We start from the raw sequence: 56,340 nt of genomic DNA, 5'->3' as shown, positions 1-56,340 counted from the left end.
CATGGCGAGCGGCCACCAGCCGGGCGCGGGCTCGTCGCCGACGGTGACGCCCGGGACGGCGGGTGCGGGGGTCAGCGGCGCGGTGAGCACCACGACCTCGTGGCCGGCGCCGTGCCCGGTGGCCGGCACCCAGCCGGCCGCGGCGATCGCGCGTTCGTTCGGGCTGTCCCGGACCACCTGCACCATCGGGGCGATCGCCCGATCGTGGGCGAAATCACACACCGCGCGCAGGGCCTCCTCGAGCGGCCGACCTGGGTCGCCGACGGCAAGTGCGCTGTTGGCGCGCCCGGTGAAGCCGTCGGCCCAGCGCAGACGCCACTCACCCAAGGGATCCTCCACCAGCGGTGGCCATGCTTTGCTGCAGGTGATTTCGAGCTTCTCGGCGGCGTTCACCGCTAGATTGTGACGGAGGCGGTGAAAGTCGCGGCAGCGGATTTTCGGCAGGAGGTGAGCCGTGGGCATCCAGCGCAAGGACGAGCGGCACAACGAGAAGCTGGTCGACGAGATCGCCGAAGGGTTCAACCGAGCGGTGGGGGAGAAGAAGACCGAAAGCGACACCGGCGAGGCGCCAAAACCGCGCTTCGTCATCACCGGCGACGCCCGGGCCACCCCGCCCCCGCGCCGCCGGCCGAGGTGAGCCGCATACCCCGGGTATGGCTAAGGCTTGCCTCACCAACCGAACGGGTGCCGATGCCGCGTAATGTCGGCACGGACTGGCTGTTTGCAGAGACTGTCTTTGCAGAGATAAGCAGGAGTGCGCAGTGACCTACGTGATCGCCGAGCCCTGCGTCGACGTGCTCGACAAGGCGTGTATCGACGAATGCCCCGTGGACTGCATCTACGAGGGCGAGCGGATGCTGTACATCCACCCGGACGAGTGCGTCGACTGCGGCGCCTGCGAGCCGGTGTGCCCGGTCGAGGCGATCTACTACGAGGACGACGTCCCGGACAACTGGTCGGACTACACCAAGGCCAACGTCGACTTCTTCGACGAGCTGGGCTCGCCCGGCGGCGCGTCCAAGGTGGGCAAGACCGCGCACGACCCGGCCTTCGTCAAGGCGCTGCCCCCGCAGGGCGAATGAACCGGATCGCGCTGCCCGACTTCCCCTGGGATTCGCTCGCCGAGGTCAAAGCCACGGCTCAGGCGCATCCCGGCGGGGTGGTCGACCTCTCCATCGGTACGCCGGTCGACCCGGTCCCGGAGGGCATCCGCGAGGCGCTCGCGTCGGTGTCGGAGATCCCCGGGTACCCGACCACCCACGGCATCCCGGCGCTGCGGGAGGCCGCGCGCGGCGCGCTTTCCCGGCGGCACGGCGTCGAGGGCATCGAGCCGGACGCGGTGCTGCCGACGATCGGGTCCAAGGAGGCCGTGGCCTGGCTGCCGCGCCTGCTCGGCTTCGGCCCCGGCGACCTCGTCGTCATCCCGGAGCTGGCGTACCCGACGTACGAGGTCGGCGTGCTGCTGGCGGGCGCGTCGATCCTGCGCGCCGACAGCACGGTCGCCGTCGGCCCGCAGAAGCCGGCGATGATCTGGCTGAACTCGCCGTCCAACCCGACCGGCCAGGTGCTGCCGGTCGAGCACCTGCGCAAGGTCGTCGAGTGGGCGCGCGAACGCGACGTCGTCGTGGTCTCCGACGAGTGCTACCTGGCGCTCGGCTGGGAGGCCGATCCGCGGTCGGTGCTGCACCCGGAGGTCTGCGACGGCCGGACCGACGGGCTGATCGCGGTGCACTCGCTGTCGAAGTCGGCGAACCTCGCCAGCTACCGCGCCGGGTTCCTGACCGGTGACCCCCGCCTGATCAAGCAGCTGCTGGAGATCCGCAAGCACGCGGGCATGATCGTGCCGCGGCCGGTCCAGGAGGCGATGGTCGCCGCGCTGGCCGACGACGAGGCCCTGCACGCGCAACGCGAGCGCTACGCCCGCCGCCGGCTGGTGCTGCGCAAGGCGTTGCTGGACAACGGCTTCCGCATCGACCACTCCGAAGCGGGGCTCTACCTCTGGGCCACCAGGGACGAGGACGCCGCCGCGACGGTCCGGTGGCTGGCCGGCCGCGGGATCCTGGTCGCGCCCGGGACGTTCTACGGCCCGAAGGGCGGCAAGCACGTCCGCGTCGCGCTGACCGCGACGGACGAGCGCGTCGACGCCGCCGTGGAGCGCCTCACCGCGCGTTAGCGGCAGAGCCGGGCGTCACCAGGGTGGGTGCCCTGGTGACACCCGGGTCAGCCGGCCAGCCGCAGCGGCCGGGCCTTCGAAGCCGCGAACAGCGCGGGTGCGACGTCTTCGGCCATGGCCGTCGCCGACTCCCAGGCGAGCTCGTGGGCCGTGCCCACCCCGCCGCAGAGCAGCATGAACCGCGACAACCCGGCCGAGCGCAGGGCGGCCAGCTTGTCCTTGACCGTCTCGACCGAGCCGACCAGCGCGAACGGGTTCTCGATGTAGGACTCGGCCGGGGCTTCGAGCACGGCGCGCACGCCGGTTTCCTCCTGCTTGGCCAGCGCCTCCAGCGGGCTCTCCCCGGTCGGGGGCACGCCGGCCAGCCGCGAAAGGTAGCCCGCCGAGGCCTCGATGTGGCTGAGGAACCCGGCGCGCACGATTCCGGCGGCTTCCCGGTCGGTGTCGGCGACCACCGTGAAACAGCTCGCCGCGATGTTCGCCATCGTCAGGTCGTGCCCGCTTTCCTGGCCGATTTCCAGATAGCGGTGCAACCGGGGCAGCATTTCTTCGACGCTGATCTTCGCCATCCCGCCCGCCGACGGATTGATGTTCAGCCCGGTGAACACACCCCAGCCGCGGCGGGCCGCGGTGGCCAGGGATTCGTCGGTGGTCGCGGCGACCCACAGCGGCACGCGCCGCTGGACCGGACGCGGCCACACGGTCACCTTCGCGGTTTCGACGCCCTCGGTGAAGGACGCGGCGATCGGGGTGAGATCGGCGCGCGCGACCGGGTGGTCGTGGTCGTTGAGCGTGCCGTCGATGAGGTCGATCGCGTGTTCCTGCGCGGCGCGGTCGCCGTGCCTGCCGAGGCCCACCTCGAGCCGGCCGCCCGACAGCACGTCGATCATGGCGAACTGCTCGGCGAGCTGCATCGGGTGGTGGAGCAGGGGAAGGTTGACCCCGGAGATGATCCGGGCCCGGCTGGTCCTGGCGGCGAGCGCGGCCATCATGATGTTCGGGTGCGGGCACGGCGACGACGGGCCGAAGTGCTCCGGCATGCTGACCGCGGCGTACCCGAGCCCCTCCGCTTCGACGCAGTGGTCGAGGTAGCTCTCGTAGAGCCGGGCCGCGAGCGCGGGGCTCCACTCCTCCGGCGCACGGGATCCCGGAGGGCAGTAGGTCAGGTTGTCCCAGTAGATGAACTTGACGATTTCCGGGTTTGCGCCGAGTGCGTTCATGCCGCGGCTCCCATCGAATCAGGAAATTGTTCGAGTCGAATGCTCTCCCATTGTCCTGACCGCGGGGGATCGGTCATCCTCCGTTGTGCCGGAGGGTGCGGAAAAGGAAGATCGCGGCGGGAAGATCAATAATCGCGGCCGGTGAGGCCGCGGTAGACGAACCGCGTGAGCATCTCGACGGCCTCTTCGTCGGTCGGCACGTTCCGCTCCGGGGCCGGGCCGTGCAGCCAGGTCGCCGCGAACGAGTCGACGAGCTGGTAGATCAGCATGCCGCAGTGCTCGGGTCCGGCCGGCAGCCGCAGGCCGGCCCGGGTGATGTGGGCGAGGTGGTCGTCGAGGTCGGCCGCCTGGGACGCGCCGAACTCCGCCACCGTGCGCGCGAACGATTCGCTGACCATCGCCGCCTGGCGCAGGGCCAGCATGGTCGCGGCGTTGTCCCGGTAGAAGGTCCAGTACTGCTTGACGTGCCAGCGCACGGCGGCGGGGTCGCTGAAGTCGGCCAGGTGGTCTTCGCTGTCGGCGCTCTCGTCTCCCGACGCCGCGATGTCGGCCATGAGGGCTTCCAGGAGCTCTTCCTTGCCCGCGAAGTGGTTGTAGAACGACCCCGCGGCCCGGCCCGCCTCGGCGGTGATGTCGGTGATCTTGGTGTTCAGGTAGCCCTTCCTGGCGAAGACGCGCTTGGCCGCGGCCTTGAGCGCCACCTCGGTCTCCGCGGCCTTCTCCCTGCGGCTCGTCGCCGTCATCGCCACCTCCCTTGACACGGGACGCTAGCACCGCCATGCTGAATCCAGATTCACTGAATACTAATTCACTGGGAGGACGACATGGACACTCGGGTGCTGATCGCCGGCGCCGGACCGACCGGGCTGACGCTGGCCATCGAGCTGGCGCGGCGCGACGTCGCCGTGCGGATCATCGACAAGGCCGAGGAGTACTTCGTCGGCTCGCGCGGCGACGGGATGCAGCCGCGCACGCTGGAGGTGTTCGAAGACCTGGGCGTGCTCGACGCGGTGCTGGCCGCGGGCATGGCCCCGGTGCCGATGCGGATCCACCTGGGCGGCGAGGTGGTCGGCGAACGGATGATGTTCGACGTCGTCGACCCGTCTCCGGACCGGCCGTACCCGACGGGCTGGTTCCTCGGCCAGTCGCAGACCGAAGGCATCCTGCGTGACCGGCTGGCCGAGTTCGGCGTGCGCGTCGAACTGGCCACCGCGCTGACCGGGTTCGAGCAGGACGCCGACGGCGTCACGGCGACGCTGAGCACGGGCGAGACCGTCCGCGCGGCGTACCTGGTCGGCGCCGACGGCGGCAAGAGCTTCGTGCGCAAGGCGCTGGGGATCCCGTTCGAGGGCACGACCGACGAGTCGATCCGGATGCTGCTCGGCGACGTCGTGGCCGAGGGGCTGGACCGGGACCACGGCCACTGGTTCGCGACGCCGGACGAGCCGATGCGCGGCATGATGTTCAGCCCGCTGCCGGGGACACCGCACTTCCAGTTCGCCGCCTCCCTCGGCGACGGCGAGACCGACGTCGAGACGGCGTTGCCCGCGGTCCAGGCCCGGCTCGACGTGCTCAGTGCCGGCACGGTCAAGCTCACCGGCCTGGCCTGGTCGACGGTCTGGCGGCCGAACGTCCGCCTGGCGGCCCGCTTCCGCGAGGGCCGCGTGTTCCTGGCCGGCGACGCGGCGCACGTCCACCCGCCGACCGGCGGGCAGGGCCTGAACACCGGGATCCAGGACGGCTACAACCTGGGCTGGAAGCTGGCGGACGGGTCACCGGAGCTGCTGGACAGCTACGAGATCGAGCGGCGGACGGTCGCGGCCCGGGTGCTCGGGGTCACCGCGGGCATCCTGCAGAAGTACGTCGACGGCGACGAGGACGCCCACCGGCGCGGGGAGGACACGCAGCAGCTGGACGTCGGCTACCGCGGTGGCCCGCTGTCGCCGGCCGGGACGGGCGAGCTGCGGCCGGGCGACCGGGCGCCGGATGCGCCGCTGGTGGACGCGAACGGCAAGCCGGTGCGGCTGTTCGAGCTGTTCCGCGGCCCGCACGCGACGGAGCTGGTGTTCGGTGATGGCGCGCTCGGCGAGCACGGCCACCGGATCCTGCCTGCCGGGAGCGTGGCGACGGGAGCGGAGCTGGTGGACGCGGGCGGCCACGCGTACTCGGCGTACGAGGCTTCGGGCGGCCGCCGGGTGCTCGTCCGGCCGGACGGGTACGTCTGGTCGATGTCCTGAGGCCCGGCCGGCTCAGGCGTGGAGGGCCTTGGCGGCCGCGTCGACCGCTTCCCACGACTCGCGCCAGACCGCGCGGGCCTCGGCGCGGCGGCCCAGCTCGCGCTCGGCGATGCGGCCCGCCACGAACCCCATCGGGCCGTCCGCCGACGCCAGTACCGAGCGCATCCGCTCCGCCGCGACCACCGCGTCCTGGTGGTCGCCCAGCACCGTCTGGAAGTCCTTCGTCGCCTTCAGCAGCCGCTTGATCTTCGCCGTCTGCTTCTTCTTCGCCGACGTCTGGGCCAGCTCGGCCGCGTACCGCAGCTTCTTGCCGTGGATGCGCAGCGCGTGCAGATCGTCGTCCGGCGGGTTCGAAGGCAGCGCGCGCACCGCCTTCGCCAGCTTCCGGTGCGGTTTCGCCAGGCCCGCGATCAGGTCGTGCGGCCGGTCGGTGTCCGGCGCGTGCTCCGCCCGCGTCAGCAGGCTCACCTCGCGCAGCAACGTCGAATAGCGGGCACTCGACAGCGCCCGCGTCAGGCGCCGCTTCGCGTTGGCCCGCTCGCTGACGAACCTCGACACCAGGCGGCGGCCGGGGGCCTGGTCGCGGACCTCGAAGTCGGCGATCACCTCGCGCAGGTGCCCGATCAGCACGTCGTAGTCGCGCACCTCGCCGAGGGACTGGCCGAGCCAGCCCAGCTCCGCGCGCACCGGCTCGGCGCCGGCACCGACCAGGCCACCGGACAGCTTCAGCACGCTGCGCATCCGCCGCAGCGCCACGCGCATCTGGTGCAGGTCCTCCGGGTCCGCGCCCGAGCGCGTGCCCGGTTCGTGCGCCAGCAGCGCGCGGATCTCACGGTCGAGCTTGGCCCGCACGTGGTGGCCGGCCGGGTCGGCCGGACGCGCTTCGACGGGCGCGTCCGGCAGGCCCAGCTCCGCCAGCGTCCGAGGCAACGATTCGGTGGTCACCTCATGAATGGTAGGTGAACGATCGCCCTCAGTCGTTCGCGTGCAGGGCCGCGTTCAGCTCGACACCGGCGCCGGTCCGCGGCACCACCTCGACCGCGCCCGTCGCCGAGTTGCGGCGGAACACCGCGCCGGAAATGCCGTTCAGCTCGCGGGCCTTGACGACCTTGCCCTCGACGACGACCTTCGTGCCCGCCGTCACGTACAGGCCCGCCTCGACGACCGTGTCGTCGCCCAGCGAGATCCCGACGCCGCCGTTCGCGCCGATCAGGCACCGCTCGCCCAGGGAGATCGTCTCCTTGCCGCCGCCGGAGAGCGTGCCCATGATCGAGGCGCCGCCGCCGACGTCCGAACCGTCGCCGACGACCACGCCGGCCGAGATCCGGCCCTCGACCATCGACGCGCCGAGCGTGCCGGCGTTGAAGTTGACGAAGCCCTCGTGCATGACGGTGGTGCCGGACGCCAGGTGCGCGCCGAGCCGGACGCGGTCGGCGTCGCCGATCCGGACACCGGACGGCAGGACGTAGTCGACCATCCGCGGGAACTTGTCGACGCTGTAGACGGTCACCGGGCCGCGCGAGCGCAGCCGCAGCCGGGTCGTCTCGAAGCCCTCGACCGGGCACGGGCCGTGGTTGGTCCACACGACGTTGGCCAGCAGGCCGAACATGCCGTCGAGGTTCTGGCCGTGCGGGCGGACCAGCCGGTGCGAGAGCAGGTGCAGCCGCAGGTACATGTCGTGCGTGTCCGCGGGCGCGTCGGCCAGCCTGGCGATCGTGGTGCGCACGGCGACCACCTCGACCCCGCGGTCGGTGTCCGGGCCGAGCAGCGCCGCGGCGGCTTCGCCGAGCAGCTCGGTGACCTCTTCGGCGCTCAGTCGCTCGGTGCCGGGCGTGCCGCCTTCGGTCAGCTTCGGGTGCGGGTACCAGGTGTCGAGGACCGTCCCGTCGGTCGCGACGGTGGCCAGCCCGACGCCGCTGGCGCCGGTCGTTTCGGGGTTCGGGCTCTGCTCGCTCACGACCCTCACCGTAGTGGAGTGACGCGGGTCAACCACTCGTGGGCCGCGCGTCTACCTGCTTCTTCAGGCCCGAAAGGGCAGCGGCGATGTCGACCAGCGCCTGCGAGCACGGGCCGCCCGCGGCGGGGACGGTGGTGCAGCCCGCGCTCCGGAACGCCCCGACCGCCTGGTCCAGCTTGGTGGCTTCGGCGACCAGCTGCGGGTCACGGTCGTCGGCGCGCTTGCGGGCCGCGCCCGGGACGTTGCCGACCTCGGTGACGTACTTCTCACAGCCCTTCGGCAGCTGGGTGCGCGGGCTGGCGTAGCACTGGTCGACGGTCAGCGCGTCCAGCTTGGTCGGCAGCGCGTCCGGACCGGGCTCGCCGCCCCGGCGCGGGGGCGTGGGCCCGGCCTCGTTCCCGCAACCCGACAGGACCAGGACCAGCAACGCGCCGCTCACGGCGACTCCGAACGTGCGCACACCCCCACGGTAGCGTGCGGGTCATGAGCCTCGACCTGCACGCCGATCCGGTGGACCTGACCGCAGCGCTGGTGGACGTCTTCAGCGTGTCCGGCGCCGAGGCGGAGATCGCGACGGCGGTGCAGGAAGCGCTGCAGACGCAGGCGCCGCACCTGGAGGTCGTCCGCAACGGCGACGCCGTGCTCGCGCGGACGAACCTCGGCCGCGAGTCGCGGGTCGTGCTCGCCGGGCACCTGGACACCGTGCCGGAGAACGGCAACCTGCCCTCGCGGCGCGAAGGCAGCGGTGACGAGGAGATCCTGCACGGCCTCGGCACGGTCGACATGAAGGGTGGCGATGCGGTCTTCCTGCACCTGGCGGCGACGCTGCCGTCGCCCAAGCACGACGTGACGTTCGTGTTCTACGACAACGAAGAGGTCGAAGCGGTCAAGAACGGCCTCGGCCGGATCGAGCGCGAGCTGCCGGAGTGGCTGGCCGGCGACCTGGCGATCGTCGGCGAGCCGTCGAACGGCGTGATCGAGGCCGGCTGCCAGGGCACCATGCGCGTCGAGCTGAGGCTTTCGGGCACCCGGGCGCACACCGCGCGGGCGTGGATGGGCGAGAACGCGATCCACGCGCTGGCCGAGCCGCTGCGGCGGCTGGCGGAGTACACGCCGCGGATCGTCGACATCGACGGCCTGACCTACCGCGAAGGCCTCCAGGCGACGTCGGTCAGCGGTGGCGTGGCGGGCAACGTGGTCCCGGACGCGGCGGTGCTGACGGTGAACCACCGCTTCGCCCCGGACCGCGACCCGGCGGCGGCCGAGCAGCACCTGCGCGAGGTCTTCGACGGGTTCGAACTGTCCGTTGTGGACTTGTCGCCGGGGGCGCTGCCGGGCCTGTCGGCCCCGGCGGCGGCGGAGCTGGTGGCGGCGGCGGGCGGCCGCGCGGCGGCCAAGCTGGGCTGGACGGACGTCGCCCGCTTCGCGGCCCGCGGCATGCCGGCGGTGAACTTCGGCCCGGGCAACCCGACTTTGGCCCACACGAAGCAGGAAAACGTCCGGACGGCGGAGATCCGCCAGGTCACCGAGGTGCTGCGCAAGTTCCTGGGCTGACCGCGCTGTGGCGGTCGTCACATCCAGCGTCCTGAGCTGCGGTGACGCTGCGCCACCGCAGCTCACCGCAACTTTTCCCGGCCGTGGCCCGTATGTCCTTCTGAAACCGCGCACCCCCGGGAGGACCCATGCCGAAAACCGCGAGACGAGCCGCGGCCGTGGCCGTGCTCGCACTGGCGGTGGGCGGGTGCGGCGGGGAACGGCAGCCCGTGGCCGCGCCCGCGGCCGGGCCGGTCCTCACCGCCATCGGGGAGGCCACCTCGGTCCCGCCGCCGCCGGCCGAGCGGGAGCCCGTCGCCCAGGCCGCGCCCGTCGAGGTCGCGATCACCTTCCCGCGGACCGGGTCCGGGCAGTGGATGTTCACCCCCGGCAGCGACGAGGTCGCCGGGAAGTCGGGCCGGCTGATGCGCTACCGGATCGCCATCGAAACCGACATCGACGGCGTCGGGCCCGGCGAGTTCGCCAAGGCGATCCGCACCATCCTCGGCGACCCGCGCGGCTGGACCGCCGGCGGGCAGTGGCGGCTGCAGCAGGTCGGCCCGGCCGACAGCGCCGACTTCACCGTCTACCTCGCCACGCCGGCCAGCCGCGACAAGCTGTGCGGCGGCACCCCGGACAGCTACACCTCCTGCCGCAACGGCAGCAACGTCGTGCTCAACGTCGCCCGCTGGGCCAACGCCGTCCCGAACTACGGCGCCCCGCTGGAGGTCTACCGCCAGTACATGGTCACCCACGAGACCGGGCACCGGCTCGGCCAGGGCCACGAGCTGTGCCCCGGCCCGGGCCGCCCGGCGCCGGTGATGGAGCAGCAGACGCTCGGGCTGCACGGCTGCGTCCCGAACCCGTGGCCGTTCCCGGACGGCGGCGGCGAGTACGCGGGCCCGCCGGGCGAGTACAACGACCCGATCCCGGCCGGCGACTCGTGAGTGGTGAAGCGGGTTGGAACCCTCCTCACCACTCACGAGGGGTCAGCGGCCCTGCAGGGACTTGACGTTGTTGCCGAACGTCCAGCTCTTCGAGCCGTCCCAGTTGATCGACCAGTCCATCAGGCCCTTCAGGCCCGGAACCGACCGCCACGCCTGGGAAACCAGGCTCGGCGACAGGTACCCGCCGCCCGCGCCGGGCTGCGCGGGCAGGCCCGGGACCTGCTTGTCGTAGGGCACGCGAATCGTGGTGCCCTGCACGACCAGGCCGTTGTTCAGGCACTGCGTCTGGACCGTGAAGCCCTGCACGGTCCCGGCCTGGTAGGAATCGCCGGAGCAGCCGTACATGGATCCGTTGTAGTACTGCATGTTCAGCCACCACAGGCGGCCGTTGTCCGCGTACTTCTTGATGATCGGCAGGTACGCGCCCCAGATCGAGCCGTAGGTGATGCTGCCGCCGGTCACGTACGCGGTCTCCGGCGCCATCGTGAGCCCGAAGTTCGACGGCATCTGCGCGAGCACGCCGTCGATGATCCGGATCAGGTTCGACTGCGACGCCGAGAGCGTCTTGATGTTGCCGCTGCCGGTCAACCCGGTCTCGATGTCGATGTCGATCCCGTCGAAGTTGTACTTCTTCAGGATGGGCACGACCGTGGCGACGAACCGGTCGGCCACCGCGGAGGAGGACAGGTCGATCCCGGCGGCCGCGCCACCGATCGACATCAGGATCGTCGCGCCCGCGCCCTTGGCGGCGCACATCTCCGCCGGCGTGGACACCTTCACCCCGGCGTCCATCCCGTCCTCCCACAACACCGTCCCGTCGGACCGGATGACCGGGAAGGCCGCGTTGACGACGTTGTACCCGTGCTGGGCCATGCGGCTGTCGGTGATCGGGATCCAGCCCAGCCCGGGGTGGACGCCGTTCGCGGCGCCGTCCCAGTTTTCCCAGTACCCCTGGAGGACCTTGCCCGCGGGGCGCGACTTCACCGCGCACGTGTCGGCCTGCACCGCCCCCTGCGCGGGGGCCGACACGAGCAGCGGGACGGCCAGCAAGGCTCCCAGCAGGGTTCCGAACAAGCGACCGGACATACCGGCTCCCATCGTCGTTGAGGGGCGTACGCGGCGTGTCCGCCCAACATAAGCGCGCGGGAAACCGTTGACTACCTACGAACGGGTGGTGGTCTAGACAAATCTGAGGGGGCGCCGCTTTCCCCGGAAAGCGGCGCCCCCGGGGATCAGACGGTGAGGGTCCAGCTGGAGAGGTAACCGGTGTCGGCGGGGCCGACGTCCCGGAGGCGGAGCTGCCAGGCACCGTTCGCGGCCTCGGAGGAGGCGTTGACGGTGTAGGTGGTGTCGAGGTTCGGCGTCGAGTCGCTGCTGGAGTTCTTCAGCCGGTACGCCGTGCCGTCCGGGGCGACCAGGTCGATGACGAGGTCACCGCGGTAGGTGTGGGTGATGTGCACCTCGACCTTCGTCGTGCCGGACGCGTTGCGCGCGCAGCCCGCGACGGTCGCGGTGCTGTTCACCGCGGCACCCGGGTAGTCCGGGATGTCGAGCCGCGTCGAGTTGGTCACCGGGGCGCACGACGAACTGCCGACCCCGAGCGAGAACGCCGCCGTGTGGTCGGCGTTCGCGCCGTCCGCGGTCACCGTGACCGGGAAGGTCCCGGTCGGGGTGCTCGACGACGTCGTGATGGTCAGCGTCGAAGAACCGCCGGACTGCACGGTGGCCGGGCTGAAGGACGCCGTCGCGCCGGCGGGCAGGCCGGAGGCGGACAGCGAGATCGACTGGGCCGAGCCGGACGTCGTCGCGGTGCTCACCGCGACCTGCAGCGACTGTCCCGGTTGGACGGTCCCGGCCGTCGGGTTCAGCGTCACCGAGAAGTCGTTGCCCTGCGTCGTGGCGACGGCGAGCTTCCAGAGCGCGTACCCGATGGCGTCGGAATTCTTCTCCAGCGGCGTGTCGGGGATGTTGGCCGTCGTGTCGCAGGCGCGGTGGTAGCAGTTGTCGAACGGCGAACCCGCGGTGCCGCCCCACTTCTGCGCCTGCGCCGAGCTCTTGATGTCGCCGGCGCCGGTGGCCAGGCCGCCGACCGGGATGCCCGCGCTCTTGAAGGACGCGTGGTCGGAGCGGCCGTCGCCCTCGCTGTCGCCCTCGGTCTGGATGCCGATGGAGGAGAAGTACTCGTCGAAGACGGCCTTGATCGAGGCGACGTCGTCGTAGACGAAGTAACCCCAGTTCTTCGAGCCGATCATGTCGAAGTTGAGGTAGGTCTTGATCTTCGTGCGCTCGCTGCTCGGCAGGTTGTTGACGTAGTACTTGGAGCCGACCAGGCCGGACTCCTCGTCGGCCCACCAGCCGAACCGGACGCGCTTGGCCATCGCCGGGTTGGTCCGGGCCAGCGTCAGCGCGACCTCGAGGATCGACGCGCTGCCCGAGCCGTTGTCGTTGATGCCGGGGCCGGCGCTCACCGAGTCGAGGTGCGCGCCGAGCATGATGACCTGGCTCGCGTCGCCCTGCGGCCACTCGGCGATCAGGTTCTGCGACTGGCCGACGCAGCTGGTGCAGGTCTGCCGGCTCGTGGTGTAGCCGGCGTTCTTCAGCAGGTTTTCCACATAGGACACCGACGCCGCGTACCCGCCGCCGCGCGGCGAGCGGGTGCCGCCGTTGTTGTTGGCGATGGTCTGCAGCTGGTTGAGGTGGGTCTTGATGTTGGCCAGCGAGATGTCCGGCGCGGCGAGCGCCGTGGCGGGAGCGGCGGTGGCCGCCGGCGCGCTGACAACGCCCAGCACGGCGGCGAGGGCGGTGACCCCGGCGCCGAGTCGTGTCTTCCACTTCATGGCGGTGAATTCCTTCGGTGGGGGTTGGGGAGAACGGCCGTGAAGGCCGCACCTGGCGGGTGCGGCCTTCACGGGGTGGGGCGTGCTACACGGTCAACGTCCAGGAGGACAGGTAACCGGTGTCGGCGGGGCCGACGTCTCGGATGCGGAGCTGCCACGCGCCGTTCGCCGCTTCCGAAGAAGCGTTCACGGTGTAGGTGGTGTCGATGTTCGGCGTGGAGTCGCTGCTGGAGTTCTTCAGCCGGTAGGCGGTGCCGTCCGGCGCGACCAGGTCGATGACCAGGTCACCGCGGTAGGTGTGGGTGATGTGCACCTCGACCTTGGTGGTGCCGGACGCGTTGCGCGCACAGCCGCTGACGGTGCTGGTGCTGCTGACCGCGCTCGCCGGGTAGTCCGGGATGTTCAGCCGCGTCGAGTTGGTCACCGGAGCACAGGACCCGGTGGTGCCGACGGACAGCGAGTAGGTCGCCGTGTGGTCGGTGCTGGCCCCGTCGGCGGTGATGGTGACCGGGAAGGTGCCGGTCGGGGTCGACGCCGAGGTCGCGATGGTCAGCGTCGAGGAGCCGCCGGAGGAGATGGTGGCCGGGGTGAACGTCGCGGTCGCGCCGGAGGGCAGGCCCGAGGCGGACAGCGTGATCGACTGCGCCGCGCCGGAGGTGATCGCGGTGCTGATCGTGGTGGTCGCCGAGGCGCCCGGCTGCACGGAACCCGAAGCCGGGTTCAGCGCGACCGAGAAGTCCGGCCCGCCGCCGCTGCACGAGGCCGGCTCACCGCTGACCGTGGTGACGGAGATGGCGTCCCACGCGGCCTTGGTGGCGTTGTACTCGGTGCAGCTGCCCGGGAAGAGCGCGATCGCGGCTTCGAGGGTCGCCTTGCGGGCGGCCTTGTGGTTCCACGATGAGGTCTTCTTCAGCAGGCCGTTGTAGAAGATCTTGCCGGCCTTCTGGATGCCGACGCCGGTGACGGTCGAGTTGTTGCAGGTCGGGCTGGCCGGCTTGCCGCCACCCGGGTTCGAGCCCTCGGCCAGCAGGTAGAACCAGTGGTTCTGCGGGCCGGCCGCCGCGTGCACCTCGGTGCTCGGGATCGACGAGGAGTAGCAGTTCGGGTCGCCGACCTTGGACGGCTGGTACATGTAGCGGATCGGGCCCTGGCCGACCAGGTTGACGCCCTCGCCGACCTCGTAGTCCGGGGTGTCCTTGGCGTTGTTCGCGTACGCCTCGGTCAGCGCGCCGAAGATGTCGCCGGTCGACTCGTTCAGGCCGCCGTTCTCGTTGCCGGAACCGGCACCGCCCGGGGTGAACTGGAAGATGCCGTGCCCGAACTCGTGGCCGACGACGTCCATCGAGGTGGCCTGGCGCTGGTTGTCCTGTGAGTGCCCGAAGTGCGTCGAGGAGCCGTTCCAGTACGCGTTGACGTCGTTCAGGCCGACGGACGCCGGGTAGCCGGTGCCGCTGCCGTTGATGCCGTTGCGGCCGAGCCAGTCGGCCAGCATCTTCCACTCGGTCTGGACGCTGTAGAGGACGTCGACGCAGCCGGTCTCGAGGTCCGTGCCCGAGCCGTTGCCCCAGTTGTCGTCCGGTCCGCTGTAGACGGAACCGCCTTCGCGGCCGCAGCTGATGCCGGTGCGGCCCGGGTCGCGCATCGTGTAGGTGCTGCCGGACTGCGTGGTGTCGATGGAGACGTTGCCGACGTAGTAGCTGTTGCCGGCGCCGGCCAGGTTCACCGTATCCGGCCGGCTCTGGCGCTTGGCTCCGGAGGCGAACGTCTTCACGTCGTCCCGCTGGTCGAGCACCGCCCCGGTCGCCGCGTCGACGAACACGTGCAGGTTGCTCGGTGCCGTGGCGGTGCGCCCGGCGACGACGACCTCGTAGGCCAGCTTCGGGCTCGCCCCGGCCAGCACCACCTTCTCCGGCGTGCTCACACTGTCCACAGTGGGCAGTTGAGCGCGCGCGGTGGCGGCCGCCTTCGCCGCGTCGACCAGCGCCTGGGTGCCGACGGTGATGGCCGAGGTCTCCGCGGCACTGGTGCCGCGGACGCGCCCGGCGCCGTCGGCGACGACCACCGCGTCGCCGCCGACGACCCGTAGGCCCTGGTAGATGCGCTGGTAAGCGCCGTAGAAGAGGCCACCGCCCCCGGCGGTCAGGCCGACGCGCTGGAACGATTCGCCCGCGCCGCGGCGCAGGGCGTCGAGGCCGCTGGCGGCCGCCTGGTCGGCGGCGCGGGCGGCCGCCGCTTCGGGGGCGGCGGGCTGGGCCTGGGGCGCTGCGCTCGCCGGGGTCACCGGTAACGCGAGCGTCATGGCGAGCCCGGCGGCGGCCGCCAAGCCCGTGCTGAACCCACGATGGGTCATCGAGGTCTTCCTTCCATGAAGGCAGAATCGAGGTCCGGTAAGGGAAACGGGAGACGTGTCCGGCGTGCTAACAGCAGGTATGCGTCCGGACGCATCCGAGTAAAGGATCAGCTCAACCGGGCGTCAATGCGCCGAACGGACCAACGGCACGTTCCGGATTATCGAATCAATTCGTACAAACCCCGCCACAGCAGGGGATTCTCCCCGCGTTCCGTGCCGGAACGACTTTCGTAGGGATTGTCGGTGACACCATCCGAACGCCGGACGATCTCGATCACCGGGATTCGTTAGTACGGCTCAGAAACCGGTTACCCGTCTTCCGCGCCCAGCGCGATGAGCCCGTTGCGCAGCACGTCCGCGGCCTCCTCCTGCTTCCCGGTCTCGCCGAGCAGCTCGCTCAACGGCCGCAGCGCGCGGACCAGCACCCCGCGGGCGCCCAGGCCGGTGGCGAGCTCGACGGCGGCCCGCAGGTCCTCGGCCGCGCGGCGGGCGTCGCCGCGGGCCCTGGCCAGCGAGCCCAGCTGCAGCCGCAGCTCCGCGGCCAGCGGCGTACCCGCCACGACCGCCGGGCGGACCTGGTCGAGCAGCGCCGACGCCGTCTCCAGCCGGCCCGCCGCGAGGTACTCCGCGGCCAGCTCGACGGTGATCGCCGGGACGTCGTCCGGCCACGCCGTCTCCCGCGCCGCGCCGAGGTCGGCCAGGGCGCCCTCGACGTCACCCGACCGGCCGCGGACCCGGGCCCTGGCGAGCAGGCAGTACGCCATCGCGGGGTGCAGGGCCCGTTCCTGCATCAGGTCGTAGGCCGCGGCGACCGACGCGGCGGCGTCGGCGAACCGGTCCGCCGCCAGGTGGCTGCGGCACACCTCGACGTGGCTGCGGGTCAGCTCGGCGAGCACCGCCGGACCGCCCCGGGCGAGCCGCAACGCCGAATCGGCGTACTCGGCCGCCCGCTCCAGGTCGCCCTGGCGCAGGTGCCGTTCGGCCAGGCACGCCCGCAGCGTCAGCAGCATCGACGGCTGCGGGTAGCCGTCGCGCAGCAGCTCGGCGTGGCAGGTCTCCAGCAGGTGCACCGAATACTGCACCTCGCCCCAGCCGGTCAGCACCGCCGCGCGCAGCGGCACGACCATCGCCCGCACCGGCGGCGGCTCGCCGGAAAGGGCCGTCTCGGCGTCGGCGACGTACTTCGTGCGGACGTCGCCGGTCGAGTACCCGGCCAGCCACAGCAGCGCGATCCCCGCCTGCCGCGGCCGGTCCAGGCGTTCGGCGTGCCGCCGGATCCGCTGCATCCGCGGGGTCGCGCGGCGCGCGTCGCCGGCCAGGAACCGTTCCGCCGTTTCGATCAGCTCGAGGTCGAGCTCGATCAGCTCGCGCGGGGACCGGCCGCCGAGCAGCTCGCCCGCGTCGATCCCGAGCTGCCCGGCGAAGAACCGCAGCGCGTCCCCCGACGGCGTCCGCGCCCCGGTCTCGACCGACGACACGTACGCCGCCGAGTACTGCGGCCCGGCCAGCTCGCGCTGCGTGAGCCCGCGTTCGGTGCGCAGCTCACGCAGGCGTTCGCCGACGCTCTCGCTCACCAAGGCCGCCTTTCCACCGGTTCAGGGTAGGCCGCGCGGTGGCGTGGTCCGCCACCGCGCGGCCGGGATCAGCAGGCGCCGCTGTCGCTCCAGACGGCCCACGAGGTGGGCGCGCCGGGCTCGGCACCGGTCGAGTACCACAGCGACGTCCACTTGTGGCCGTTGTGGCCGACGACGTCGTTGGGCGCGTACGCCTTGGCGGAGTCCCACTCGGCGAGCCCGTCGCAGCCGGTCGGCGGCGGGCCGCCGGTGCCGACGGTGAGCGAGAACTGCGCGGTGTGGTCGGCGTCGGTGCCGTCGCCGGTGACCGTCACCTGGCTGGTGCCCTCGGGCGTGGTCGCGGAGGTGGTGATGGTCAGCGTCGCCGTGCCACCGGACTGGATGCTCGCCGGGCTGATCGTCGCCTTCGCGCCCTCGGGCAGGCCGCTGGCCACGAGCTGCACGGTCTGGGCGTTGCCCGAGGTGACCCGGGTGGTCACCGTGGTGGTCGCCGTCTGTCCGGGTTGTACGGTCGCCGACGTCGGCGACAGCGTCAGCGAGTAGTCGTTGCCGGCGGGCGGCTGGCCGGTGCAGGCCGGCTCGCCGCTGACGGCGGGCACGCTCACCGCGTCCCACGCGGCCTTGGTGGCGTTGAACTCGGTGCAGCTGCCCGGGAACAGCGCGACGGCGGCTTCGAGCGTGGCCTTGCGGGCCGCGCGGTGGTTCCACGACGAGGTCTTCTTCAGCAGGCCGTTGTAGAAGATCTTGCCCGCCTTCTGGATGCCGACGCCGGTCACCGTCGAGTTGTTGCAGGTCGGGCTGGCGGCGCTGCCCTGGGACAGCAGGTAGAACCAGTGGTTCTGCGGGCCCGCGGCGGCGTGCACCTCGGTGCTCGGGATCGACGCCGAGTAGCAGTTCGGGTCGCCGACCTTGGCCGGGTTGTCCATGTACCGGATCGGGCCGTTGCCGACCAGGTTGACGCCCTCGCCGACGATGAAGTCCGGCGTGTCCTTCGGGTTGTTGGCGTAGAACTCGGTCAGCGCGCCGAAGATGTCGCCGGTCGACTCGTTGAGGCCGCCGTTCTCGTTGCCCGAGCCGGCGCCGCCCGGCGTGGTCTGGAAGATCGCGTGCCCGAACTCGTGGCCGACGACGTCCATCGGCGTGGCCTGGCGGCGGTTGTCCTGCGAGTGCCCGAAGTGCGTCGAGGAGCCGTCCCAGTAGGCGTTGACGTCGTTGAGGCCGACGCTCGCGCGGAACCCGCCGCCGGCCCCGTCGATGCCGGTGCGGCCGAGCCACTCGCCGAGCATCTTCCACTCGGTCTGGACGCTGTAGAGGACGTCGACGCAGCCGGTCTCCAGGTCGGTGCCCGAGCCGTTGCCCCAGGTGTTGGAGCTCTTGGTGAAGATCGAGCCGCCTTCGCGGCCGCAGGCGATGCCACGGCGGCCCGGGTCGGTCATCGAGTAGGAGCTGCCGGAGCCGGAGGTGTCGATGGAGACGGTGCCGGCGTAGAACGAGTTGCCGGTGCCGGCCTCGCGGACGTCGTCCCGCGTGTCGAGGACCTGTCCCGTGGTGCTGTCGATGAAGACGTGCAGGTGGGTCGGCTTGCCGTTCGTGCGCCCGCCGACGACGACCTCGTAGGCCAGCTTCGGGGTGTCCCCGGCCAGCACGACCAGCCTCGGCGCTTCGGCCGTGTCCACGGTGGAGACCTTGCCGCGCGCGGTCTTCGCGGCTTGTTCGGCGGTCACCGCGGCCCGCGTGCCGATGGTGATCGGGGCGGTGTGCGCGGCTTCGGTGCCGCGGACGCGCCCGGCGCCGTCGGCGACCACCACCGCGTCCCCGCCGACGACCGGCAGGCCGTGGTAGGTGCGCTGGTAGGAGGCGTAGTAGAGCCCGCCGCCACCCGGGGTGACCCCAGTGCGGACGAAGGCCTCCCCGGCACCCTTCGCGAGCCGGTCGGCGCCGCTGAGGGCGGCCTGGTCGGCAGCGCGGGCGGCGAGCGCCTCGGGCGGGGTGGCGGCGGGAGGTGCGGGAGCTGCGGCGGCCGGGATCGCCGGCACCGCGAAGGTGAGGACCAGGCCGGCGATCGCCGCCAGCCCACGTGGGGATCTCATGGGGAACCTTTCCGGGGACCGGGGAGGAGTGTGCCCGGAGGAATAACTGCTGTTATTGCGCCGGACGCGTCCGAGTAAAGGTTCCGCCCGCGGACGGGTCAATGGGCCGAACGGAGCAGTGCGACGGCGTGACGATCGTTCCTCGCGCGGCAAACGTGCAGGTAGGAGCGAGATGACAGACTGGTCTGAACCAATTCACAGACTTTCGTAGGAAAGTTGCTTTGGTCCGGACCACCGAGTCCGCTGGTCCGCTATTCGGCGCGGGCCGCCGAGTCGAGGCCGCGGCGGTAGGCCTCGACGGCCTCGTCCAGACGACCACGTTGCCGGAGCGCGTCGCCGAGCCGCAGCGCGGTCGAAACCGCCGCGCCGTGCAGGGACGCCGCCGTCTGGATCTCGAACGCCTCGCGCAGCAGCCCGGCCGCCGTCGCCAGGTCGCCCCGGACCGCGGCGACCTGGCCCAGCAGGCTGGTCGCCTCGCCCCGTGACTCGACGTCCCGGGCCAGCAGCTCCTGGACCTCGGACACCAGCATCGCGGCCTCCGCGGCCGCCCCCTGCCGGAGCCGGACCTCGGCCAGTTCGAGCGTCGCGCCGGCGAAGCCCTCGTCCGCGCCGATCGCCGCCAGCTGGTCGCGGGCCGCCGTCAGCTCCGCGCGGGCCTCGTCGAGGCGGCCCAGGTGGCGCAGCAGGTAGCCGCGGGCCCAGCGGCAGCGGGCCGCGTCCCGCTCGAACCCCACCGACGCGAAGAGCCGGCACGCCTCGGTCAGGTCCGCGTCCGCCCGGTCCGCGTGGCCGGTCGCGTGCCACACCTGCGAGGCCTGCCGGTGGAACCGCGCGACGAAGTCCGGCCGCGTCGCCGCCCGCGCCAGCCGCCGCCCGTCCTCGGCCGCACGGCGGGCCCGGTGCAGGCCGCCCATCTCCATCAGCGGGTGGATCAACGCCGTGAGCAGGCACAGCTCGGCGTCCGGGTCGGCGGGCCGCGCGGCCAGCCCGGCTTCGATCCGGGCGATCGCCGGGCCCGGGTCGCCGCTCTGGAACCGGCAGCCCGCCCACCGGTGCACGATCATCGCCGCCAGCCACGGCGGTGCCGCGCCGGCCAGCTCCTCCGCGTGCTCCAGCGCCCGCTGCGCCCCCGCGACGTCGAAGAGCTGCCACTTCACCTCGGCCCGGCAGAACCGCGCGTAGCACTCGACGTCGTCGAGGTGGTAGCCCGCGGCCTGCTTGCCGACGGCGGCGAACCGCTCCTCCGCGGCCGCGATCCGGCCCTGCTCCAGGTCGCGGTAGCCCTCGTCCAGTGCCGCGCGCAGCTCGTCGGCGACGCCGGGCGGGCGGCCGAACCGCAGCTCGTCGACGGTCAGCCCGAGCCGCTGCGCCAGGTAGGCCAGCATCTCCTCCGACGGCGGGCGGCTGCCGGTCTCGACCTTCGCCAGGAAACCCCGGTCGTAGCCCGGCTCGGCCAGCTCGCGCTGGGTCCAGCCGCGCCCGGTGCGCAGCCGCCGGATCCGCGCTCCGAGCGGTTCGGCGGGGGCACTGGTCACCTCTCCACGGTAGGTCATCGGCGCGGCGGCCGCGGAAACGGACATATTGACTCCTCCGCGCGCACCGGGATAGCGTTCTCCGCTAAATAGGAAACTTTCCTAACAAAGTGGAGGCCGATCATGCGCCTGCTTCCCCTCGCGACGGCGGCCGCGCTCGCCGTGCCCCTCGCCGCCGCTCCGGCCGAGGCCGCGACCGCCCCGGCGGAGGTGCGCGTCGACCAAGTCGGCTACGCGCTGGGCGAGGCGAAGCACGCGTACCTGCTCGGCGGCGCGGGCGGGACGTTCACCGTCGTCGACGAGCGCGGCCGCACGGTCCGCGAAGGCCGCACGGGCGCGAGCCTCGGCGCCTGGAACGCGCGCTACCCGGCGGTGTTCGACCTCGATCTGTCCACTTTGGAGAGACCGGGCACCTACCGGGTCAAGGCCGCGGGAGCGACTTCGCCGCCGTTCCGGATCGACACCGCGCGCCGGCTGTTCCGCCCGCTCGTGCGCGCCACCACCGAGTTCTTCCAGGCCCAGCGCGACGGCCACGACGTGCTCCCGGGCCGCCTCGACCGCAAGCCGTCACACCTGGCCGACCGGGCGGCGACGGTCTACGCCGAGCCGAAGTTCGAGGGCGAGGGCGGCGACGAGATCGTCGAACCCCTGAAGCCGCAGGGCGGCCCGGTCGACGTCGAAGGCGGCTGGGTCGACGCCGGCGACTTCGTCAAGTTCACCTCCAACACCGCGTACTCGCTGGCCGAGCTGGGTTACGTGCTGCGCGAGGACCCCGATCCGGTGCTGGCCGAAGAGGTCCGCTTCGGGCTCGACTGGCTCGACAAGGTCTGGGACGGCCGGACCGGGACGCTCTACGCCCAGGTCGGCATCGGCACCGGCAGCGAGGAGTTCGGCTTCCTCGGCGACCACGACGTCTGGCGCAACCCGCAGGACGACGACGCGCTCGACGTCAAGCCCGGCGATCCCGCCTACTTCGTCAAGCACCGCCCGGTGTTCCCCGCGGCCCCGGCGGGCGCGCCGCTGTCCCCGAACCTCGCCGGCCGCGTCGCGGCGGCGTTCGCGCTGGGCGCGCAGCTCTACGCCCACCGCGACCCGCGGCTCGCCCGCCACTACCTGACCGAGGCGGCGGCCGTCTTCGCGCAGGCCGGGACGACCGGCGTCGGCGAGCTCGTCACCGCGTTCCCGCACGCCTACTACCCGGAATCGTCGTGGGAGGACGACCTGGAGCTGGGCGCGACCCAGCTCGCCCTGGCGGCCCGGGCCTTGAAGGACCCGCGAGCCGACGGCTGGGCCCGTGACGCGGCGAAGTGGGCGAAGGCCTACATCGGCAGCGGTGACACGAGCACGCTGAACCTGTACGACACGAGCGCGCTCGCCCACGCCGACCTGGCCGGTCTGCTGCGCACCGGCGTCCCGGGCGCCGCCCTCGGCGTCCGGGAGCTGGCCGCCGACCTGCGGCGCCAGCTCGACTCCGGCGTCGAGGCGGCGCAGAAGAGTCCATTCCGGACGGCCGTGGACGTCACCGACTTCGACGCCGCCAGCAAGAGCTTCGGCTTCGCCGCCACCGCGCGGCTCTACCAGCGCGTCACCGGGGACACCCGGTACGCCGCCTTCGGCGTGCAGCAACGGAACTTCACCCTCGGGGCCAACGCCTGGGGCGTCTCGCTCGTGGTCGGCGCCGGGACGACGTTCCCGCAGTGCCCCCACCACCAGGCCGCGAACCTGGCCGGACCTTCGAAAGTGCTCTACGGCGCGGTCGTCAACGGCCCGAACGGCGCGGACAACTTCGCGGACCTGCCGTTCCCCGCGGGTGCCAAGGAGTGCACCCGTCCGTATGAATCCTTCGACGGCCGGGGAAGCCGCTACGCGGACGACCTGAGTTCATGGCCCAGCAACGAGCCCGCCATCGACTTCACCGCCACGGCGCTGCTCGCGTTTTCACTGGCGGCGAGGCCGTAGCATGGGGAAGTGAGCGAACAGTCTGAATGGCCGGACGGCCAGTACCCCGAACGTCCGGTGGAGCGGCACAAGGGCCCGGTCGTGCTGCGCCGCGACCGCCGCGACCAGGGCAGCACCACCGACCAGCGGCTCCTGGACTCGCGCGGCCCGAGCGACTGGGTGCACACCGACCCGTGGCGCGTGCTGCGCATCCAGGCCGAGTTCGTCGAGGGCTTCGGCGCGCTCGCCGAGGTCCCGCGCGCGGTCACCGTGTTCGGCTCGGCGCGCACCAAGCGCGAGAACCCGGAGTACGAGCTCGGCCGCAAGATCGGCGGCGCGCTGGCCAACGCGGGCTTCGCCGTGATGACCGGCGGCGGCCCGGGCGCGATGGAGGCGGTCAACCGCGGCGCGGCCGAGGCCGGCGGCTTCTCCGTCGGGCTCGGCATCGAGCTGCCGTTCGAGCAGGGCCTGAACCCGTGGGTCGACCTCGGCGTCAACTTCCGCTACTTCTTCGCGCGCAAGACGATGTTCATCAAGTATTCACAGGCCTTCATCTGCCTGCCCGGCGGCTTCGGCACGCTCGACGAGCTGTTCGAGGCGCTGACGCTGGTGCAGACGAAGAAGGTCACGAAGTTCCCGGTGGTGCTGTTCGGCAGCGACTACTGGGGCGGCCTCTACGAGTGGATCAAGAACTCGGTGCTGGCCGAGGGCAAGATCAGCCCGCACGACCTGGACCTGCTGCACGTCACCGACGACATCGACGACGCCGTCCGCGTGGTGCAGGAGTCCTACCAGGCGTGGGAGGACACGCACTGATGCGGCGGATCTGTGTCTTCTGCGGGTCGTCGATGGGCTTCTCGCCGCGGTACGCCGAGCAGGCGGCCGCGCTCGGGAAGCTGCTGGCCCAGCGCGGCATCGGCCTGGTCTACGGCGGCGCGAGCGTCGGCACGATGGGCGTGGTCGCCGACGCCGCGCTGGCCGCGGGCGGCGAGGTGATCGGCGTGATCCCGGAGGCGCTGTCGAGCGTCGAGATCGCGCACGCCGGGCTGACCGAGCTGCACGTCGTCGCGGACATGCACGAGCGCAAGGCGAAGATGGCGGCGCTGTCCGACGGCTTCCTCGCGCTGCCGGGCGGCGCGGGCACCCTCGAAGAGCTGTTCGAGGTCTGGACGTGGGCCCAGCTCGGCCTGCACGGCAAGCCGATCGGCCTGGTCGACGTCGACGGCTACTACGCGCCCCTGATGACGTTCGCCGACCACATGGTCACCGAGGGTTTCCTCAAGGACGGCTACCGGCAGCTCCTGCTCACCGACGCCGACCCGGCCGCGCTGCTCGACCGGTTCGAGACGTACGAGCCGCCCGCGCCGCCGAAGTGGGCGAGGGAGGCGCCGGGGATCTGAGCGGCGTGGCCGGGTCGGCAGGGGCTGCCCCGGAAGCGCCGCTCCGGCAGGGGCCGCACCGGCAGGGTCGCTCCGGCAGGGTCGCTCCGGCAGGGTCGCTCCGGCGGGGGTCGCTCCGGCGGGGGTCGCTCCGGCAGGGTCGCTCCGGATCAGGCGCTCCGGAACCCACCGCCCCGGCAAGCCCGCCCCGGCGGCGGCCGCTCCGGAACCCGCGCTCCGGAACCAGTGCTCCGGATCAGGCGTTCCGGCTCAGCGGCGGTGATTCGCCGGTGTTACCACCGTGTTTCGGCAACACCGTTGTGCAATTCGTACGCTTTAAATCCGCGTGAGTTGTCCTACGGCAACAAAAGCGGCGGCCGCCGGGCCGTCGCCGACCGGCGGTGCGCCGGGCCGCCGGTCACCCGGCCTGGCACCCGAACCGGCCTCGACCTGCGGATGCCGTGGGCGCGGCCCCGCTCCTCCACCCGCTCCGGGCAGCCCAAAACGACGTGCGCGGCGATTCAGGTAGGATCCTTCGAGTTTGCTGGCCGAATGTGTAGTCACCGTCCGCAACCGGAACCCGCGCGCAGATGGGTGACTTTTGCCCCCTATAGTGTGGTTCCTGTAGCGCCGTCGGGGGTCGGTTCGGCGCTCGCCCCGAAGCCGGGAAAACCGTTTTCCACCAGCTTCGTGGCAGCAATGTTTTCGTGGTTGGTCAAAGCTTTCCGAAAGGGAAACGGACTGATGGGGCGGGCGTGGGTACCGACTTGCTGACTGAGACGTTCGAGGTAGTCGACGACCGTGGCGTCGGTCTCGTCGGGGACGGTGCCCTCGACGAGCGCGAACGCCGGCTGGTGATCGGCGCCGCCAACTACCACTCCCTGGTGCGGCGCGGCGCGACCCTGCGCCTGACCGTCGTCCGGGCGCTGCACTTCGGCTACCCGTCGCTGAGCGACGAGCGCTGCCTGCACATCGGCTGGACCCAGGACCGCGAGTCGGTCGGTTCCGTGGTGGTGCGCAGCCTGGTCGCCCCCGAACCCGGCACGCAGGTCACCGGCGAGTTCGTGGACCTCGTCATCGACGTCGGTGGCAAGCCGGTCGTGCAGAACGGCTACCAGCAGCTGGGCGGCCCGATCGGCAAGGCCAAGAAGCTGGTCCGGTCGCGGGTCCCGTTCCAGTACGACCACCTGCGCCAGCTGCGGACCGACGTCGTCGAGCGGCGCATGCGCTCCACGCAGCTGCCGCGGCGGCTGCCGGTCGCCGGCAACACGAACTACCACCGCGCGGCCACCACCGCCCGGCCCGCCATCATGTTCGGCCTGCACTGGCTCGAGCTCGGCGGCGCGGAGCGCTGGGCGCTGGACTGCATCCTGCTGGCCAAGGAAGCCGGGTTCGTCCCGATCGTGATCACCGACCGGGACTCGGCCCACCCGTGGATCACCCGGCCGGAGTTCGACGACACGGTGTTCGTCCCGGTCACCCACCCGATCAAGCTGGGCACCGACTCCCAGCTGTTCAGCGGGCTGTTCTCGGCCTTCGACATCCGCGGCATCCACGTGCACCACAACACGTGGCTCTACGACCGGCTGTCCTGGGTGAAGTCGGTCTGGCCGGACGTCCCGGTCGTCGATTCGCAGCACGTCCTGGAGTGGCGGACCGGCGGCTTCGTCGACCACGCCGTGCAGGTGTCGGCGATGATCGACCAGCACCACGTGATCTCCCCGCAGCTGCGCGACTACCTCATCCACCGGCAGGGCATCCCGGCGGACAAGGTCGTCCTCGCCACCCTCGCGAACGCCACCACGGCCGGGATCACCCCGGACACCGTCGGCGCCGAGGCGAAGTCCACCCCGTTCACGGTGAGCTACATCGGGCGCTTCCACCAGCAGAAGCGGCCGCACGTGTTCATGAAGCTCGCCGCCGAGCTCAAGAAGTCGTCGCCGGTCCCGGTGCGGTTCATCGTCCAGGGCGACGGTCCGCTCGCGGACGAGGTGCACGCCCTGCGCGGCCGGCTCGGCCTGACCGACGTGCTCCAGGTCCGCGCGGCGGACCACCCGGTCAAGGAAACGCTGGCCGAGTCCGACGTCCTGGTCATCACCTCGGAGAACGAGGGCCTGACCCTGACGACCTTCGAGGCGACCGCCGCCGGGGTCCCGGTGCTCTCCTCCGACGTCGGCTCGCAGGCCTCGGTGGTCCCCGAAGGACTGCTCGCCCCGCGGCACCCGTACGCTTTCGTCCGGCAGGCGGCCGAGAAGATCCGGACCATGATGTCTTCGCCCGACCAGCGCAAGCGCTGGTTCGAGGAGCAGGCCGCCAAGAACGAAGCCTTTGCCAAACTGCCCAAGGCCAGCGCCTGGGCCGAGGAGCTGTACCGAGGGTGGAAGCAGTGAACAAGGTCGCCGCGGTCGTCGTCACCTACAACCGCAAGGACAAGCTCCGCAAGGTGCTCGACCACATCCTGGCCCAGACCCAGGCGCCCGAGTGGCTCGTGGTCGTCGACAACGCGTCGACCGACGGCACCGACGAACTGCTCGCGTCGTACGCGACCGACCCGCGGGTCACCGTGCTGCGCCTGACCGAGAACACCGGTGGCGCCGGCGGCTTCTCCGCGGGCATGGCCAAGGGCTACGAGCTGGGCGCCGACTTCCTCTGGATCATGGACGACGACTGCTACCCGCAGCCGGACGCGCTCGAGGAGATGGTCAACGGGCTCGACAAGGCCGAACAGACCCTCGGCCACCAGATGCCCTTCGCCTGCTCGGTGGTCAAGTGGACCGACGGCGGCATCTGCGAGATGAACAACCCGGGCACGACCTGGGACTGGGGTCGGCTGCTCTCGCTCGGGCAGCAGGCGGTGCTGGTCAACCACTGCTCGTTCGTGTCCGTGCTGATCCCGCGCTGGACGCTGACCCGCTTCGGGCTGCCGCTGACCGACTACTTCATCTGGTTCGACGACATGGAGTACACCCTGCGCGTCGCCAAGGCCGCGCCCGGTGTCCAGGTGCTGACCAGCGTCGTGGTGCACGACCTCCCGGAGAACCGGGGCGTGAACTTCGGCCAGATCAACCACCAGAACGTCTGGAAGTACGAGTACGGCGCCCGCAACGAGCTGTCCTACCGGCTGCACCACGAAAGCCCGTTCGCGGCCGCCGGGTTCGCCATCCGCGTGCTCAAGGGCATGGCGCAGGGACACGTCTCCCGCTCGCTGCGGCTGCGGATCGTGAAGGCGCTGTTGCGCGGTGTGAAGTTCGACCCGAAGCCGAAGTTCCCGCGCTCGGTGCTCTGAGGCCAGCCCGGATCCGTCCCCGCGGCTGGTGCCGCGGGTCGTGCCGTCGTTCAGGAGAACCCCGATGAAAGACCTGGTCAAGGACCCAGCGCCGGTGACCGGCCAGGAAGACGCCCCCGTCGGTGAGGAAGCTGTCCGGCCCACCGGGTCGCGGCGGCTCACCGAGCGCTTCCGGGCCTGGCGTCTCGTGGTCGAGGCCCCGTCCCGGGCGACGCTCCTGATCAGCGGGCTGCTCACCGTCCTCACCTGGCAGCTGCCGTCGTTCTCGCCCATCGAACCCAAGGGCGACTACGACTACGGGCTCCTGATCGCGATGGCGCGGCACCTCGGCCTGAGCTTCGGCGACCGGATCGCGACGACGTACGGGCCGCTGTACTTCCTGGCGATCCCGTCCACCACGGTCCGGGCCGAGGTGCTCGTCGGCTTCCTCTTCTGGTTCGTGTTCACGACCGGCTGCCTCGCCGCCTGCTTCCAGGCGTTCCGCGGCCGGGTCGGCACGCCGTGGGCCTGGGTGGCCTGCGGCGTGATCGCGGTCAGCTTCAGCATCGTGCCCCTGACCAGCGTCATCACCGCCACGCCGGGCTTCGTCGCGGTGCTGGCCGTCTGCCACGCACTCGGCCTGCTGCCGAAGTGGGCGGAACGGTCGTTCCCGGTGGTCATGGGCCTGCTGGTGGCCGCCATGCTGCTGACCAAGTTCTCGGTGGGCCTGATGTGCGGCCCCATCGTGCTGGGCGCGGTGCTCGTCCGGCCCGGCAGGCGGCTGCGGGAGTTCGCGGAGTTCGCCGTCTCCGGCCTCGTCGGCCTGGTCCTGCTCTGGATCGTCGCGGGGCAGCCGCCGACGCAGGTGGTGCAGTACGTCGTCCGCGCGCTGTCGGTCGGCAGCGGGCACGCGCAGTCGATGGGCCTGGAACCGACGAACGCCGCCTGGGAGTACCTGGTCGCCGCCGCGGTGACGATCGTGCTCGCCGTCGCCGTGGCCAGGATCAAGATGGACGGCCTGCGCTGGCCGCTGTGGCTGGGTCTGCTGGCCGGCGGCTGGCTGCTGTTCAAGCAGGGGTTCGTCCGGCACGACTCGCACTCCGCGCAGTACTTCGCCGTGCTGTTCGCGCTCGCCGTGCTGGTCGCCGTGCTGCGGCGCAGCGCGGTGCTGGCGGTGGTCGCGGCCATCTCGCTGCTGGCCCAGGCGGCCAGCTTCGGCGGTGGCCTGTGGGTGATCGACCCGGCGCGGTCCCTGCACACCTTCGCCGAAGGCGCCACCATCGTCGCCTCCGGCGGCCACCGGGACGCCGTCCAGGAGGAAGCGCGGGCGCAGCTGCGGCAGCGCACCGACATCCCGCAGCGGTTCCTGACCCGGATCGGCACGCAGACGGTCCGGGCCGAGCCGTTCGACCAGGCCATCGGCTGGACCTACAACCTGAACCCGGCGATCCCGCCGACCCTGCTGAATTACGGCGCCTACACCGAGCTCCTCGACAAGATGAACGAGTCCTGGATCGCCGACGACGCCAACGCCCCCCGGTTCATCATCCGCGAGAATACCCGGACCACGCTCGACGGCCGGTTCGCGCTCTGGGACCCGCCGCGCGCGGAGCTCGCCGAGACCTGCCGGTACTCCATGGTGGACTCCACGGACAAGTGGCTGCTGCTCGAGCGCGGCCCGAACCGGTGCGGTGCCGAGCGGGAGCTGTCCAGCACGCAGGTGGCCGCCGGGCAGTCCGTCCCGGTGCCCACGGCCGCCGACGGCGTGGTCGTCGCCCGGGTGTACCCGGAGCAGTCGCTGACCGAGCGCGTGTGGGGCTTCCTCTTCAAGCCGGACGACCTGACGGCGAGCCTGGACGGCGAGTCGTTCCGGCTGCCCTGGACGCACAGTGACGCGCCGCTGATGGTCGCCGCGCCGCAGGAACCGTCCGTCACGCTGGCCGGGCGGCCGCTCCAAGCGCGGACCCTCTCGATGAGCGCGCCGGGGCGTGTGGTTTTCTCCGTGGTCAACCGGAAGTGATCCGGCGCAGCTCGCCGGCCCAGATCGAACACCCGTAACGCGGAGGACGCCCGACGATGGACGCAGAAAACGGCCGTGTGCTGACGACGACCCCGTCGTCGGCGGCACCGGTGGCGGCCGTCGCCGACGGGGTCCCCGCCACGCCGAAGACCGACACGAAGCCGGCCCGCTCCGCCCGGCCGGGCGTCCACATCGGCCAGCTCACCGGGATCCGCGCGGTGGCCGCGTTGTGGGTGCTCGCCTTCCACTTCCGGCCGGAGCTGCTGAAGTCGTTCGGGTTCCTGTACCCGCTGGTCCCGCTGTTCAACGTGGGCTACCTCGGGGTGGACCTGTTCTTCGTGCTCAGCGGGTTCATCCTGACCTTCACCCACCTCGACCGGATGGCCGAGAACTGGGGACCGAAGAAGATGGCCGGCTTCCTGTGGCTGCGGCTGTCCCGGATCTGGCCGGTGCTGTTCTTCATGCTGCTCGTGTGGGGGGCCTACCACGCCTTCTCGCTGGAGGCGAACAACGACGGACGGCTGCAGGGTGCGCTGGACCCGTCCCGCTTCCTGTCGCACGTGTTCCTGGTGCACGCCTGGAGCACGGCCCACCACGACTGGAACCCGGTCGACTGGTCGCTGAGCGCCGAATGGCTGGCCTACCTGGCCTTCACCGTGCTGGTGGTGGTGCTGGCCCGGATGCTCGTCCACGTCAGCACCCGGGCCCTGCTGGTGACGGCGGGGATCCTCGTGGTGCCGATGGTGGTGATCGGCATGGGCTTCCAGGACGGCAGCGACCTGCTGTGGAACGGCGACACGATCGTCGCGGGGATCGTCCCGTTGCGGGTGCTCACCGAGTTCTTCGCGGGCGCGGTGGTCGCCCTGCTGGTGATGCGGCACGGTGCGACGGTGAAGCTGCCGTGGTTCCTCAAGCCGAGCGCGATCCTGGTGGCCATCGTCGTGGTCGTCTACGCCGTGCAGCGGTGGGACCCGGCGCCGCGGTTCCGCTTCGACCAGGACTGGCGGATCAACGGCCACCTCATGTGGGGCTCGACCGAGACCGTGGTCGTGGTGCCGCTGTTCCTGCTGCTGATCGGCTCGCTGGCGGTCAGCCGCCGCGACCCGGCGACCCGGCTGCTGGCGAGCCGGGTACTGGTGTGGGGCGGGAAGATCTCCTTCGCGCTGTATATGGTGCACTGGTTGTTCCTCGACCTGGCGCGCAAGGTGATTTCGACGAAGTTCGTCATTCCCGATGAGCTGTCCGGCTGGCAGAGCTGGCCGTACCGGCTTACCGTGCTCGTGGCGATCGGGCTGGCGGTGCTGAGTGCCCACCTGGTGTACCGGTTCGTCGAAGAGCCCTGCCGCCGGATCATGCGGACCCTGCTGCCCTCCTCGATGAGGGTGTGAGCGTCGCGAGCCGGGACCTGGACGTGGATCGGAAGGACATTGCCATGCGCGACCTCATCCGCCGGAGCCTGCGGGCCGACCGGATTCGCCGTTCCCTGCGCGACAAGGTCGCGCGGGCGGTCGAAGAGGCGGTCGGCCGGCACTTCGCGGAGCAGTCCGCCAAGCTGGACGAGCTGAGCCGGGAGGTCGCCGAGCTGCGGCGCCAGGTGCCCGCGGAAACCGGCAGCCAGGCCGCGCGGGTGATCGAACGGCTGCTGGAGCAGATCGGCCACGTCGAGCACCGCGTCCGCCGTGACCTGGAGTTCGCGGGAGAAGCCGAGGCGGCGCAGCGCAGTGCCGCGTTCGTCCGGGACCACATGAAGTCCGCCCGGCCGTTCCCGTCGCCGCACAGCACGCTGGAGCACGGCCTGTCGCTCGCTCCCGAAGGCGGTCTGGCGCTCGAGTTCGGCGTGTACTCGGGCACCACGCTGAAGATCATCGCCAACGCCCGTGGCGGCGAGTCGGTGTACGGCTTCGATTCGTTCGAGGGCCTGCCGGAAACCTGGCGCTCGGGCTACCCCGCCGGGACCTTCGACATGGACAGCCTCCCCGACGTGCCGGGCGCCGAGCTGGTCGTCGGCTGGTTCGACGAGGTGCTCCCCGGCTTCCTGGAGGAGCACCCCGGTCCGGTGGACCTGCTGCACGTCGACTGCGACCTGTACTCCTCCACGAAGACCGTGCTCGACCTCGTCGGCCCGCGCCTGCGGCCGGGCTCGATCGTGGTGTTCGACGAGTACTTCAACTACAGCGGCTGGCAGGAGCACGAGCACCGGGCGTGGCTGGAGCACGTGGAGAAGGCCGGGCTGGAGTTCGAGTACCTGGCCTACACGGTCGACCACGAGCAGGTCGTCGTGAAGGTGCTCGGCTGACGTTCAGGCCACGCCTTCGCTCGGCCGCTTGTGGTAGCTGTCGACGTACTCCTGGCCGGAAATCTCCAGGATCGCGTACATGACCTCGTCGGTGACCGAGCGGCGGATCGCCGGCGCGTAGTCCTGGCCTTCGTAGCGCGAGAAGTCCAAGGGCTTGCCGAACGTGATGCCGATCTTCGCCAGGCGCGGGATCTTCGCGCCCTTCGGCTGGAGGTGCTCGGTGCCGGTCAGCGCGACCGGCACCACCTTCGCGCCGGTCGCCAGGGCCAGCGCCGCGACGCCGGTGTGGCCGCGGTGCAGCCGGCCGTCCAGTGAGCGGGTGCCCTCGGGGTAGATCGCGAAGACGCCGCCCGCGTCGAGCACCTTGCGGGCCGCCTCCAGTGCGGCGAGCCCGGCCTGGGCGTTGCCGCGTTCGACCGGGACGTACCCGAGGCCGCCGAGGAACCCGGCCAGCGCCTTGCCCTTGAGGCCCTTGCCGACGAAGTACTCGGCCTTGCCGAGGAACTTGACCTGCCGCGGGGTCGCGAAGGTGATCACGCCGGTGTCGAGGGCGGCGCGGTGGTTGGCCGCCAGGAGCACCGGGCCGCTGAGCGGCACGTTCTCCACGCCGTGCACTTCGGGCCGGTACACCGCCCTGACCAGCGGTCCCAGCACGAACCGGACAAGCAGCGCGATCAAGTGGTCCTCCTCCTCGGTTGCGGTGCCCCCAGCATGGCACGATCGCTACTCGTGAGTTGGTTCGAGCGGCGTACGTGGCAGGAGCCCGGTTGGACGCCCGCGGACATCTTGGCCGCGAAGGGTGACCGGACGGTTTCGGTGGTGCTACCGGCCCTGGACGAAGAGCGGACGGTGGGTGACGTCGTCGCGTCGGTCCGCCCGCTGGTCGGTTCGGTCGTCGACGAGCTGGTCGTGGTGGATTCGGGGTCCACCGACGCCACGGCGCGGGTCGCCGAGGCCGCGGGCGCGCGGGTCGTGCGGCGCGAAGACGTCCTGCCGGACCTGCCGCCGGTGCCCGGCAAGGGCGAGGTGCTGTGGCGGTCGCTGGCCGCGACCAGCGGCGACTTCGTCGTCTTCCTCGACTCCGACCTGGTCGACCCGGACCCGGCGTTCGTGCCGTCGCTGCTCGGGCCGCTGGTCGCCGAACGCGGTGTCCACCTGGTCAAGGGGTTCTACCGCCGTCCGCTGCGGCTGGAGAGCACCGGTGGCGGGCGCGTCACCGAGCTGCTGGCGCGGCCGGTGCTCTCGGCGTTGCGGCCCGCTCTCGGCGGCCTGATCCAGCCTCTCGGCGGCGAGTACGCGGGCACGCGCGAGTTCCTCGAGTCGGTGCCGTTCGCCGGCGGTTACGGCGTCGAGATCGGGCTGCTGCTCGACGCCGAGGCGCGCTACGGCCTCGAGGGGCTCGCGCAGGTCAACCTGGGCGTCCGCAAGCACCGCAACCGCTCGCTGGCCCAGCTCGGCGTGATGTCCCGCCAGATCCTCGGCACGGCGTTGAGCCGCTGCGGTGTCCCGGCCGCCGACGCGCCGTTCACGCAGTTCGTGCCAGTCGACGAGGAGTGGCTGCCGGACATCACGGACGTTCGCGTCGCCGACCGGCCGCCGATGCGGGAAGTACTCGCCCGTCCTCGAGGGTGAGCACCTCGTCGAAGCCGTCGAGGTGCTCGGGGCGGTGGGTGACGAGCACCACGCTGCCTTTCGCCTGCGCGAGGACGCGCTTCAGGACGGCGTCGCCGTGGGCCGGGTCGAGGCCTTCGACGGGTTCGTCGAGCACGAGCACCTTCGGCGCGGCGAGCACCGCGCGCGCGAGGACCAGCCGTTGCCGCTGGCCGCCCGACAGCGATTCGCCGTCCGGGCCGGTGTCGCGGTCGAGGTCCAGGTCGAACCCGGCGGTCTCGCAGGCGGCCCGGAGTTCCTCGTCGCTCGCGTCCGGCTTGGCGAGCAGGAGGTTCTCGCGGACGGTGGTGTGGAAGACGTGCGCGTCGGCCTCGGCGCCCGAGACGATCGCGGACAGGCCGGCGTAGCCGCCGAGCGGGTGGCCGTCGAGGGTGACCCGGCCTTCGGTGGGCGGTTGGCTGCCGAGCAGGAGGCGGAGCAGGGTGGTCTTCCCGGCACCGCTGGGCCCGAGGATCCCGACGCGCTTGCCGGGTGGCAGGTCGAGGTCGACGTCCTTGAGCGCGGGCGCCCGCCCGGGGTGCCGCACGCCGGCTTTGACCAGCCGGAAATGGCCTTCCCGGGCGGTCCTGGTCCCGGCCGGCGGGGCGGGTTCGGACAGCACGGCGCGCACCCGGGAGGCGGAGGCCCGGATCTCCGGCACGCGCCGGGCGGCGCCGACGAGCGGGAGGACGACTTCGAAGCAGGTCAGGGCGCCCAGGGCCAGCGCGGCGGTCCAGGGAACGGAGGCGTGGGCGAGCAGCCCCACGCCGACGGTGGTGCCCAGCTGGACGAGCACCCCGGCGGCGGCGAGCAGCGCGGTCCACCCCGAGGCCACCCGTTCCCCGGCGGCCATCTCCCGCACGACGCGCGCGGCCCGGTCCCGCTGTTCGCCGAGCACCCCGGCGGCGACGAGCTCCCGGTGCCCGGTGACGAGCTCAACGGCCCGTTCGGCGAGTTCGGCCCGCCGCGGGGCGCTTTCCTGCGCGGCCTTCCCGGTGACGCGCACGACGAGCCACGGGAGCAGCACCCCGGCAACGAGCAACCCGAAGGCAAGCACCCCGGCGGCTTGCCCCGACGCGAAGGCCGTGACGACGACGGCAACGGTGCCCACGACGGCGGCGACGGCGGAGGGCAGGAGCCAGCGCAGAAGGGCGTCCTGGAGAGCGTCCACATCGGACACCAGGCGGGTGACGAGGTCGCCGCCGGAGTAGCGGGTTCCTGGTCCCGTTCCCGTTCCCGTTCCCGGGATCAGGGCTTGGTAGACGCGGGTTCGCAGCGAGCCGAGCCACCGGAGAACGACATCGTGGCCGGCGAGCCGTTCGGCGTACCGGAGGCCACCGCGAAGAAGGGCGAGGGTCCGAACGGCGACGATGGCGACGGTGAGGGCGGCGAGAGGCGGTCGTTCGGCGGCTCGAAGCAGAAGCCAGGCAGCGGTGGCCATGAGGGCAAGGGCGGCCAGCTCGGCGGCAGCCCCGAGGAGAGCGGCGCGGATGAGGCGACCAAAATCCTTTGTGGACACACCCCAGACCCCAAAAGCAGCCCTCGCCCGTCCCGGGGGGCGTCCCCGGTTCCATCCTACCGCCCCCACCCCGAAATCAAGGGCCGCTCGGCGATCTGTGGACAACTGCTCGCCTGTGGATGGTGAACTTGACATCACGCCGAAACCTCCGCACAAACCCGGCCCCCGCGCAGCTCGATCACCCGGTCCGCCAGCGCAACCATCGCCGGGCGGTGGGCCACCAGCAGTGCCGTCCGGCCGGGCAGCAGCCGCCGGGTGGCGGACAGCACCGCGTCCTCCGTCCGGGAATCGAGGCGGGCCGTCGGCTCGTCCAGCAGCACCAGGCCCGCCGCGGTCCGGGCCAGCGCCCGCGCCAGCCCGACCCGCTGCCGCTGTCCGGCCGACAACGCCGATCCGAGTTCGCCCACCGGGGTGTCGAACCCCCGCGGCAGCCCCGCCGCCACCGAATCCAGGGCCGCCGCCCGGGCCGCCGCGGTGAAGTCCGCCGAGGGCACGCCGAGCGCGATGTTCGAAGCCAGCGACCCCCGGAACAGCGTCGGCCGCTGCGGTACCCACGCCACGTCGGCCAGCCAGTCCGCGGGCGACAGGCAACGCAGGTCCACCCCGTCCACCAGCACCCGCCCCGCGGACGGCGGCACGAACCCCAGCAGCACCGCCAGTACCGTGCTCTTCCCCGACCCGCTCGGCCCCACCAGCGCCACGCGCGAACCGGCGGGCACCGAAAAGTCCACATCGGACAACGCCGGCACCCCGCCGTAGGCCACCGAGACCCGGTCGAAGACCACCGAAGGCGCGCCCCGCCGCCGGGTGAGGGCCGCCGGCCGGGGACGAACGACCGGCACCGAAAGGGCCTCCCGCAACGCCGTCAACCCCTCCGCCGCCGCGTGGAACTTCGTGCCCGCCGCCCGCAGCGGCAGGTACGCCTCCGGGGTCAGCAGGAGGATCAGCAACGCCGGACGCGCTTCCAAGCCACCGGAGAGCAGGCGGAACCCGATCGGCACCGCCACCAGCGCCACCGAAAGCGTCGCCACCAGCTCCAGCACCAGCGCCGAAAGGAACGCCACCCGCAGCGTCTTCATGGTCGCGTCGGCGTGGGCCGCGGCCATCGAACGCACCGTCGCCGCCTGCTCCGCCGCCCGGCCGAACACCTTCAACGTCCCGAGCCCGCGGACGACGTCCAGGAAGTGCCCGCCCAGCTTCGTCAGCAGCTCCCACTGCACCGACGCCTTCGCGTGCTTCCCGACCAGGACGGCGAACACCGGGATCAGCGGCAGCGTGACCACGACCACGAGCGCGGAAACCAGGTCCGTGGTGAACAGCCGCACGATCACCGCGACCGGCACCACCACCGACACGACCAGCGACGGCAGGTACCCGGTCAGGTAGCTGTCCGTGGCGTCGACCCCGCGCGTGATCTGCGTCGCGACCACCCCCGCCCGGTCCGAAGCGGACTCCAGCAGCCGGAGCCGCAGCGCGCCGCGGACCGACGCCGCGAACCGTCCACTGAGGACCGAGTGGCCCCACGAAAGCGCCACCCGCGCCGCGATGGCCACGATCAGGGCGAGCACAACCCCGCCGCCGGTGAGCAGCGTGGCCAGCCCCTCGGCTTGGAGGAGCACCGACAACGCGGTGAGCACGCCGAGCAGGCACAGGAAGAACAGGTACCGCCGGAGTCCGGGCAGAGCAGGCACGGCGTCCCCCTAGAAGTGCAGCAGCGAGTGCCGGTCGACGGGACCGCGGTGCGCGCGCCAGGTCAGCCACTGCACCACCAGCAACACCAGCACCGACGGCGGCGCGAACCAGGCCAGCACCGCGAACGTCTCCGGCGTCGTCGCCGCCTCGTCGAGGGTCAGCGCCGGTGAAGCCAGCACGGTGGGGAACCGCAGCGTGCCGGCGAGCAGCGCCGGGCAGGCCGAAAGCACCATCGACCCGACGAGCGCGAGCCGGTACCGCCGCACCGCCAGCCCGAGGCGCGTCACGGCGAAGGCCGCGAAGGCCAAGACGACCGCAACCAGGCCGAGCGCGGAAACGCCGTCGAGGGCGAAGTACCCCCACCCCGCGGCGATCACGAGGAACGCCAGCACCGGCGCCGAGAACGCCCGGGCCAGCCGCACCGCGCGGCCGGTGAGCTCGGCCGGCGCCCGCACGGCCAGGAAGGTCGCGCCGTGCAGGCAGAACAGCGCGACGAACCCGAGGCCCCACAGCACCGCGTACGGGTTGAACAGGGCGAGCACGTCGGCGACCGGCGGCAGCCCGAGCACCAGGTTGCCGAGGAACAGGCCCCACGACAGCGCTGTCACCAGCGCGCCGCCGACGATGCCCGCCGTCCAGGCGCCGCGGCGGGCGTCCGGGCGGCGGCTGCGCAGCTGCATCGACGCCGTGAACGTCACCAGGCCGAGCAGGAGCGTCACGACCAGGACGTACGCCCCGGCGAACACCTTGCCCTCCAGGTGCGGGAAGGCGCCGAACAGCAGGCCGACGGCCGCCACCAGCCACACCTCGTTGGCCAGGAAGAACGGCCCGAGCGCGCCGAGCGTCTGCCGCCGCTTCCGCTCGTCGGCCTCGAACCCGGGCAGCAGCATGCCGACGCCGTAGTCGTACCCCGCCAGCGCGAAGTAGCCGCAGGTCAGCAGGCCCAGCACGGACCACCAGAAGATCGCCACCGGTCAGACCCCGCTCAGGACGGGCTGTTCGGCGGGCACGCCGACCGGGTCCGGGCCGCGCTTGGCGACGCGCGCCATGAGCACCCAGTCGGCCACCGCGAGCGCGGCGAACAGCAGTGTGAAAGCGATGAAGGAGAACAGGATCTGGCCGGCCGGGACGTCCGCGATCGCGTCGGCGGTGCGCAGCTTGCCCCAGACCAGCCACGGCTGGCGGCCGAGCTCGCGCACCAGCCAGCCGAGGATCGCCGCGGCGAACGGCAGCGGGATCGCCGCGACCATCAGGTAGTGCAGGAACCGGGCCTTGGTGAGCCAGTTCCGGAACAGCAGGAGCGCGCCCAGCAGCGCGCCGAGGAACATCAGGAAGCCGAGCCCGATCATGGCCCCGAGCGGCGCGCCGACGCCGGCGTCCTTCAGCTTGTCCGGCTGGTACTTCGCGAGCTCGCCGAACTGCGCGAAGCCCTGGTTGACCACGAAGACCGAGCCGACGAGCGCCGCGACGACGCCGATCCGCATCGACCGGCGGAAGAACTCGACCTCGGTGGTGCGCTTGAGGAAGTGCCACGCGCTGACGCCGACGACGAAGAACCCGCCGGTCACCAGCGCGGCACTGAGCACGTGCGGCAGCGACGCCGCCAGCGCCGGGTTGGCGAACAGCGCGCCGAAGTCGTCGAGGCGCAGTGCGCCGTTCTCGACGTGGCTGCCGACCGGGTTCTGCAGGAACGAGTTCGCCAGCATGACGAACAGGGCCGAGGCGTACGCGGTCAGCGTGACCAGCCAGATCAGCGCCAGGTGCAGCCCCTTGTGCAGCCGCCCGAAGCCGAAGATCCACAGGCCGAGGAAGGTCGATTCGAGGAAGAACGCGACCAGCGTCTCGATGGCCAGCGGCGCGCCGAAGACGTCGCCGGCGAAGGTCGACAGCCCGGTCCAGGTCAGCCCGAACTGGAACTCCATCACGATCCCGGTCGCGATCCCGAGCGCGTAGTTGATCACGTACAGGCGGCCCCAGAACCGCGTCATCCGCAGGAGCTCGGGCTTGCCGCCGAGCGTCCAGCGCGTCTGCATCACGGCCACCAGCGTGATCAGCCCCAGTGTGAGCAGCACGAACAGGAAGTGGAACGAGGTCGTCGTCGCGAACTGGAGTCTCGCGATCGGAAGAGCGTTCATGTAGACAGGCTACACATAGTCTGCCTACATGTAGCGAGCCGACGTGTAGACTGCGTACCCATGAAGGCGGACACCCTGCGCGGACACCTCGACGCGTTGCTGCTGGCCGTGCTCGACGGCCGGAAACTGCACGGCTACGCGATCATCGAGGCGCTCCAGCTGCGCAGCGACGGCGCGCTCGACCTGCCCACCGGCACCGTGTACCCGGCGCTGCGCCGGCTCGAGCGGGCCGGCTGGCTGGCCAGCGAGTGGGACGTCGTGTCAGGTCGCAAGCGGCGGACCTACCGCCTGACCCGCTCCGGCGAGCAGGCACTGGCCGCCGAACGCGCGGACTGGCGGGAGTTCACCGCGGTCATCGGGGGAGTGCTGGGGACATGATCGACGAATACCTGGGGGAGCTGGACCGCAGGCTGCACGGCTGCGGCCGGTTCAAGGCCGACCTGCTGGAAGAAGCCCGCGACGGGCTGCACGACGCCGCCGACGCCTACCGCGCGAGCGGCTGGACCGACGAGGAAGCGCAGCGGCGGGCGGTCGCCGACTTCGGCCCGGCGGCCGTCGTCGCCCGCGACTACCAGGCCGAGCTGGGCATGCTCAGCGGCGTCCGCACGCTGTGGAAGCTCGTCATCGGCGTGCCGGCGATGCAGATCCTCTGGGACTACGCGCGGATCCTCACCTTCGGCGACTGGACGAAGCTCTCGACGCCGACCCCCGAGTGGTACAAGGTCGTCGCGCACGCCTCCCACGGCGCCGTGTTCGTCGTGCCGGTGATCGGCGTGCTCGCCCTGCTCGGCATCCGCTGGCTCAGCCGCCGCCTCGACGGCACCGGGCTGGCCCGGTTCTGCGGGGTCCTCATCGCGCTCGCGGTCGGCGTCAACCTCGCCTCGGTCGGCATGCTGATCGCCGCCACCGGCGTCGTCGACGTCTCACGGCTGTTCCTGAGCATCCCGTGCGCGCTGCTGATGGTCGCCTGGGTGGCACTTTCCGTCCGGCTCGTCGTGCTCGCGAGACGTTCGTGGGGTGGGTATGCCACGATCGTCGCGTGACGACCGCGCTGATCTACCTCGTAGTCATGCTGCTGGTGGCGGCCGTGGTGTTCCTGCTCGCCGCGGTGGTGTTCGGCCGGGGTGAGGAGCTCGCCCCGCTGCCGCCGGGCAGTTCGCCCACGCGGCTGCCCGCCGAGGACATCACCGGCGAGGACCTGGCCGACGTCCGCTTCCAGCTGGTGCTGCGCGGCTACAAGATGTCCGAAGTGGACTGGGTGATGCGGCGCCTCGGCGTCGAGCTCGACGAGCTGCGCGCCCGGGTCACCGAGCTCGAGCAGCGCGAACGCGAGCGGGAGAGCTCGCCAGAGGCCTCCCCGTGACGGATCTGATCCTTTCGGTCGACGTCCGCGCCCCGGCCGGCACCACCTGGCTCGCGCTGACGGACTGGGCGCGCCAGGGCGAGTGGATGCTCGGCACCGACGTCGAGGTGGTCGAGGGCAACGGCCGCAGCGTCGGCTCGCGGCTGTCGGCGTTCACCGGCGTGGCCGGCCTCGGCTTCACCGACACCATGGAGATCACCAGCTGGGAGCCGCCGGTGCGGTGCGCGGTCCGGCACCTCGGCAGCTTCGTGCAGGGCACCGGCGTCTTCCAGGTCGTGCCGAAGGGTGCGGCGCGCTCGACGTTCGTCTGGGCCGAGCACCTGCGGCTGCCGTTCGGGCCGCTGGGCAGGCTCGGCTGGCCGGTCGTGCGGCCGGTGTTCGCGCTGGGGGTCCGCCAGTCGCTGCGGCGGTTCGCGCGGTTCGCGGAAAACTATTCGGTGGGTGGGGATGAGTGAGCTGATCGGCGCCGACGGCGTCGCGCGGTGCAGCTGGGGCAATTCGACCCCGGACTACGCCGACTACCACGACAAGGAGTGGGGCACGCCGCTGCACGGGCAGGACGAGCTGTACGAGCGGCTGTGCCTCGAGTCGTTCCAGTCGGGCCTGTCGTGGATCACGATCCTGCGCAAGCGCGAAGGCTTCCGGAAGGCGTTTAAGCAGTTCAAGCCGGCGAAGGTGGCCAAGTTCGGCGAGGCCGACGTCGAGCGGCTGATGCAGGACGCGTCGATCGTGCGGAACCGGGCGAAGATCCTGGCCGCGATCAAGAACGCGCAGGCCATCGCGGCACTGGACCAGCCGCTGGACGACCTGCTGTGGTCGTTCGCGCCCGCATCGCACCCGCGGCCCGCGTCCATGGCCGACGTCCCGGCCATCACCGACGAGTCCAAGGCGATGGCGAAGGAGCTGAAGAAGCGCGGCTTCGTCTTCCTCGGCCCGACGACGTGCTACGCGCTGATGCAGGCCACCGGCATGGTCGACGACCACGTCGCCGGCTGCTTCCGGGCCGCCTGAGCCCGGAAGCAGCCGCGGCGTCACTTGCCCTGGAAGTTCGGCTTGCGCTTGCCGACGAAGGCCTCGACGGCCTCGGTGTGGTCGGCGGTCGCGCCGAGCGCCGTCTGGGCGGCGTCCTCGGCGTCGAGGGCCTCCTCGAACGTCGACTGCGCGGCCAGGTTGAGCACGCCCTTGATCTTCGCGTAGGCGACGGTCGGGCCGGCCGCGAGCTTCGCGGCCACCTGCTGGGCGCGGGCGGCGAGTTCGGTGTCCGGCACGACCTCGCCGACCAGGCCGAGCCGCAGCGCCTCGGCCGAGTCGACGGTGCGGGCCAGCAGCATCAGCTCGGCGGCGCGGCCGTAGCCGACCAGCCGCTGCAGCGTCCAGGACGCGCCCGAGTCCGGGCCCAGCCCGACGTTGGCGAAGGCCATCAGGAACGACGACGACTCGGCGGCGATCCGCAGGTCGCTGGCGTAGGCGAAGGCGGCCCCGGCGCCCGCGGCGGTGCCGTTGACCGCCGCGATCACCGGCTTCTCCATCGACACGATCGCCTTGACGATCGGGTTGTAGTGCTCCTTCACCGTGTGTAGCGGGGCGGGGTCACCCGCTTGCAGCAGCCCGACGTGCTCCTTGAGGTCCTGCCCGGCGCAGAACGCCTTGCCGGAACCGGTCAGCACGACCGCGCGGACCCCCTCGTCGCCGGACGCCTCGCGCAGCGCCGCGAGCAGTGCTTCCTTCAGCTCCACGGTCAGCGAGTTGTACGCCTGCGGCCGGTTGAGGGTCAGGGTGCGCACCCCGTCGGCGTCGGCGGTCAACAGGACGTCGGATGTGGTCACGTCTTCTCCTTGCGCGGAAAACTTCGGTCGGCCGAGAGTCTTTCACCTCGCGCGGGCCGCATACCAGCACCGATACAGCGGCAAAAGATCCCCTCCGCTGATGCGCCCGGCCGCTGATGAGGGACAATGGACAGCAGACCCGGCTGGCTTTCACGCGAGCGCGACCCGGGCGCGCCGGTTGAGACGGAGGGAGCACGCTATGGCGGCCATGAAGCCCCGGACCGGAGATGGTCCCCTCGAAGTGACTAAGGAGGGGCGGGGCCTCGTGATGCGCGTACCGCTCGAGGGTGGTGGGCGACTCGTCGTCGAACTCTCCGCGGAAGAAGCGAAGGACCTCGGCGCCGCACTGGCGGAGGTCACCGGCTGAGCCTGCCTTCCCGATCCGTCCTTCCGTCGCACCCCGGTCTCCGTTCGGAGGCCGGGGTTGCGGTTCCTCTGCGCCCGAAGGTTGCTCACTGTGCGTAATCCGCTACCGCCCGTTCCGGCTACTCTGATCGACATCGAGGTCGCGGAGCAGCTCCGCCGCGGCGCTCCGACGGCCCGGCTGGTGGCCGCACCCGACAGTGATCCCGGCAACGATCCCGGCAACGATGACGTCGAGCCGCTGGAGATCGAGGGCGTCCGGATCACCGGCAAGGCGGGCGACGTGCAGACGGTGCCCGGCGACGGGCCCCGTTGGGTCGCGGGACTGGGTGGCGGCGAGCCGAAGGAGTACCGCAAGACCGGCGCGGCGCTGGTCCGCGCGGTGAACGCGGGCCTGGCCGAGGACGTTCAGGCCGGCGGCAAGGCGTTCCGCGCAGTGCAGCTGGAGCTGCCCGAAGAGGCGGCCGGCGAGCACGTCACCGAGCTGGTGCTGGGCCTGCTGCTGGGTGGCTACCGGTACAAGGTGACCGGCGAGGACCCGGCGCCGTCCGTGCGGACGGTGCGCCTGGTGGGAACCGACCCCGCGCTGCCTTCGCTGGTGGCCCGTGCCTCGGCGCTGGCCGCGGCGACGGCGCTGACGCGCGACCTCGCGAACACGCCGTCCAACGTGAAGACCCCGGCGTGGCTGGCCGACACGGCCGCCCGCGTGGCGGGCCCGCGCGTCGAGGTGACGGTCCGGGACGAGAAGTGGCTCGAGGCGGAGGGCTTCGGCGGCGTCCTGGCGGTCGGCGGCGGTTCCGCGCGGCCGCCGCGGCTGATCGAGATGGCGTACCGGCCGGCCGGGGCGTCCCTGCACCTGCTGCTGGTCGGCAAGGGCATCACGTTCGACACGGGCGGCCTGTCGATCAAGCCGGCCGACGGCATGCACCTGATGCGCACGGACATGGCGGGCGGCGCGGCGGTGATCGCGGCGATCCGGTCGATCGCGGCCCTGGAGCTGCCGGTGCGGGTGACGGCGCTGGTCCCGTGCGCGGAGAACCACGTGTCGGGTTCGTCGTACCGCCCGGGCGACATCGTCCGGCACCACGGCGGCAAGACGACCGAGGTGAGCAACACCGACGCGGAGGGCCGGATGGTCCTGGCGGACGCGCTGGTCTACGGGATCCGCAGGTTCACCCCGGACTACGTGGTCGACGCGGCAACGCTGACGGGCGCGATGAAGGTCTCGCTGGGCCTGCGCACGGGAGGCTTGTTCGCCTCGGACTCCGCATTGGCGGCGGCGGTGATCGAGGCGGGCGCGCGCGTGGGCGAGGCTTGGTGGCGCATGCCCCTGGTGGAGGACTACGCGGAGAACGTCCGCGGCGAGTTCGGCGACGTCCGCCAGACCCCGGCCGGCCCGGGCGGCATCACGGCGGCGTTGTTCTTGCGCGAGTTCACCTCGGGTGTGCCGTGGGCGCACCTGGACATCGCGGGCCCGGCCCGATCGGAGAAGAACTACGACGAGGTGGTCCCGGGAGCGACGGGCTTCGCGGCGCGAACGCTGGTGGAGCTGGCGGCTTCGCTGGGCTGAGGGGTCGCCAGCACGTGGTCGCGGAACCCGGTGACCGCCGGCGTCAACGGCTCCTCCGCCCGCCACACCAGCCCGATCGTCCGGACCGGCGGCGGTGACAGCGGCACCTCCGCCACGCCCGCCGGCGTCCCCGGTCCGAACCGCGGCAGCAGCGCCACCCCGAGCCCGGCCGCCACCAGGCCGCGCACGGTGTCCGACTCCTGGCCCTCGAACGCGATCCGCGGCGTGAAACCCGCCGCCGCGCAGAGCTCGTCCGTCAAGGTCCGGACGCCGTAGCCCTGCTCCAGCAGCACGAACTCCTCGTCCGCCAATTCCGCCACCCGCACTTCGCGGCGCCCCGCCAGCCGGTGGCCCGCGGGGACCGACAGCAGGATCTCCTCGTCCACCAGGCCCGCGCAGGCCAGCGCCGGAACGTCCGGCAGCGGCGCCACCAGCGCCAGGTCGAGCTCGCCGCCCGCCAGCCGGTCGACCATCTCCTGCCGTGAGCCCTGCACCAGCGTGAACCGCACGCCCGGGTAGCGCGCCCGGTACCCGCGCAGCAGCGAAGGCACCAGCGACCGCCCGAGCAGGTGCAGGAACCCCAGCACGACGTGCCCCGACTCCGGCGACACCTCCTCGCGCGCCAGCCGGACGCCGGTGTCGAGCGCCGCCAGCCCGCGCTCGGCCGCCTCGGCCAGCAGTTCCGCCGCGCGCGTCAGCCGGATGCCGCGGCCGTCCGGGACCGTCAGCGGCGCCCCCAGCGCGTCCGCCAGCGCCGCGAGCCGGCGGCTCACGGTCGGCTGCGGCACGCCCAGCAGTTCGGCCGCGCGTGTGACGTTCCTCGTGTCGCGGAGGGCGACGAGCAACGGCAGGTGCGGCGCGACCTGCGCGGACAGCGAGTCATACGTCATTGCATTGATTCTGCCAGCTGGCTGCATTAGACGTATTGATTAGTGTTGCTTACTTTCAGGTCGTGACCTCCACCCGCCGAGTCAAGACGGCCGTCGCCGCGGCCGGGATCTCCTCGTTCGCGCTGCTCTACGCGCCACAGCCGGTCCTGCCGCAGCTGGCGGCGCAGTACCACCTCGACCCGGGCGGCGCGGCGCTCGCGGTCAGCGTCGCGACCGGCGCGCTGGCCATCGCGGTCCTGCCGATCGCGGCGCTGTCCGAAGTGGTCGGCCGCCGCCCGGTGATCCTGACGTCGGTCGTCGCGTCGGTGGTGTTCGGCCTGCTGCTGCCGCTGATGCCGACGTACCCGGCGCTGCTGGTCCTGCGCGCGCTGCAGGGCGTCGCGATCGCGGGCTTCCCCGGGGTGGCGGCCGCGTACCTGGCCGAGCGCCTCGGCCGGGCGGGCGTGGCGGCGGCGGTCGGCGCGATGATCGCGGGCAACACGATCGGCGGCATGCTCGGCCGGCTGGCCAGCGGCTTCACGGCGGGGCCACTGGGCTGGCGCGGCGCGCTGCTGGTGGTGGCGGGCGTGGGCGCGGTGTGTTCGGCGGTCACGGTGGTGACGCTGCCGCCGGGCCCGCGGCCGTCGGGGAACGTCTTCCTGCGGGACGTCACGCGGGGGCTGGCGACGGCGCTGAGCAAGCCGGTCCTGCTGGCCCAGTACGGCGTGGCGCTCTTGGCGATGGGCTCCTTCGTCGCGCTCTACAACGCGGCCGGCTTCCGGTTGACCGGTTCGCCTTTGGGGTTGTCGCCGGCGATCGCTTCCCTGGTGTTCTTGGCTTACGCGACGGGCTCGGTGTCGTCGGCGGCGGCGGGCCGGCTGGTGGCGCGGGTAGGGCGTCGCCGGGCCGTGATCGGGGCCCTGCTGCTGACGGCGGCCGGTGCGGCGCTGACGCTGCCGGACTCGTTGCCACTGGTGATCACGGGGTTCTTGGTCCTGACGTGCGCATTCTTCGCGGCGCACGCCGTGGCGAACGGCTGGGCGGCGGCGGACGCCCCGGAGACGGCCCGCGGCCAGGTGGGCGGCATGTACACGGCGACGTACTACCTGGGCAGCAGCGTGGGCGGCGCGGCGGGGGCGTGGGTGTACGGGCACGCTGGGTGGTCGTGGCTGATCGCCGTGGTGGCGGTGTGGCTGCTGCTGGCGGTGGCTGCGGTGTTGGCCGGGACGAGGGTCCGGGCCGGGCGGCTCGAGCTGGTGGAGGTCAGGTAGCCGCGGCGACCAGCAGCCCGCCACCCACCGGCAGCAGCGCCGGGACCAGGCGTTCGTCCTCCCGGAACGCCCGCGCCACCTCGCGCAACGCCAGCGTCTCCGGATCCCGGTGCGCCGGATCGATCACCCGGCCGCCCGCCAGCACGTTGTGGAACGCGATGATCCCGCCCCGCCGCAGCAGCGACACGCCCAGCTCGTAACACCCGGGGTACTCGATGTGCGCGGAATCGACGAACACCAGGTCGTAGCCGCCCGGCGTGAGCCGTTGCAGCACGTCCAGCGCGCGGCCGATGATCAGCCGCGTTCTGCCCGGCGCGAAGCCAGCTTCGCGGAACGTCGCCCGCGCCGCCCGCTGGTACTCCGGCTCGACGTCGATCGAGGTCAGGACGCCGTCGGGGGCCATGCCGCGCAGCAGGCTGAGGCCGCTCACCCCCGCGCCCGTGCCGACCTCGACGACGGCCTTCGCGCACAGCGTCGCGGCCAGGAAGCGCAGCGTCGCTCCCGCACCCGCGCTGAGCGGGGTGCAGCCCAGGTCTTCGGCCCTTGCCCGCGCCGAAGACAGCACCTCGTCGTCGGGCAGGTACCCGTCGACGAACCCGGAATCGGCCGGTGCGGCCGCAGGGGTGGGCGTGTTCACGCACGGAGGTTAGCGTTGGTTGTCGATAAATCCGCGCAGGCTCCCTGGTAAGCACCTCGGAAGAAGTTCTCAGCCTGCTCTCAGTCCAGTCTCACTAGAACCATAAGGAACCCGGAGAGACTGAAATCCGAACACACGGGAACACCGTGCCGAGGACCCGCGTTGGGTGGAGCAGACAGGAGAAACGCTGATGGAGGTGCCTGCTCCCGCGATGCAGAACGCCGTTGCCGACGCCGGGGCCCAGCCCGTGACCCTGGACGAGGCGGCTTGGACGCCGCCGTCCTGGGACGAGGTCGTGCGCGAACACGGTGACCGGGTCTACCGGCTCGCCTACCGCCTGACCGGCAACACCCACGACGCCGAGGACCTCACGCAGGAGACCTTCATCCGGGTCTTCCGCTCGCTGGCGTCCTACAAGCCCGGCACGTTCGAGGGCTGGCTGCACCGGATCACCACCAACCTGTTCCTCGACATGGCCCGCCGCCGCTCGCGCGTGCGGATGGAAGGCCTGCCCGAGGACACCGACCGCATCGTGGGCGACGACCCGAGCCCCGAGCAGGTCTACTCCGACACCCACCTGGACCCGGACCTGCAGGCGGCGCTCGACGAGCTGCCCCCGGAGTTCCGCGCCGCCGTGGTGCTGTGCGACGTCGAAGGGCTGTCGTACGAGGAGATCGGCGCGACGCTGGGTGTCAAGCTGGGCACCGTCCGCAGCCGCATCCACCGCGGGCGTCAGGCGCTGCGCGCGTCTCTCGAGCGTCGTCGCGCTCACGCACCGCAGTCTGCGAAGGTGACGGTATGACCGCACCGCGAGGCTGGGCACTTCCCGAGTCGCACCTGCTGCCGGACGTCGTGGTGGCGTTCGTCGACGGCGAGCTGTCCCACGGCGCCCGCGATCGCGCGGCGTCGCACATCACGCGCTGCGCGGCCTGCGCGGCGGAGGTGCGCGCGCAGCGCCAGACGGTCGAGGCGATCCGTCGCGCGGGCGCGCCGTCGATGTCGGCCGGTTTCTTGGCGAGCCTCCAGTCGATCCCGCAGCACACGGAGCTGCCGAGCACCCCGGACAACCTCGCGATCACGGCCGACGGCCAGCTGGTCGCGGTCCAGCGGCCCGACCGGGTCGCCGGCCTGCACGATTCGGGCGTCCTGGGTGGTGTGGCGCCGTTGGGATCATCGGCCCCGCTGGGCCAGTCGCCGAACGTCCTGGGCGCCGGCCGCTTCAAGCGCCGCGCGGCGCAGGGGGCGGGTGTCGTGGTGTCCGGACTGGTGCTGAGCGCCCTGGCGCTGGTGGGGACGTCGGCGGACGGAGACGGCTCACCCGAGACGGGCGGCGGGGTGCCGCAGCCGGCGAACCTGCTGCCGGCCCAGATGGCGGTGCCGCAGCAGCCGGTCCCGGTTTCGACACCGGTGAGCACGACACCGGCGGTGGTTCCGGCGGGTATCCGCTGAGTTGACTCGAAGGCCGCTGCGAAGCCACTTTCGCGGCGGCCTTCGGCTTGTCCGGGTCTCAGTGCTGTCCCTGGGTTCCGGCTGAGTCGGTTGCTGCTGGGGTGTTCGTGGTGGAGCGGGTGTGCCGGCCTGCGTCCGGGAGCCTGGGCGGTGCGGTACGTGGTGCCCACCACCCCTATCGGCACCCTCCGACGAAAACGGCCGTTCAACGCCCCGTGAAGCCGTTTTGTCCACATCCGTGGTGGGCTGTGGATGACAGCCCAAGAAACAGCCACTTCACCCGTGGACCGGCAGACTCGGAGCACTGGGCTTGGGTATCGTCACGCCCAGCCACCTGATCTTCTGCACCGGGGAATGATGACCGAGCCGAACGTGAATCCCGAGCAGCCCGGCGCGCGCGATGCCGACAGGCTGGGCCCGCGGCCGCTCGCGCGGCCGGCCGTCGATCCGGCGCAGGCCGCCGTGTTCGGCAGGCCGCAGGGCGTTGATGGGGCGTTCGACCAGCTCTACTCCCCGCAGAAGACCAACGGCGTCAACCTCGCCCCGCCCGCGCCCGAGTCGCTCGCCGAGGCCTTCCGGCGGCCGCCCGGGGCCGATGGTGTGCTGCTCGAACGGCCGCGGGAAGCCACCGGTGACGCGCCGGCCGTCGAACCGCCGCTGTGGACCGGCACCCGCGACCCGTGGCGTGATCCCGGGGCCGCCGCGGTGCTCGCCGGGCCCGCCGTGCCCGCCGAGGACGAGGCGAAACCCGCCAAGCGGCCCCCGGGTGCCCTGCTCAGCCTGCCCGAGGTGCTCTTCGGGCGGCGCGTGCAGCCGAAGGCGCTCGTCCTGCTCGGCGTCGTCGCGCTGCTCGTCGGCGCCGCCGGCGGCTTCGTCGGCTGGTGGGTCGGCGACACCGGCACCCAGCTCACCGGCTCCGCCACCATCGCCGAGGCCGAGGCCGGCAAGGAACGCCCCGCCGGGTCGGTCGCCGAGATCGCCAAGCGCGTCGCGCCAGCCGTCGTCTCGCTCGAGGTGTTCAAGCCCGGCGCCGAGTCCGGTGAGCAGGGCTCCGGCGTCATGATCGACCCGCAGGGCTACATCCTCACCAACGAGCACGTCATCGCCTCCGCCGCCGCGGACCCGGGCGTCAAGGTCACCGCCGTCTTCATCGACGGCACCCGCACCGAAGCCAAGCTCGTCGGGGCCGACCAGAAGACCGACCTCGCCGTCGTGAAGGTCAACGTCACCAACCCGACCGTGCTGCAGGTCGGCAAGTCCGCGGACCTGCAGGTCGGCGACACCGTGATGGCGATCGGCTCGCCGCTGGCGCTGCAGAACTCGGTCACCGCCGGCATCGTCAGCGCGCTGAACCGGCCGATCACCGCGGGCGGCGACAACGGCGCCCCGCCGGTCACCTACGAGGCCATCCAGACCGACGCCGCGATCAACCACGGCAACTCTGGCGGTGCGCTCGTCGACTCCACCGGCGCGCTGATCGGCATCAACTCGTCGATCCGCTCGGCGGGCGCGGACGGCGGCAGCATCGGCATCGGCTTCGCCATCCCGAGCGACTACGCGATCAAGATCGCGAAGGCGCTGATCAAGGACGGCAAGGTCCGGCACGCCGACATCGGCATCAACGCGTCGTCGACGGTCGCCGGCTCGTCCACGATGGGCGCCCAGGTGAAGAACGTCGCACCGGGCGGGCCGGCCGCCAACGCGGGCATCAAGGAAGGCGACGTCATCACGAAGATCGGCAACCGGCTCGTCCGCGACTCCGCGGAGCTGACGGTCGCGGTCCGCGCGCACGACGTCGGCGAAGTGGTCCCGGTGTCGCTGGCGCGTGACGGCGCGAGCTTCGTCGTGGACGTAACCCTGGCTTCCGACTGAGTTCCCGCGTTCGGCCTGCCGGAGCGAGGCGGGCGGCGGGTACCCTGGGCGGGTAGGTTCTTCTTCGGAGGTTGACTGGTGTTCGAGAGCGTCGGGTGGGGCGAAATCCTCGTCCTCATCATCGCCGGTCTTTTCATCCTCGGCCCCGAACGGCTGCCGGAGGCGGCATCCTGGCTCGCGAAGAGCGTGCGCAAGGTCCGCGAATTCGCGACCGGCGCGAAGGAGCAGCTGCGCGAGGAGATGGGCCCGGAGTTCGACCAGCTGCGCAAGCCGCTGGAAGACCTGCGCGGACTGCGGAACTTCGACCCGAAGCGAGTCGTGACGCAGCACCTGTTCGACGGCGACGCCGACCCGCTCGGCCTGAAGGGCATCACCAACGGCAGCAGCACGCCCACGAACGGGACGAACGGCTCGAACGGCTACCTGGCCGGCCAGACCCAGTCGGCGCCGGAGCCCCTCAAGCCGGGCGAGCGCCCGCCGATCGACCCGGACGCAACCTAGCCTCAACCGGCCCGACGCCTGCGGCCGAACCCTTGACGCGACCGGCGGCCGAACGGACGGCGCGAACCGGCGCCCGGGAGCGCAAGGCGACCATCCACCTCACCAGACCTCCCCCGCCCCTCATCCCAGCTATCCCTTCAGCCGGCGGGCGGGTTTGTCAAGGCACGCTTTCCCGCCTTGACAAACCCGACCGCCGGCTGAAAATCCCACCGGAGGGGCGGGGGAGGTCGGACCCGCCCCAGCCGCGGCAGAACAAAACCACGGCAGAGCCACCCTGCCGCAGCTCTAAAGACTGTCCTCGCCGGACGGGCAGGCTCCGGGATGACCACGGCTAACGCTCCCACCCCACGTGGAGGAGGTGGGCCGCGAGGTGGTCATCCCGTCGCCTGATCGAGGCCTATCACTTTGAGCCGGGCCCGCAAGCGTGCGCTGTCCCCCTCGCCTTTCGCTGTGCGTTGCGGGCCCGGCTCAAAGTGATTTGACGGCCTCAGGCGACGGGATGACCACCTCGCTCCTTCATTGGGTCAAGAGCGGGCTGCGTCCAGGGCGTCTACCAGGCCGTGGCCGTAGTACGAGTTGTTCTTTGCCGGGCCTGTGCACTGCGGGTCCGTGGCCGCGCACTTCACCACGTCTGCCTCGGTCTCCAGGAGTTGCTCGATGAACCTTGGGGGTGCCCCTCGGTACTTCGATGCCAGCAGGGCCGCTACGCCTGCCACGTGCGGTGAGGCCATTGATGTTCCGCACTTTGCTCCGTACGTGCCGCCGACCACCGTTGACAGGGGGCATGCCGGGCCCGCGCCCGCCGGTGGGGGCTGGAGGGGGTCGCCGCCCGGGGCTGTTACGTCGATTTTGCCGTAGTTGCTGAAGTACGACTTCGTTCCCGCGTAGCCCACCGATGACACCGTCACCACGCCGTCGAGCATGCCCGGGAGGATGGCGCACGATGCGTCCACCGGGTGCGGGCGGACCTTGTCCGTCGTCTGGTTCGTCGTGTCCAGGCTGTCGTTGCCCGCCGCCGCCACGTTCAGCACTCCGCGGTGCGTCGAGTACTCCACCGCCCGGCGGACCGCCTCGAACGCCGCCGCGTCGCCCGGCTGCTTCGGGCAGTAGAACATGCCCGGGTCGATGAAGTAGCTGTTGTTCGTCACCGCGAAACCGTGCTCGGCCGCCCAGACGAAACCGCAGACCGCCGCCTCCGGGAAGATGTAGCCGCCGTCGTTGACGACCTTCACCGAGGCCAGCCGCACGCCCGGTGCGACGCCCGTGAAGCGCGCCACCGCGTCGCGGCCCGCGATCGTGCCCGCCACGTGCGTGCCGTGGTCCGACGTCGTCGGGGCCCAGGCCGCCGGGGACGCGTCCGGCGCGCCGGTCAGGCAGCCCGCCGACGAGCCGGCGTCGATGGCGTCGCGCAACGCCGGGTGCGTCGCCTCGATGCCCGAGTCGAGCACGCCCACCGTCACCGAACGGCTGCCCGGGAGGATCTTGTTCGCTTCCGGCGCGTGGATCGCCTTCATGTCCCACTGCTGCGCCGAGAGGTCACCCTCGGCCGCGACGGACCGGGTGTCCTCCAGCGTCCGCACCGCACCCAGCGAGGTCCGGGCGGAAGAAGCCGCCGAGGCCACGTCCTTGGCGCCCGAATAAGCCCGGTAGAGGCCGATTTTCTGCTGGAAGTCCGCGTTGCGCGAACTGGCGATCGCGACCCCGATCGGGGCGTAGTAGGCGACCTTGGTGCCGCACTTGGCCGCCAGCTCCTTGTCGACGGCCGACGCGCGGGTGCCCGGCTGGTACGTCACGACGTAGGTGTACGGCGTGCTCGTCGTGTCGCACGCGGCCGGCGCGGCCTCCGCCGCCGGGGCCGCCGCGAACAGGCCGCCTCCGACGGCCAGCACGAGCGGTGCCGCCATTCGACGTAAACGGGACATTCCACCTCCAGGTTCGGTGGCGCCAACGTAAACCGGCCCGCGGGGCCGCGCCACCGACCAAGGAGGGGATTCAGGCGTCGACGCGGGAACCGGCGCGCAGCCCGCGCCAGCCGAGCACGCCGATGATCGTGCCGAGCACGAACGACACGACCGTCAGCACCGCGTGCACGACGAAGTAGGCGGTCGGCGAGCCGTCCGGGGCCCAGGCCCGGTCGCTGTCCCACAGGTTCTTCGCGAAGGTGATCCAGATGATCCACGACCACACACCGAAGGCCAGCAGGAACAGCGAGGTGCCTCGTGACATGCGCATGCCCCTGAGTATGCGACGCGGGCCGCGGCGCTAGATTGCGTGGGTGCACTCCGCTGTCTCCCGGTCGCTCAAGGTCTTCACGACGACGCTCGCCGCCGCCCTCCTGGCCCTGAGCACGCCGGCGCTGGTGGCCGCGGCGCCGCAGCAGGGCCAGTGCGCGAACCGCCAGGCTCCCCCGCCGCCGGTCGACACGTCGGAGAAGCCCGCGCCGGGCAAGCAGGTGCCCCCGCCGCTGGCCGTGCCCGCGGTCCCGGTCGGCGGCAGCCGGATGGCCGAATGCGGCCTGATCACCCCGGACGGCGCGCTCAACCCGCCGGACGGCAACACCGCGGCGTCGTGGCTGGTGCAGGACCTCGACACCGGCGCGGTCGTCGCGGCGAAGGACCCGCACGCCCGGCAGCGGCCCGCGTCGCTGATCAAGACGCTGCTCGCGCTGGTCGTCGTCACCCAGCTGGACCCGCAGCAGCCGCTCGTCGCGACGAAGGAGGACGCGGAGCAGGAATGCACCTGCGTCGGCCTCGTCGCCGGCGGCCAGTACACCGTCGACCAGCTGCTGCACGGGCTGCTGATGCACTCGGGCAACGACGTCGCGCACGTGTTCGCCACGGCGCTCGGCGGGGTCGACGCCACGGTGGCGAAGATGAACGCGCTGGCGGCGAAGATCGGCGCGCTCGACACGCGCGCCGCGACCCCGTCGGGCCTGGACGGGCCCGGCATGTCGACCTCGGCCTACGACCTCAGCCTGATCTTCAACTACGCGATGAAGCAGCAGGAGTTCGCGAAGGTCGTCGCGACGAAGAACTTCGAGTTCCCGCCGGCCGGGGGCAAACCGGCCATCCCGATCTTCAACGACAACAAGCTGCTCGGCGTGTACCCCGGCTTCCTCGGCGGCAAGACCGGCTTCACCGACGACGCCCGCCACACCTACGTCGGCGCGGCGCAGCGCAAGGGCAAGCGGCTCGCGGTCGTCATGCTGCGCGCCGAGCAGAAGCCGACCAAGGTGGTCGACCAGGCGGCGAAGCTGCTCGACTACGGCTTCGCGCTCGAGGAGGACCGCGCCGCGCCGGTCGGCCAGATCAGCTACCAGGCGCCGGCCACGGCCCCGGCGAGCGGTGACCCGTCCGTGCTCGCCGACGGCGGCACCGGCAACGGCGGCACGTCCGCGGCCGCGTCGGCGGCGAAGGAGGACCCGTTCGGCGTCACCGGCTGGATCATCACCCTGGTGGTGTTCCTGATCATCGTCGGCGGGTTCGTCGTCGGGCACCAGCGCAAGCGGGCCGCGGGCTAGCGGTACCCGGGCCCGGGCTCCGGCGTCACCCGGTCGGTGGCGATCGCGCCGCCGCAGTGTCCACAAGCGACGTACGTACCGGCGACCTCGCCGCAGTCCTTGTGCCGCAGCAGGATCGGCGGTCCCTCCGGACCGACGAGGTGCCGGTCGCCCCACTGCATGAGCGTGACGACGGCGCCGAACAGCTCGCGCCCGGCGGCGGTCAGCACGTACTCGGGCACCGGCTCGACGCGTTCGAGCACACCCGCGTCGGCGAGGGTCTTCAGCCGGGCGGACAACGTCGGGCGCGGGATGGCCAGGTTGCGCGCGAACTCGCCGTAGCGGCGCACGCCGAAGAACGCCTCCCGCAGGATGAGCAGGCTCCACCGCTCGCCGACCAGGTCGAGTGCGCGGCCGACCGAGTCCGCGGTGAACCGGTGGCCGAGGTCGGTCACAGCTGGTCCGTCCGGGCCGGGACACCCAGCAGGAGCTTGCCGGGCAGTTCGTAGCTGGCCGGGTTGACCTGGAAGTGGGCGGTCGCGGTGTGCGCGTCGCGGAACCGGCGTTGCAACGGCGAAGTTTCGTAGATCGCCGCGCCGCCGCCGAGGTCGTACACGCTCGCGGTGACCTTCGCGGCCGTGCGCGTCGCGTGCGTGGCGGCCAGCCGCAGGCCGGCTTTGAGCGCGTCCGGCACCGGCTCGGTGCCCTGCGCGGCTTGCCAGGCGTCGTCGATGCTGCCGTAGAAGAGCAGCCGCGCCGCCCGCAGGGCCGCCTCGGCCTCCGCGACGGCGGCCTGCGTCGCCGGCCGCTCGGCCAGCGAGCGGCTGGAGCCGAGCGGGGTACGCGTCGAGGCGAGTTCGACGAGGTCGTCGAGCGCCCCGCGCGCGTTGCCCAGCGCGGCGGCCGCGACCGACAGCGCGAAGAAGCCGAAGAGCGGGAACCGGTGCAGCGCAACGGCTTCCGGCGGCGGACCGGCCATCACCGAGAAGACGCGGTGGTCCGGGACGAACAGGTCGTCCGCGACGCAGTCGTGGCTGCCGGTGCCGCGCAGGCCGTTGGTGTGCCACGTGTCGAGCACTTCGAGCTCGGCCTTCGGCAACGCGGCCACGTAAAGCGCCTTCTCGTGCACGAACCCGGCGAAGAGCCAGTCGGCGTGCGGGATGCCGCTGCAGAACGCCCACCGGCCGCTCACGACGTACCCGCCGTCGACCTTCCTGCCGGTGCCGCGCGGCGCCCAGACCCCGGCGGCGACCGTGCGCGGGTCCCCGAAGACCTCCTCGGCGCACTTTCCCGGCGCATAGGCCGAAAGCAGGCTGCTCGTCACGGCGATCGAGACGCACCAGCCGGCCGAGGCGTCCCCGCGCGCGACCGTCTCGGCGGTTTCGAGGCTGACCGCGGGCGGCGCTTCGGGGCCGCCGAGGTAGCCGGGGACGCCGGTGCGGAACAGCTGGGCGTCGGTCAGCTTCGCGACCAGTTCGGGCGGCAGCGCCCGCTGCCGCTCGGTGACGGGTGCGAGGGTCCTGGCGAGGTCGGCACACTCGCGGGCGGCGTCCAGCAGCACGAAACCCCTCCGGTTCAGATTTCTTACCGGTTCAGTTTCTTTACCGCGTGGCCGGGTGTCAAGACCTGCGGCGGCCACCCAGCCACGCGAGCAGCGCGCCGGCGCTGAAGGCACCCGCAACGGCGCCGAGGCCCGGCCCGCGCTGCACGGTGACCCGCTGCTCGAGCCGCACGGGCGGCGGCGGCGCGATGACCTCGTGCTGGTTCTCCTTCGCCGTGGCGGTCCACGCCGTGATGAGCAGGAGGAAGCGCGAGACGAGGTTCGCGAACACGAGCAGCCCGATGACCGGCCCGAACAGCGCGGCGGACGGCGACTTGGTGACGCTGGCGAGGTAGATCGACCCGACCTGCTGCAGGACGACGAACCCGACGGCGGCGACCACGGCACCCTTGACGGCACTGCGCAGCGCGACCCGCTCCCGCGGCAGGCGGGCGATGACCCAGACGAAGACGAGGGTGTTGGCGAGCAGCCCGAGCACGATGGTGGCCCCGCGGAGCAGGACGATCGCCCAGGTGGCGTGTTCGAGCCCGACGAGTTCGAGCAGGAACTGCCCGACCCCGCCCCCGACGGCGGTCAGCGCGAAGGAGACGACGAGGGCGACCCCGAGCCCGATCAGCGCGACGAGGTCCTTGAGCGTCTGCTTGACGATCGGCTGCGGCTGCTTTTCCTGGCCCCACTGGGCGGTGAGCGCGTCCCGCAGGTTCGACATCCAGCCGATGCCGGAGTAGAGGGCGATGAGCAGGCCGAAGACCCCGATCCCGCCACCGGAGTCGAGCGCGCCCTTGACGATGCCGTTGACGAGGTCCTTGAGGCCCTCGGGCACGGAGTTGTTTATGCCGTCGGTGATCTTGTGGATGATCGTCTGGTCGTGGTTGACGACCAGCCCGACCACGGCGAAGGCGACCATGAAGAGCGGGAAGACCGACAGCACGCTGAAGTAGGTGATGGCGGCGGCGTAGTGGTTGCCGTACCGCTCGCTGAAGGCTTCGTTGGCCCGGATGAGGTGGTCGAGCCACGGGTACTTCCGCCGAAGCCGCGGAAGCAGCTTTTCCTTCTCTTCGTTCGCCACCGTGAAACGCTAACCACGCTTGGTGAGCCCCGCAACGCGAGCGGCTCGCGCGGGGGGGGTGTCCCTATGTGGTTGTCAAGCCGCGGCGGGCGCGGGGTGTCGGTAGTGGGTGCCGTTGCGGAGCATGGAGTAGAGGACGTCGCAGC

Annotated in this window: 53 protein-coding genes (1 of these 53 only partly in view); 28 read left to right on the top strand and 25 right to left on the bottom strand. The window is 71.8% G+C overall.

Annotated elements, in window-relative coordinates; translation table 11 throughout:
* A protein-coding gene (locus ACWEGE_RS39865) for a GNAT family N-acetyltransferase (RefSeq protein ID WP_449665671.1) crosses the window boundary here: on the bottom strand, nt 1–393 show its 5' portion. 360 nt of this gene lie to the left of the window's left edge; the window shows 393 of its 753 coding nt (coding positions 1–393); it begins with the start codon at nt 391–393; the stop codon falls past the left edge of the window.
* Between the two features lie 61 nt (nt 394–454).
* On the opposite strand from ACWEGE_RS39865, the gene ACWEGE_RS39860 reads away from it, so the two are divergent.
* From ACWEGE_RS39860 to dapC, 3 genes are all read left to right on the top strand, one after another.
* The gene (locus tag ACWEGE_RS39860) at nt 455–637 is read left to right on the top strand and encodes a hypothetical protein (protein WP_449665670.1); all 183 of its coding nucleotides are present in this window, start codon (nt 455–457) and stop codon (nt 635–637) included.
* A 124-nt stretch (nt 638–761) separates the two neighbouring features.
* Complete coding sequence (fdxA, locus tag ACWEGE_RS39855; protein ID WP_091304417.1) at nt 762–1,082, top strand: ferredoxin; 321 nt, start codon at nt 762–764, stop codon at nt 1,080–1,082.
* A complete protein-coding gene (gene dapC / locus ACWEGE_RS39850; protein WP_449665669.1) occupies nt 1,079–2,173 on the top strand; it encodes a succinyldiaminopimelate transaminase in 1,095 nt (364 codons plus the stop codon). Before fdxA ends, dapC begins: the two co-directional genes overlap by 4 nt.
* 47 nt (nt 2,174–2,220) lie before the next feature.
* Here the strand turns inward: dapC and ACWEGE_RS39845 are convergent, their stop codons facing one another.
* Together ACWEGE_RS39845 and ACWEGE_RS39840 are read right to left on the bottom strand one after the other, a co-directional pair.
* Nucleotides 2,221–3,393, bottom strand: a complete 1,173-nt coding sequence (locus ACWEGE_RS39845) for an LLM class flavin-dependent oxidoreductase (protein WP_449665668.1) — start codon at nt 3,391–3,393, stop codon at nt 2,221–2,223.
* 125 nt (nt 3,394–3,518) lie between these two features.
* Nucleotides 3,519–4,136, bottom strand: coding sequence for a TetR/AcrR family transcriptional regulator (locus tag ACWEGE_RS39840; protein ID WP_449665667.1), 618 nt, complete (start codon nt 4,134–4,136; stop codon nt 3,519–3,521).
* Nucleotides 4,137–4,217: 81 nt separating this feature from the next.
* On the opposite strand from ACWEGE_RS39840, the gene ACWEGE_RS39835 reads away from it, so the two are divergent.
* Nucleotides 4,218–5,630 carry an FAD-dependent monooxygenase gene (locus tag ACWEGE_RS39835; protein ID WP_449665666.1) on the top strand — a complete coding sequence of 471 codons (1,413 nt, stop codon included), beginning with the start codon at nt 4,218–4,220 and terminating at the stop codon, nt 5,628–5,630.
* Nucleotides 5,631–5,642: 12 nt separating this feature from the next.
* Here the strand turns inward: ACWEGE_RS39835 and ACWEGE_RS39830 are convergent, their stop codons facing one another.
* Genes ACWEGE_RS39830 through ACWEGE_RS39820 form a run of 3 tightly spaced genes read right to left on the bottom strand, consistent with a single transcriptional unit; the run spans nt 5,643 to nt 8,026 of the window.
* Entirely contained in the window at nt 5,643–6,575 is a 933-nt protein-coding gene (locus ACWEGE_RS39830; RefSeq protein WP_449665665.1) for a CHAD domain-containing protein, read from the bottom strand.
* 28 nt (nt 6,576–6,603) lie between these two features.
* Nucleotides 6,604–7,587: a 2,3,4,5-tetrahydropyridine-2,6-dicarboxylate N-succinyltransferase gene (dapD, locus tag ACWEGE_RS39825; protein ID WP_449665664.1), complete on the bottom strand. Its 984-nt coding sequence runs from the start codon at nt 7,585–7,587 to the stop codon at nt 6,604–6,606.
* Nucleotides 7,588–7,615: 28 nt separating this feature from the next.
* Nucleotides 7,616–8,026 carry a hypothetical protein gene (locus ACWEGE_RS39820; RefSeq protein WP_449665709.1) on the bottom strand — a complete coding sequence of 137 codons (411 nt, stop codon included), beginning with the start codon at nt 8,024–8,026 and terminating at the stop codon, nt 7,616–7,618.
* A 44-nt stretch (nt 8,027–8,070) separates the two neighbouring features.
* Here ACWEGE_RS39820 and dapE point away from each other — a divergent pair, with 44 nt between their 5' ends.
* Nucleotides 8,071–9,141, top strand: coding sequence for a succinyl-diaminopimelate desuccinylase (gene dapE / locus ACWEGE_RS39815; RefSeq protein ID WP_449665663.1), 1,071 nt, complete (start codon nt 8,071–8,073; stop codon nt 9,139–9,141).
* Nucleotides 9,142–9,269: 128 nt separating this feature from the next.
* The gene (locus tag ACWEGE_RS39810) at nt 9,270–10,067 is read left to right on the top strand and encodes a DUF3152 domain-containing protein (protein ID WP_449665662.1); all 798 of its coding nucleotides are present in this window, start codon (nt 9,270–9,272) and stop codon (nt 10,065–10,067) included.
* Nucleotides 10,068–10,109: 42 nt separating this feature from the next.
* On the opposite strand, the gene ACWEGE_RS39805 is transcribed toward ACWEGE_RS39810, so the two are convergent.
* The 6 genes from ACWEGE_RS39805 to ACWEGE_RS39780 all read right to left on the bottom strand — a co-directional run bounded on the left by ACWEGE_RS39805 (nt 10,110) and on the right by ACWEGE_RS39780 (nt 20,498).
* Nucleotides 10,110–11,153, bottom strand: a complete 1,044-nt coding sequence (locus ACWEGE_RS39805; RefSeq protein WP_449665661.1) for a chitinase — start codon at nt 11,151–11,153, stop codon at nt 10,110–10,112.
* A gap of 146 nt (nt 11,154–11,299) precedes the next feature.
* Nucleotides 11,300–12,904 carry a M28 family metallopeptidase gene (locus ACWEGE_RS39800; protein ID WP_449665660.1) on the bottom strand — a complete coding sequence of 535 codons (1,605 nt, stop codon included), beginning with the start codon at nt 12,902–12,904 and terminating at the stop codon, nt 11,300–11,302.
* Nucleotides 12,905–12,989: 85 nt separating this feature from the next.
* A complete protein-coding gene (locus ACWEGE_RS39795; RefSeq protein WP_449665659.1) occupies nt 12,990–15,254 on the bottom strand; it encodes a M4 family metallopeptidase in 2,265 nt (754 codons plus the stop codon).
* Between the two features lie 308 nt (nt 15,255–15,562).
* A complete protein-coding gene (locus tag ACWEGE_RS39790) occupies nt 15,563–16,828 on the bottom strand; it encodes a helix-turn-helix domain-containing protein (protein ID WP_449665658.1) in 1,266 nt (421 codons plus the stop codon).
* A gap of 68 nt (nt 16,829–16,896) precedes the next feature.
* Entirely contained in the window at nt 16,897–18,918 is a 2,022-nt protein-coding gene (locus ACWEGE_RS39785; protein WP_449665657.1) for a M4 family metallopeptidase, read from the bottom strand.
* 251 nt (nt 18,919–19,169) lie between these two features.
* Nucleotides 19,170–20,498: a helix-turn-helix domain-containing protein gene (locus ACWEGE_RS39780; RefSeq protein ID WP_449665656.1), complete on the bottom strand. Its 1,329-nt coding sequence runs from the start codon at nt 20,496–20,498 to the stop codon at nt 19,170–19,172.
* A gap of 75 nt (nt 20,499–20,573) precedes the next feature.
* Between ACWEGE_RS39780 and ACWEGE_RS39775 the strand changes: the two genes are divergently transcribed.
* The 8 genes from ACWEGE_RS39775 to ACWEGE_RS39740 all read left to right on the top strand — a co-directional run bounded on the left by ACWEGE_RS39775 (nt 20,574) and on the right by ACWEGE_RS39740 (nt 31,348).
* Nucleotides 20,574–22,409 (top strand): glycoside hydrolase family 9 protein, encoded by a 1,836-nt coding sequence (locus ACWEGE_RS39775; protein WP_449665655.1) that lies wholly within the window; start codon nt 20,574–20,576, stop codon nt 22,407–22,409.
* Nucleotides 22,410–22,418: 9 nt separating this feature from the next.
* On the top strand, nt 22,419–23,204 hold the full coding sequence (locus ACWEGE_RS39770; RefSeq protein WP_449665654.1) for an LOG family protein: 786 nt from the start codon (nt 22,419–22,421) through the stop codon (nt 23,202–23,204).
* Nucleotides 23,204–23,788: an LOG family protein gene (locus tag ACWEGE_RS39765; RefSeq protein ID WP_449665653.1), complete on the top strand. Its 585-nt coding sequence runs from the start codon at nt 23,204–23,206 to the stop codon at nt 23,786–23,788. The genes ACWEGE_RS39770 and ACWEGE_RS39765 overlap by 1 nt, the downstream gene beginning before the upstream one ends.
* Nucleotides 23,789–24,522: 734 nt before the next feature.
* On the top strand, nt 24,523–26,157 hold the full coding sequence (locus tag ACWEGE_RS39760) for a glycosyltransferase family 4 protein (RefSeq protein WP_449665652.1): 1,635 nt from the start codon (nt 24,523–24,525) through the stop codon (nt 26,155–26,157).
* The gene (locus ACWEGE_RS39755) at nt 26,145–27,053 is read left to right on the top strand and encodes a glycosyltransferase family 2 protein (RefSeq protein WP_449665651.1); all 909 of its coding nucleotides are present in this window, start codon (nt 26,145–26,147) and stop codon (nt 27,051–27,053) included. Before ACWEGE_RS39760 ends, ACWEGE_RS39755 begins: the two co-directional genes overlap by 13 nt.
* 64 nt (nt 27,054–27,117) lie before the next feature.
* Nucleotides 27,118–29,052: a hypothetical protein gene (locus ACWEGE_RS39750; protein ID WP_449665650.1), complete on the top strand. Its 1,935-nt coding sequence runs from the start codon at nt 27,118–27,120 to the stop codon at nt 29,050–29,052.
* Nucleotides 29,053–29,108: 56 nt separating this feature from the next.
* Nucleotides 29,109–30,440, top strand: coding sequence for an acyltransferase family protein (locus ACWEGE_RS39745; protein ID WP_449665649.1), 1,332 nt, complete (start codon nt 29,109–29,111; stop codon nt 30,438–30,440).
* Nucleotides 30,441–30,484: 44 nt separating this feature from the next.
* Nucleotides 30,485–31,348 carry a class I SAM-dependent methyltransferase gene (locus ACWEGE_RS39740; RefSeq protein WP_449665648.1) on the top strand — a complete coding sequence of 288 codons (864 nt, stop codon included), beginning with the start codon at nt 30,485–30,487 and terminating at the stop codon, nt 31,346–31,348.
* A 3-nt stretch (nt 31,349–31,351) separates the two neighbouring features.
* Here the strand turns inward: ACWEGE_RS39740 and ACWEGE_RS39735 are convergent, their stop codons facing one another.
* Nucleotides 31,352–32,026, bottom strand: coding sequence for a lysophospholipid acyltransferase family protein (locus ACWEGE_RS39735; protein WP_449665647.1), 675 nt, complete (start codon nt 32,024–32,026; stop codon nt 31,352–31,354).
* Between the two features lie 51 nt (nt 32,027–32,077).
* Here ACWEGE_RS39735 and ACWEGE_RS39730 point away from each other — a divergent pair, with 51 nt between their 5' ends.
* Complete coding sequence (locus tag ACWEGE_RS39730; protein WP_449665646.1) at nt 32,078–32,980, top strand: glucosyl-3-phosphoglycerate synthase; 903 nt, start codon at nt 32,078–32,080, stop codon at nt 32,978–32,980.
* On the opposite strand, the gene cydC is transcribed toward ACWEGE_RS39730, so the two are convergent.
* From cydC to ACWEGE_RS39710, 4 genes are all read right to left on the bottom strand, one after another.
* Nucleotides 32,916–34,517 (bottom strand): thiol reductant ABC exporter subunit CydC, encoded by a 1,602-nt coding sequence (gene cydC / locus ACWEGE_RS39725; RefSeq protein WP_449665645.1) that lies wholly within the window; start codon nt 34,515–34,517, stop codon nt 32,916–32,918. The genes ACWEGE_RS39730 and cydC overlap by 65 nt on opposite strands.
* Before the next feature lie 134 nt (nt 34,518–34,651).
* A complete protein-coding gene (gene cydD, locus ACWEGE_RS39720) occupies nt 34,652–36,208 on the bottom strand; it encodes a thiol reductant ABC exporter subunit CydD (protein ID WP_449665644.1) in 1,557 nt (518 codons plus the stop codon).
* A 9-nt stretch (nt 36,209–36,217) separates the two neighbouring features.
* A complete protein-coding gene (locus tag ACWEGE_RS39715; RefSeq protein WP_449665643.1) occupies nt 36,218–37,180 on the bottom strand; it encodes a cytochrome d ubiquinol oxidase subunit II in 963 nt (320 codons plus the stop codon).
* 3 nt (nt 37,181–37,183) lie between these two features.
* Nucleotides 37,184–38,344: a cytochrome ubiquinol oxidase subunit I gene (locus tag ACWEGE_RS39710; protein WP_449665642.1), complete on the bottom strand. Its 1,161-nt coding sequence runs from the start codon at nt 38,342–38,344 to the stop codon at nt 37,184–37,186.
* A 60-nt stretch (nt 38,345–38,404) separates the two neighbouring features.
* Here ACWEGE_RS39710 and ACWEGE_RS39705 point away from each other — a divergent pair, with 60 nt between their 5' ends.
* Genes ACWEGE_RS39705 through ACWEGE_RS39685 form a run of 5 tightly spaced genes read left to right on the top strand, consistent with a single transcriptional unit; the run spans nt 38,405 to nt 40,718 of the window.
* Nucleotides 38,405–38,722: a helix-turn-helix transcriptional regulator gene (locus ACWEGE_RS39705; protein WP_449665641.1), complete on the top strand. Its 318-nt coding sequence runs from the start codon at nt 38,405–38,407 to the stop codon at nt 38,720–38,722.
* Nucleotides 38,719–39,387: a permease prefix domain 1-containing protein gene (locus ACWEGE_RS39700; RefSeq protein ID WP_449665640.1), complete on the top strand. Its 669-nt coding sequence runs from the start codon at nt 38,719–38,721 to the stop codon at nt 39,385–39,387. The genes ACWEGE_RS39705 and ACWEGE_RS39700 overlap by 4 nt, the downstream gene beginning before the upstream one ends.
* Nucleotides 39,384–39,707, top strand: coding sequence for a DivIVA domain-containing protein (locus ACWEGE_RS39695; protein ID WP_449665639.1), 324 nt, complete (start codon nt 39,384–39,386; stop codon nt 39,705–39,707). Before ACWEGE_RS39700 ends, ACWEGE_RS39695 begins: the two co-directional genes overlap by 4 nt.
* Nucleotides 39,704–40,162, top strand: a complete 459-nt coding sequence (locus ACWEGE_RS39690) for an SRPBCC family protein (RefSeq protein ID WP_449665638.1) — start codon at nt 39,704–39,706, stop codon at nt 40,160–40,162. Before ACWEGE_RS39695 ends, ACWEGE_RS39690 begins: the two co-directional genes overlap by 4 nt.
* Nucleotides 40,155–40,718, top strand: a complete 564-nt coding sequence (locus tag ACWEGE_RS39685; RefSeq protein WP_449665637.1) for a DNA-3-methyladenine glycosylase I — start codon at nt 40,155–40,157, stop codon at nt 40,716–40,718. The genes ACWEGE_RS39690 and ACWEGE_RS39685 overlap by 8 nt, the downstream gene beginning before the upstream one ends.
* A 20-nt stretch (nt 40,719–40,738) precedes the next feature.
* Here ACWEGE_RS39685 and ACWEGE_RS39680 read toward each other — a convergent pair whose 3' ends face one another.
* Nucleotides 40,739–41,533, bottom strand: a complete 795-nt coding sequence (locus ACWEGE_RS39680; protein WP_449665636.1) for an enoyl-CoA hydratase-related protein — start codon at nt 41,531–41,533, stop codon at nt 40,739–40,741.
* A 199-nt stretch (nt 41,534–41,732) separates the two neighbouring features.
* Between ACWEGE_RS39680 and ACWEGE_RS39675 the strand changes: the two genes are divergently transcribed.
* Nucleotides 41,733–41,900 carry a DUF3117 domain-containing protein gene (locus ACWEGE_RS39675; protein WP_013222969.1) on the top strand — a complete coding sequence of 56 codons (168 nt, stop codon included), beginning with the start codon at nt 41,733–41,735 and terminating at the stop codon, nt 41,898–41,900.
* A gap of 90 nt (nt 41,901–41,990) precedes the next feature.
* A complete protein-coding gene (locus ACWEGE_RS39670) occupies nt 41,991–43,466 on the top strand; it encodes a leucyl aminopeptidase family protein (RefSeq protein ID WP_449665635.1) in 1,476 nt (491 codons plus the stop codon).
* Here the strand turns inward: ACWEGE_RS39670 and ACWEGE_RS39665 are convergent.
* The gene (locus ACWEGE_RS39665; RefSeq protein WP_449665634.1) at nt 43,391–44,356 is read right to left on the bottom strand and encodes a LysR family transcriptional regulator; all 966 of its coding nucleotides are present in this window, start codon (nt 44,354–44,356) and stop codon (nt 43,391–43,393) included. The two genes, ACWEGE_RS39670 and ACWEGE_RS39665, sit on opposite strands and share 76 nt — an antisense overlap.
* 62 nt (nt 44,357–44,418) lie before the next feature.
* Between ACWEGE_RS39665 and ACWEGE_RS39660 the strand changes: the two genes are divergently transcribed.
* Entirely contained in the window at nt 44,419–45,606 is a 1,188-nt protein-coding gene (locus ACWEGE_RS39660; RefSeq protein ID WP_449665633.1) for an MFS transporter, read from the top strand.
* Here the strand turns inward: ACWEGE_RS39660 and ACWEGE_RS39655 are convergent.
* Nucleotides 45,599–46,243: an O-methyltransferase gene (locus ACWEGE_RS39655; protein ID WP_103341441.1), complete on the bottom strand. Its 645-nt coding sequence runs from the start codon at nt 46,241–46,243 to the stop codon at nt 45,599–45,601. The two genes, ACWEGE_RS39660 and ACWEGE_RS39655, sit on opposite strands and share 8 nt — an antisense overlap.
* A 190-nt stretch (nt 46,244–46,433) precedes the next feature.
* Here ACWEGE_RS39655 and sigE point away from each other — a divergent pair, with 190 nt between their 5' ends.
* The 4 genes from sigE (at nt 46,434) to tatB (ending at nt 50,065) form a co-directional block, all read left to right on the top strand.
* Nucleotides 46,434–47,045: an RNA polymerase sigma factor SigE gene (gene sigE, locus ACWEGE_RS39650; protein WP_191314132.1), complete on the top strand. Its 612-nt coding sequence runs from the start codon at nt 46,434–46,436 to the stop codon at nt 47,043–47,045.
* On the top strand, nt 47,042–47,692 hold the full coding sequence (locus ACWEGE_RS39645) for an anti-sigma factor family protein (protein ID WP_449665632.1): 651 nt from the start codon (nt 47,042–47,044) through the stop codon (nt 47,690–47,692). Before sigE ends, ACWEGE_RS39645 begins: the two co-directional genes overlap by 4 nt.
* A 354-nt stretch (nt 47,693–48,046) precedes the next feature.
* Nucleotides 48,047–49,564, top strand: a complete 1,518-nt coding sequence (locus ACWEGE_RS39640; RefSeq protein ID WP_449665631.1) for a S1C family serine protease — start codon at nt 48,047–48,049, stop codon at nt 49,562–49,564.
* 78 nt (nt 49,565–49,642) lie between these two features.
* Nucleotides 49,643–50,065, top strand: coding sequence for a Sec-independent protein translocase protein TatB (gene tatB / locus ACWEGE_RS39635; protein ID WP_449665630.1), 423 nt, complete (start codon nt 49,643–49,645; stop codon nt 50,063–50,065).
* Nucleotides 50,066–50,589: 524 nt separating this feature from the next.
* Here tatB and ACWEGE_RS39630 read toward each other — a convergent pair.
* Together ACWEGE_RS39630 and ACWEGE_RS39625 are read right to left on the bottom strand one after the other, a co-directional pair.
* Nucleotides 50,590–51,987, bottom strand: a complete 1,398-nt coding sequence (locus ACWEGE_RS39630) for a S8 family peptidase (RefSeq protein WP_449665629.1) — start codon at nt 51,985–51,987, stop codon at nt 50,590–50,592.
* Between the two features lie 70 nt (nt 51,988–52,057).
* Nucleotides 52,058–52,297, bottom strand: a complete 240-nt coding sequence (locus ACWEGE_RS39625) for an SCO4848 family membrane protein (RefSeq protein ID WP_449665628.1) — start codon at nt 52,295–52,297, stop codon at nt 52,058–52,060.
* Between the two features lie 43 nt (nt 52,298–52,340).
* Between ACWEGE_RS39625 and ACWEGE_RS39620 the strand changes: the two genes are divergently transcribed.
* Nucleotides 52,341–53,585, top strand: coding sequence for a D-alanyl-D-alanine carboxypeptidase family protein (locus ACWEGE_RS39620; RefSeq protein ID WP_449665627.1), 1,245 nt, complete (start codon nt 52,341–52,343; stop codon nt 53,583–53,585).
* Here the strand turns inward: ACWEGE_RS39620 and ACWEGE_RS39615 are convergent.
* From ACWEGE_RS39615 to yhjD, 3 genes are read right to left on the bottom strand one after another with little or no spacing between them, the layout of a single operon-like run.
* Nucleotides 53,582–54,019, bottom strand: coding sequence for a winged helix-turn-helix transcriptional regulator (locus ACWEGE_RS39615; RefSeq protein WP_449665626.1), 438 nt, complete (start codon nt 54,017–54,019; stop codon nt 53,582–53,584). The genes ACWEGE_RS39620 and ACWEGE_RS39615 overlap by 4 nt on opposite strands.
* A complete protein-coding gene (locus ACWEGE_RS39610; RefSeq protein ID WP_449665625.1) occupies nt 54,016–55,125 on the bottom strand; it encodes an acyl-CoA dehydrogenase family protein in 1,110 nt (369 codons plus the stop codon). The genes ACWEGE_RS39615 and ACWEGE_RS39610 overlap by 4 nt, the downstream gene beginning before the upstream one ends.
* Nucleotides 55,126–55,183: 58 nt before the next feature.
* Complete coding sequence (gene yhjD, locus ACWEGE_RS39605; RefSeq protein ID WP_449665624.1) at nt 55,184–56,194, bottom strand: inner membrane protein YhjD; 1,011 nt, start codon at nt 56,192–56,194, stop codon at nt 55,184–55,186.
* Nucleotides 56,195–56,340: the final 146 nt, after the last annotated feature.

This window comes from Amycolatopsis sp. NPDC004747 (assembly GCF_053601335.1).
The sequence above is the reverse complement of the archived record's forward strand: the minus strand, read 5'-3'. Positions and strand labels throughout refer to the sequence as shown.

What these genes read in the sequence shown, in the direction of transcription:
- ACWEGE_RS39740 (WP_449665648.1), top strand. Translation starts at nt 30,485, where the DNA reads ATGCGCGACCTCATCCGCCGGAGCCTGCGGGCCGACCGGATTCGCCGT.
- ACWEGE_RS39845 (WP_449665668.1), bottom strand. Translation starts at nt 3,393, where the DNA reads ATGAACGCACTCGGCGCAAACCCGGAAATCGTCAAGTTCATCTACTGG.
- ACWEGE_RS39835 (WP_449665666.1), top strand. Translation starts at nt 4,218, where the DNA reads ATGGACACTCGGGTGCTGATCGCCGGCGCCGGACCGACCGGGCTGACG.
- ACWEGE_RS39745 (WP_449665649.1), top strand. Translation starts at nt 29,109, where the DNA reads ATGGACGCAGAAAACGGCCGTGTGCTGACGACGACCCCGTCGTCGGCG.
- ACWEGE_RS39640 (WP_449665631.1), top strand. Translation starts at nt 48,047, where the DNA reads ATGATGACCGAGCCGAACGTGAATCCCGAGCAGCCCGGCGCGCGCGAT.
- ACWEGE_RS39710 (WP_449665642.1), bottom strand. Translation starts at nt 38,344, where the DNA reads ATGAACGCTCTTCCGATCGCGAGACTCCAGTTCGCGACGACGACCTCG.
- ACWEGE_RS39675 (WP_013222969.1), top strand. Translation starts at nt 41,733, where the DNA reads ATGGCGGCCATGAAGCCCCGGACCGGAGATGGTCCCCTCGAAGTGACT.
- dapE (WP_449665663.1), top strand. Translation starts at nt 8,071, where the DNA reads ATGAGCCTCGACCTGCACGCCGATCCGGTGGACCTGACCGCAGCGCTG.
- dapC (WP_449665669.1), top strand. Translation starts at nt 1,079, where the DNA reads ATGAACCGGATCGCGCTGCCCGACTTCCCCTGGGATTCGCTCGCCGAG.
- ACWEGE_RS39800 (WP_449665660.1), bottom strand. Translation starts at nt 12,904, where the DNA reads ATGAAGTGGAAGACACGACTCGGCGCCGGGGTCACCGCCCTCGCCGCC.
- ACWEGE_RS39775 (WP_449665655.1), top strand. Translation starts at nt 20,574, where the DNA reads ATGCGCCTGCTTCCCCTCGCGACGGCGGCCGCGCTCGCCGTGCCCCTC.
- ACWEGE_RS39685 (WP_449665637.1), top strand. Translation starts at nt 40,155, where the DNA reads ATGAGTGAGCTGATCGGCGCCGACGGCGTCGCGCGGTGCAGCTGGGGC.
- ACWEGE_RS39700 (WP_449665640.1), top strand. Translation starts at nt 38,719, where the DNA reads ATGATCGACGAATACCTGGGGGAGCTGGACCGCAGGCTGCACGGCTGC.
- ACWEGE_RS39630 (WP_449665629.1), bottom strand. Translation starts at nt 51,987, where the DNA reads ATGTCCCGTTTACGTCGAATGGCGGCACCGCTCGTGCTGGCCGTCGGA.
- ACWEGE_RS39645 (WP_449665632.1), top strand. Translation starts at nt 47,042, where the DNA reads ATGACCGCACCGCGAGGCTGGGCACTTCCCGAGTCGCACCTGCTGCCG.
- ACWEGE_RS39785 (WP_449665657.1), bottom strand. Translation starts at nt 18,918, where the DNA reads ATGAGATCCCCACGTGGGCTGGCGGCGATCGCCGGCCTGGTCCTCACC.
- ACWEGE_RS39665 (WP_449665634.1), bottom strand. Translation starts at nt 44,356, where the DNA reads ATGACGTATGACTCGCTGTCCGCGCAGGTCGCGCCGCACCTGCCGTTG.
- ACWEGE_RS39765 (WP_449665653.1), top strand. Translation starts at nt 23,204, where the DNA reads ATGCGGCGGATCTGTGTCTTCTGCGGGTCGTCGATGGGCTTCTCGCCG.
- sigE (WP_191314132.1), top strand. Translation starts at nt 46,434, where the DNA reads ATGGAGGTGCCTGCTCCCGCGATGCAGAACGCCGTTGCCGACGCCGGG.
- ACWEGE_RS39840 (WP_449665667.1), bottom strand. Translation starts at nt 4,136, where the DNA reads ATGACGGCGACGAGCCGCAGGGAGAAGGCCGCGGAGACCGAGGTGGCG.
- ACWEGE_RS39810 (WP_449665662.1), top strand. Translation starts at nt 9,270, where the DNA reads ATGCCGAAAACCGCGAGACGAGCCGCGGCCGTGGCCGTGCTCGCACTG.
- ACWEGE_RS39795 (WP_449665659.1), bottom strand. Translation starts at nt 15,254, where the DNA reads ATGACCCATCGTGGGTTCAGCACGGGCTTGGCGGCCGCCGCCGGGCTC.
- ACWEGE_RS39780 (WP_449665656.1), bottom strand. Translation starts at nt 20,498, where the DNA reads ATGTCCGTTTCCGCGGCCGCCGCGCCGATGACCTACCGTGGAGAGGTG.
- ACWEGE_RS39705 (WP_449665641.1), top strand. Translation starts at nt 38,405, where the DNA reads ATGAAGGCGGACACCCTGCGCGGACACCTCGACGCGTTGCTGCTGGCC.
- ACWEGE_RS39750 (WP_449665650.1), top strand. Translation starts at nt 27,118, where the DNA reads ATGAAAGACCTGGTCAAGGACCCAGCGCCGGTGACCGGCCAGGAAGAC.
- ACWEGE_RS39625 (WP_449665628.1), bottom strand. Translation starts at nt 52,297, where the DNA reads ATGCGCATGTCACGAGGCACCTCGCTGTTCCTGCTGGCCTTCGGTGTG.
- ACWEGE_RS39805 (WP_449665661.1), bottom strand. Translation starts at nt 11,153, where the DNA reads ATGTCCGGTCGCTTGTTCGGAACCCTGCTGGGAGCCTTGCTGGCCGTC.